Below are 57,451 nucleotides of genomic sequence, written 5' to 3' on the forward strand. Positions count from 1 at the left end.
ATCAGGGTTCACACATGAATCGACTTGCCCGAGTGCTCTGACAGTGGCTGACCGGATTCGATTAACATCGCCGCGTGGCTTATCCCTGTCCGTTTGCATGGCACGCTGTAGCGACGGTAACGGCAAGGTATCCTAAAGACCCGCGACTGACCTGAGCGAGCAGCTTTCTTCCCATAACGTTACTCTTAATCATTTTGTTCACTCTCCTTTGCCCCTGGACCGGCTGATAGGGTCCAGGAAGTTTTGCTGATTTATGTGAGTCTTAACGTTCTGTCGGCTTTGCCACCCTTTTTTGCAGCCTGTTACGGAACACCCGATGGCCCGGATTGTAATTCTCTGTAACCCAGCGCCGAAATTGCTGAAGCCGTTTCCTTGCCTGTGACGGGGATCTCGACGGATAATCCCCCTATAGTCAGTTGAACGGGCTTACCCTACCAGCAATAAAGGTTGAAAATGTCACTTCGCCAGTAAGGGAGAGGCTGACATGCAGGCTGGACGTGTTAGGGAATACCTTCGTTTTATCGCGGCGCTTAACGGTGTCTGATATCGATAAGCGACAGGTGCATTCTTTTTGCGTATTCGCAAAAGGGTACACAAACCCTGTAAATTAAAGCTGTTCAGAGTTTTCCATGACAAAGCAACATAAAGCAGACCCACGGGGCAAGTAACTAAAATGCCTGATTTTTCTGAAGCAATATTGCCCGGCGTTAAGGATAGTAAAGTGAAAACGTATGCCCTCCGATAATATCTACGCCGAAAAACGCCTGCCCAGCGCGTTTCGTCAGAGCTGGCATCATTTCTATGGCAACCCGATTTCGATGGTCGGCCTGTATGGCTTTGGCGCACTGCTGCTGCTCTGCCTGTTTGGCGGTTTCATGGCACCTTACGGTATTGACCAGCAGTTCCTGGGATATCAGCTGCTGCCACCGTCATGGTCGCGCTACGGCGATGTCTCATTTTTCCTCGGCACCGACGATCTGGGCCGGGATGTTCTGAGTCGCCTGCTGAGCGGTGCCGGTCCGACGGTGGGTTCCGCGATTCTGGTGACGCTGTTCGCTACGCTGGGCGCGCTGGTGCTGGGCGTGCTGGCGGGCATGACGCACGGCATTCGCTCGGCGGTGATGAACCACGTGCTGGATACCCTGCTCTCTCTTCCGTCGCTATTGCTGGCGATTATCGTGGTGGCGTTTCTTGGGCCGCGTCTTGAGCATGCGCTGCTGGCGGTCTGGCTGGCGCTGATGCCACGTCTGGTGCGCGAAATTTACAGTGCCGTGCATGATGAGCTGGAAAAAGAGTATGTGGTTGCCGCGCGCCTGGACGGTGCCAGAGGTCGTAATATCCTGCGCTACGCCATCCTGCCCAATATTCTGCCGCTGCTGATTACCGAAATTACCCGCGCGCTGTCGATGGCGATTCTGGATATTGCCGCACTCGGTTTTCTGGACCTGGGCGCGCAACTGCCTTCACCGGAATGGGGCGCGATGCTGGGCGATTCGCTGGAGCTGATCTACGTTGCGCCCTGGACCGTGATGCTGCCCGGGGTGGCGCTGATGGTCAGCGTACTCATTGTTAACCTGCTCGGTGACGGCATCCGTCGCGCCGTCGAAGCGGGAGTGGAATAAATGCCGTTACTTGATATCCGTAATCTGACCATTGAATTTATGACCGCTGACGGGCCGGTCAAAGCGGTCGATCGCGTCAATCTGACGCTGGGCGAAGGTGAAGTCCGGGGTCTGGTCGGTGAATCCGGCTCCGGTAAAAGTCTGGTCGCCAAGGCTATCTGCGGCGTGACCAACGATAACTGGCGTGTGACGGCCGATCGCATGGTGTTTGATGATGTGGACCTGCTGCGCCTCTCCCCGCGCGAGCGCCGTCGCATTATCGGGCATAACGTCTCGATGATTTTTCAGGAGCCGCAATCCTGTCTGGATCCCTCCGAGAGCATTGGCCGTCAGCTGATGCAGGTGATCCCGCGCTGGACGTATAAAGGCCCCTGGCTGAAACGCTTCTGGTTCTGGCGCAAAACCCGCGCTATCGAACTGCTGCATCGCGTCGGCATTAAAGATCATAAAGACATCATGCGCAGCTTCCCCTATGAGCTGACCGAAGGCGAATGCCAGAAAGTGATGATTGCCATTGCGCTGGCTAACCAGCCGCGTTTGCTGATTGCCGATGAACCCACCAATGCGATGGAACCGACAACGCAGGCGCAGATATTCCGCCTGCTGAGCCGCCTGAACCAGAATAACAACACCACTATTCTGCTGATCAGCCACGACCTGCGCACCATGAGCCAGTGGGCGGACCGTATTAACGTGATGTACTGCGGTCAGACGGTGGAAACCGCTCAGAGCGAAGATTTAATGAGCACGCCACATCATCCTTATACGCAGGCGCTGATTCGGGCGATGCCCGATTTTGGCCGCGCGCTGCCGCACAAAAGCCGTCTCAATACGCTGTCAGGGGCGATCCCATCACTGGAGAGCCTGCCGATAGGCTGCCGCCTGGGGCCACGCTGTCCTTACGCGCAGCGTAAATGTGTCGAAACGCCGCGCCTCACCGGCAGTAAAACACATCTCTTTGCCTGTCATTTCCCGCTGAATATGGAGGGCCAGTAATATGGAGACCCTGCTGGAAGTGCGCAACCTGAGTAAAACTTTTCGCTATCGCACCGGCCTGTTCCGCCGTCAGCACGTTGAGGCAGTAAAGTCAGTCAGCTTTACCCTGCGCGAAAAACAGACGCTGGCGATTATCGGTGAAAACGGTTCCGGCAAGTCCACGCTGGCGAAGATGCTCAGCGGCATGATCGCCCCCACCGAAGGTGAGATTCTGATTGACGACCACCCGCTGACCTTTGGCGATTACGGCTATCGCAGTCAGCGCATCCGCATGATTTTTCAGGATCCCTCAACCTCACTGAATCCGCGTCAGCGCATCAGTCAGATTCTGGAATTTCCGCTGCGACTTAATACCGAACTGGATGCAGAAGCGCGCGAGAAACGCATTATCGCCACCCTGCGTCAGGTGGGATTACTGCGCGATCACGCCGGATATTACCCACACATGCTGGCACCCGGTCAGAAACAGCGTCTGGGTCTGGCGCGCGCGTTGATCCTGCAACCCAAAGTGATTGTGGCCGATGAAGCGCTGGCCTCACTGGATATGACCATGCGCTCCCAGCTGGTAAATCTGATGCTGGAGCTGCAGGAGAAACATGGAATCGCCTACATTTATGTCACCCAGCATCTGGGCATGATGAAGCACATCAGCGATAAAGTGCTGGTGATGCATCAGGGCGAAGTGGTCGAGCGCGGCGGCACGGCTGACGTGCTCGCCTCCCCCCTGCACGATCTGACCCGGCGCCTGATCAGCAGCCATTTTGGCGAAGCACTCAGTGCAGAGGCCTGGCGGCGCGAGCGCTGATTTTTGCTGCATATCGCGGAAATGGCGGGCCGATTTACCTGATTTATGAGAGACGTGCTAGAATCCGCACGTCGATTAACGTCGGTCGCTTACTTTTTAACCATGCGGCCGCCAACTACAATGACCATAAGGATTACAGCTATGGGTTTTCTTTCCGGTAAGCGCATTCTGATTACTGGCGTTGCCAGTAAACTTTCCATCGCCTACGGTATTGCACAGGCGATGCACAAACAGGGCGCAGAACTGGCTTTCACCTACCAGAACGACAAGTTAAAAGGTCGTGTGGAAGAGTTTGCTAAAGATTTGGGTTCAGACATCGTGCTGCCATGTGACGTAGCCGAAGATGAGAGCATCAAATCTCTGTTCACTGAACTGGCAAAAACCTGGCCGAAATTTGACGGTTTCGTTCACTCTATCGGTTTCGCCCCTGGCGAGCAGCTGGTTGGCGACTACGTGAACGCCGTTACCCGCGAAGGCTTTAAAATCGCGCATGACATCAGTGCTTACAGCTTCGTCGCGATGGCCAAAGAGTGCCGCGAAATGCTGAATCCACACTCTGCGCTGCTGACCCTCTCTTACCTGGGTGCTGAGCGCGCGATCCCGAACTACAACGTAATGGGTCTGGCGAAAGCGTCGCTGGAAGCGAACGTGCGTTACATGGCGAACGCCATGGGCCCGGAAGGTGTGCGTGTTAACGCCGTTTCTGCCGGTCCAATCCGCACCCTGGCTGCATCAGGCATCAAAGATTTCCGTAAGATGCTGGCACATTGCGAAGCGGTTACCCCGATTCGCCGTACCGTAACCATTGAAGATGTCGGCAACTCAGCAGCATTCCTCTGCTCTGACCTGGCTGGCGGCATCACCGGTGAAGTGGTACACGTTGATGGCGGCTTCAGCATCGCCGCAATGAACGAACTGGAACTGAAATAAGTTCTGCAAGGGCGAGCCTGGCTCGCCCTTCTCTTTACGCCCATCCTGCCCTTCCCGCCTGATTTTGCTGCCGTTATACCGTAACGCTATTAATTATCACCGATCAATCTTTTGCCCCGGCCTGGCCATCAGCGACGATAAGCCTGCCCTTCGGTTTATGCATATTTTCAGATTCTGCCGCCTGCATACCGAACCCGAATTTGCAAAAGGATTGATCATGGAACAACGCCGCTATCCGGGCCATAACCACTGGTTTTACGAGAGCCAGACCAGTCCACGTACCACACAGGCCGCACCGCTGGTGCCAGAGGCTGCCCATATCGATGACCGTTTTTTGCTGGGATGCCACGCCAGCGACGCCGTAGTGCAGTCACTGCTGCGCACGCATCAGCCGGCTCTGCTGGCGGCGCGCGATCTGGCACAGCTGCTGTTCCCCGATCGCGTTGTCACCTCGCTGACGCACACCTTAACGCTTTACGACCGCCTCAGCACCGCACTGACCGTGGCGCAGGTCGCGGGTGTGCAGCGGTTGTGTAATCACTACTCTGCCCGCCTCAATCCGCTGCCTGGCCCTGACTCTTCACGCGAGAGTAATAATCGCCTGACCCAGATTACGCAGTATGCGCGCCAGCTGGCGATGCAGCCTGAGCTGATCGGTGCCAGCGCCATCACCGCCCTGGATGCGGTCGGCCTGACCGAACCCGATATTGTGACGCTGAATCAGCTGATTGGCTTTGTCAGTTATCAGGCGCGCGTCGTCGCCGGATTACAGGCGCTGCAGGCCCAGCCGGTACGCTGGCTGCCCGGTAGCACCGCACCACCTGATGCAGATTCCATTGGTTTTGACCAGCCAGCCCACTGGCAGCCGGTGCTGAAGCCGCTGGAGCTGCGGTATGCCAGTGCAGAGCAGCTCGCTGCCGTTACCCGTTGTCAGACGCTGCCCGGTATGCAGGACGCGGTATGGCTGCTGGCCCATGACCCATCGGCGTTGTATGGCTGGGCGCAACTGCGTCAGCATCTCTCACAGGAAAACACCCTGGCGGAAGCGACAGCCGCCCGTATTCTCGGCAGCCGCTGGGCGTTCCGGCTGCTGGCCGGGAATGAGGTTTTGATTGAGGGTGTCGATGACACGAATTTAAAAGGAGAAGAGCAACAGATCGTCGCGCTGTCGGCGCAGCTGACCCGTTCACCCGAGCGTTTCAGTGCGGCCCATCTGCAGCCGCTGATGGAGGCGGGCTGGGAACCTGAGGCGCTGTTCGCGCTGATTCAGAGCGTGGCGATAGGCAACTGGAACAGTCGCCTGTTTTACGCGCTGGGCGAGGCGCAGTAGCCTGAGCTAGACCGGCAACTGACCGCGCGCTTCGTCGAAAAAGTGCTGTGCCAGCGGAGTGGCACGGCCAGGTTCCGCTATCACCAGCGCCGCCTGGCGCGCCATCGGCGGCAGCGTAATGCCGCGCTGCTGTAACCCCTGAAGTGATGCGGGTAGCAGATGACCCACCGGCGAGACCAGCAACCCCAGACCGACCTGAGCACACTGCATCAGCTGCATGATAGAGGCGCTCTCCACGATAACCCGCGGCACCAGCGCCGCCTCGCGAAAGGCCATATCAAGATAGCGACGGAAATAGCGTGTTGGCTCTGCCAGGCAGAGCGGCTGTTGTGCCAGTTCGTCCAGCGTCAGCGGGGTTTCTCCCACCAGCGCCGGGAAGTGATCAGGATGGAATACGGCCTCAACGCCCTGATCGGCCAGCATCTCGGTCTGAAAATGAAGCTCCCGCAGCGTCGCCATCTCAAAAAAGCCAATGCCGACATCCACAGTGTGGCTGTTAAGCGCTTCCAGCAGCTGGTCAGCACTGAGTACCGCAATGCGGTAATCGAGCTGGGGATAACGCGCCTGCACGGCTTTCAGCAGCAGCGGCAGTGCCACGCTGCACTGCGGCACCACGCCAACCCGCAGTGTGCCGTTTACCCCATGTTTCAGTGATTCCACTTCCAGCTTCAGCCCCTGATAGACCGAAACAATTTCCCGCGCCCACGCCAGCACGCGATCGCCCTCTGGCGTAAATCCGGCAAAGTTATTGCTGCGGTTAATCAGCGGCAGGCCCAGCTCGCGCTCGAGATTTTTCAGGCGCATGGAGAGGGTTGGCTGTGTAACAAAACTGGCTTCCGCGGCCCGCCCGAAATGGCGTTCCCGCTCCAGGTTACACAGGTAAATAAGTTGTTTAATGTCGATGTTAATTATCCATCAGCAGATTTAAGACTGTTCGCGTGACTGTCTCAGTGGCAGTATCAATCAAAGTATAAGGCTCAATGTTACCCTGCGCGGGCTCTGATCTTTTAACCACACGGATCATCGGCGCAGTCGGGACAAATAAATCAGAGCTACGCGCGACGGTTATCTGAACCGCAGCGATAACCGCAAAATCACCGTTTCAAACCCTCTGGTTTACTGGCTTAGTTACCAGGGCATTCAGCGCCAGGCAGATTAAACCGAACCCTATGGGCAACAGGAAATCGTAGCCAAGCAGTCGGTAAAGCCCGATGCCGGCTACGCCGCCTGCAAGGAAAGACAGCAGGGTCAGACTGTGCAGCCGCAACCGCCCCAGCAAGCTTGGCGCATCTTTCGGTGAGGCTTTGCGCCGCAACACTTCAAACAGCATCGCCAGCTCAATCCCGATATCAGTCGCCGTGCCGGAGATATGGGTAGTGCGAACCCGGGCATTGGAGATCCGCGTGACGACCGCATTCTGCAGCCCCATTAAAAAGCTCAGGCTCATGATCAACACCACACCGGGCGACCTCGGCGGAAAGTGATTCTCAATCACGCCCAGCGTCATCAGTGCGATGCCCTCAATCAGAATAACGAAGGCATAGATAGTACGGATATCCCTGCGGTGCCCGGCATTAATTATCAGCGTTGAAAACATGGAGCCCGCAATAAACAGCAGCACGATCGACAAAAAAAACAGGCCAGGCCCCAGGTTCGCTTTTGCCAGATGATCGGACAGCAGCGAGACATTCCCGGTCATGTTAGCTGAAAAGAAACCGACAATCTCAAAGGCGGCGGTATTCAGCGCGCCTGCGGCAGCGGCCAGCGTGCAGGCCAGTCGGGTATCGGCGCTGTTGCTGCGGGCACTTTCTGTGCTGATTAGCATGACAACCCCGTGTTCAGTGGAAAGCCGTAATAATCCGCTCATTCTGCCGCCGTCACAAGGTGCTGAATCAAACACGCGATTCTCTGCCTTACGATACGCGTCACCGCATCATGCAGGATCCCGCGCGGCCTGGACGCCGCGCGGGAAACCAGTCAGCTGTTTGCCAGACGGAAAGTCGAGACCGACTGCGTCAGGTACTGCACCTGCTCTTCCAGTGAGGCCGACGCCGCCGCAGACTCCTGCACCAGCGCCGAGTTCTGCTGGGTCACGCTGTCCATCTCGGTAACCGCCTGCTCAATCTGACCGATACCGCGACTCTGTTCATCAGACGCGGTAGAGATATGCTCCATCAGCAGATTCACGCGGCTGACCGATGAGATAATGGCACTCATCGCCTCGCCGGTCCGGCTGACCTGATCGGAACCGGCGTGGATGATGGAGACCGATTCTGCAATCAGTCCTTCAATCTCTTTGGCTGCGGTGGCGCTGCGCTGGGCCAGGTTACGCACTTCTCCTGCGACGACCGCAAAACCACGTCCCTGCTCACCCGCACGGGCGGCTTCGACGGCTGCGTTCAGCGCCAGAATGTTAGTCTGGAAGGCGATGCTGTCGATAACGGTGGTAATTTCCTCAATCTTCTTCGAGCTGGCGTTGATCAGCGCCATCGATGTCACCACTTCCTGCGACACTTTTTCGCCGCTTTCCGCGTTTTTCACCGCTTCACTGGTCAGGCGGCAGGCTTCAAACACGTTTTCAGTGTTCTGTTTCACCGTTGCGCCCAGCTGCTCCATGCTGGCTGCGGTTTCCGTCAGCGCAGCGGCCTGCTGTTCAGTGCGCGAGGCGAGATCGATGTTGCCCGCCGCAATTTCCTGCGAGGCGGTAGAGACTGAGCGGGTTGAATCACGCACCTGAAGAATAATGGCGGTCAGCGCGCTGCGCATCTGCTCCAGCGAACCCATCAGCATCTGAATTTCACTGCGTGAACCCAGTTTCACCGGCACGGTGGCATCCAGCACGCCCGCCGCAATCAGCTTGCAGTGCTCCTGCGCTTCATTGATTGGCGAAAGGACATAGCGCTTCATGAAGATGTAAATGGCGATGATGATGCCGAAAAACAGCACGCCAAACAGACCCAGCAACGTAATACCAGAAGTGAAGTGACTCTGTGCGTCGCTGTTGAGCTTTTTGGCGTAGGTTTCGTGCTGGGCCAGAACACGGTCCAGAATAATTTCATACTGACGATCCAGACGAACCACGGTCGGGATCTGATTTTTAAAACGCACCTGATCGTGCGCCTCTGCTGCCTCAATCAGCGGCTGCAACCCCTGCTGACGATAGGCCTGATAAGCCTGGCTGTAGGCCTCTGCCTCCGCCTCTTCGCCCGGCAGACGCGGCGCATTCATATAGGCCTGGAAGGCGGCATCGGCTTTACCCGCCACCGTCCGCACGCTGTCCAGCGTGGCGGGATTGCTGGCATCACTGCCCTCAATCTCCTTCATGTACTCCATCAGGCGGACACGCAGCGTACGGCTGTGGTTGATCGGGTCAATGACCGAGAGCACCACGCGGATCTCTTTGTTGACCGCGTTCAGGGAGTGATTGCTCTGAATCAGCAGCCAGGTACTGATCGCCACGCTGGTAAGAAACAACGCCAGCAGGAAGGAAAAGATAATCAGGGAGGACTTTTTTAACGACATCGCGATGTTCCGAAACAGGGAGTATTAGTCGCTATATCGGCAGAAAGGTGCGCCCCATTAGGGCTGTACTTTTTTTAGTTACAATAAGCGGAACGGCAGTGTTCAGTATATGAGCAGGCAGAGGTGCTAACCGCCTGCGGGCGCCGGACGGTTAGCCAAGTAATCAAGTCTGAAGAGAACTGTCGTTACGCGACACCTAGCGCCATTTTCACTTCGTTAGCGATCTTCTCGACCTGCGGACCATAGATAACCTGTACATCGTACTCGCTGACGCGATTAACCCCGTTAGCACCGGTGCTCATCAGCGTCTGATCGACCACCTGATTCATCTCTTTGACCCGTACCCGCAAACGGGTAAAGCAGCAATCGACATCCTCGATATTGGCCTGCCCGCCCAGTCCGCTGATAATCACCTGCGTCCGCTCATCCGCCGTCACCTGCTGCGGTTTCTCCTCCTCTGACTCCCGGCCCGGCGTTTCGACATGCATCCGGGTAATCACCAGCCGGAAAGCATAGTAGTAGATCGGCGCATAGATGACGCCCAGCGCCAGCGTCCACCACCAGTGGGTTTTCGCGCCGCCCAGCATGCCGAACACCACCAGATCGATAACGCCGCCCTGCACGTTGCCGATCATCAGATGCAGCATCGACATCAGCATAAACGACAGGCCGGTCAGAAAAGCATGCAGCAGGTAGAGCACCGGCGAAACAAAGATAAAACAGAACTCCAGCGGCTCGGTAATCCCGGTGGTAAATGAGGTCAGCGCGCCCGCCATTACCAGCGCTTTGACCCGTTGCTTATGTTCGGGCCGCGCGGTGTGATAGATCGCCAGCGCCGCCGCGGGCAGACCAAACATCATCACCGGAATCTTGCCCTGTGCCAGAAACTGCGTGGCGGTGCGCAGCGTCTCATCGGGTATTGATCCCGGATGGGTCAGCGAGGCATTGAAAATGTTCAGCGCACCGACCACCGTCTGACCATCGACCACCGCCATGCCGCCAATTGGCGTGAAGCGCACGGTTTCGTTGAGGATATGATGCAGGCCGGTAGGGATCAGGATGCGTTCAAAGGCCCCCAGCAGAAACGCGCCATACTGGCCGCTTTTGCCAATCATCTGGCCAATCCAGGCGATACCCTGCCCGATGGTAGGCCAGACCAGCGCCAGCAACACCCCAATCAGCGGCAGACAGACCACGGTCACGATCGGCACAAAACGCCGTCCGCCAAAAAAACTGATCGCCACGGGCAGCTGCTGGGTATAGAAACGATTGTGCAGCGCCACCGTGATCAGACCGGCAATCACCCCGCCCAGCACGCACATGTTGTAGGTAAAGACACCCAGCATGTTGATGTACTCCGCCGAGGTCATCATGGCGGTGGTCTGATCCATCCCCGCCTGCTGCAGCGCGGCGGGTGTAGTAGTGGCTGCGGTGATCCCTTTCGCCGCCAGCGTGGCGCTGATACCCACGTTCATCACGATATAGCCAATCACCGCGGCAAAGGCTGCGGTAGGTTTTTCCGCTTTCGCCAGTCCGATGGCGCTCGCCACTGCAAAGAAGACCGGCAGGTTGGCAAACAGCGCCCCGGCGACCTTGCGGATAAATCCAATGATTAACTGCGGCACCTGCATCTGCGCAAAGGCCTCGCCGGTCACCGCCGGGTTCTGCATCGCCGCCGCCAGCCCGAGGAAAATACCCGCGGCAGCGATGACCGAGATTGGCATCATCAACGCTTTGCCAAACGCATGGATCTGGCTGGTCAGCTGTTTCATGGAGTCGCGCCCTCTCTGATAGTGAACAGCAAGTATTAGCCTGTTGTGGGGAGAACTCCCGTTATCAGCCGGTTAAACGCGGGTAAAATCTGACCACCATCACAATTCTGGCCGATGCACGATAAACGCCAGCTATCGCACCATTAAGTCAATCAATTAGACAAGGTATGAGGATATCTGCAGACTTTGTTTCACCATCAGGCTATAACCTGATAACAAACACCAAACAATAATTCCTACTATAAAAAGCCTGCACTCAATATGAAATTTAAACGCCAAATCAAACCCTACCGCGCGGCTGCGGGCGGCTGGGGTTCACTGGAAGCCACCACGCGTTTCGTTCTTGACAGCAAAGCGGCCCTGAAAAATATGCGCAATCTGATGCGCATGAACAAAGCACGCGGTTTTGACTGTCCGGGCTGCGCCTGGGGTGATGACAATAAAAGTACCTTCAGCTTCTGCGAAAACGGCGCCAAAGCGGTGACCTGGGAAGCGACACGCCGCATGGTCGACAGCGATTTTTTCGCTAAGCACAGTGTGACAACGCTTTATACCCAGAGTGACTACTTCCTGGAGTATCAGGGGCGTCTGACCCATCCACTACGCTACAACGCGGAAACCGACCACTACGAGCCGATCAGCTGGGATGATGCCTTTGCACTGATCGCGCAGCACATCAAGGCGATGGACCATCCGGACCAGATGGAGCTTTACACATCCGGTCGCGCCAGCAATGAAGCCTCCTGGCTTTATCAGCTGTTTGGCCGCCTGATGGGCACCAACAACTTCCCTGACTGCTCCAACATGTGCCACGAAGCCAGCGGCACCGGGCTGAAGCGCAGCATTGGCGTCGGCAAAGGCACTATTCGCCTGGATGATTTCGATCACGCTGATGCCATTTTTGTCTTCGGGCAGAACCCTGGCACCAACCATCCGCGTATGCTGCACAGCCTGCGTCACGCTGCCGATCACGGCGCGAAGATCGTCACCTTCAATACCCTGCGCGAGCGCGGTCTGGAACGTTTTGCCGATCCACAGAAACCGCTGGAAGTGGTGACGTCGAAAGCCGGCAACATCAGCTCCTCCTATTACCAGCCGAACCTGGGCGGTGATATGGCGGCGGTACGCGGCATGGTGAAATCCCTGCTGGAGACCCATCGTGCGCGTCTGGCCGCCGGTGAAAGTGGCCTGTTTGATCAGACCTTTATCAATGCCAAAACCAACGGCATTGAGGCCTATCTCGACGCGGTGGACAACACCAGCTGGATGCAGATTGTGGCGCAGTCTGGCCTGACACAGGCGCAGATCCGTGAAGCGGCTGCCATCTATCAGAGCGCTGATCGTGTGATCTGTACCTGGGCGATGGGCATTACCCAGCATAAGCACTCGGTCGACACGGTACGCGAAATCACCAACCTGCAGCTGCTGTTTGGCCAGCTGGGCAAAAAAGGCGCAGGCCTCTGCCCGGTTCGCGGTCACAGTAATGTGCAGGGCAACCGCACCATGGGTATCGATGAGAAACCGGCCAAAGCCTTCCTGGATGCGCTGGGTAATCATTTTGGTTTCGAGCCACCGCGTGCCCCAGGCCACAACACCGTTGAAGCGCTGAACGCGATGCTGCGTGATGAAGTCAAAGTGCTGATCGCGCTGGGTGGCAACCTGGCTGCGGCTGCGCCCGATTCACCGCGCACCGAAGAGGCGCTGTCACGCTGTGGTCTGACCGTGCATATCAGCACCAAACTGAACCGCAGCCATCTGGTGCCGGGTCACGAAGGGCTGATTCTGCCAACACTGGGTCGCACCGAGCGCGATACCCAGGCAACCGGCAATCAGTTCATTACCGTGGAAGACTCTTTCAGCATGGTCCACGCCTCTGAAGGTATCGGTATTCCGCTGGCGGAAACACAGCGTTCAGAAACTTCGATTGTTGCGGGTATCGCCCAGGCCGTGCTGGGTGATGAGAAAGTGAAATGGCGCGAGCTGGCGGGTGATTACAACCTGATCCGTGAGCACATTGCCGCGACGATTCCGGGCTTTGCCGACTTCAACGCCAAATGCGATATCCCGGGTGGTTTCTATCTGGGCAACGCAGCAGCAGAGTTGCGCTTTAATACGCCAAGCCAGAAAGCGGAGTTCAACGCGTCGGCGCTACCGTCCTCGCTGTTCCCGACGCTGGATCAGGACGTGCCATTTACGCTGCAGACGCTGCGTTCCCATGACCAGTACAACACCACTATTTACGGCCTTGATGACCGTTACCGTGGCGTGTTTGGTCAGCGTGAAGTGGTGTTCATTAACCCGGACGATATGGCAGACCTGGGCTTCACCGAAGGCCAGAATGTTGATATCGAAACGCTGTGGAATGATGGTATCACCCGTCGCGTCAGCGGCTTCAAACTGGTTCCCTACAATATTCCGCGCGGTAACCTGGCGGCCTATTATCCGGAAACCAACCCGCTGGTGCCGCTGAACAGCTTTGGCGATGACAGCGGTACACCGACCTCTAAATCGGTGCCGGTGAAGCTGGAACTCTCTGAGGCACTGGCCGATCAGCGCATCGCCTGATAGCGCCTTCGCCACACCCTGAAAAGCCGGTTCGTCCGGCTTTTTGCCTTGCCGCGCGGCGTCGATTCGCGTAAAACTGTCAGCCGCAATCAGCCAACGAAACGTAAAAATTATGTTCCAGGATAACCCGCTGCTCGCGCAGCTGAAAGAGAAGCTCCATTCGCAAACGCCTCGTGCTGAAGGCGTCGTTAAAGGCACCGAAAAAGGCTTCGGCTTTCTGGAAGTCGATGCGCAAAAAAGTTACTTCATTCCGCCACCGCAGATGAAGAAAGTCATGCATGGCGATCGTATCACCGCCGTGATCCACAGCGATAAAGATCGCGAAAGCGCTGAGCCGGAAACCCTGATTGAACCGTTCCTGAGCCGCTTTGTTGGCCGGGTGCAGAAAAAAGACGATCGCCTGTCGATTGTGCCGGATCATCCCCTGCTGAAAGATGCCATTCAGTGTCGCCCTGCGCGCGATGTCAGCCATGCATTTGAAAATGGTGACTGGGCCGTGGCGGAAATGCGTCGCCATCCCCTGAAGGGCGACCGCGGCTTTTATGCCGAACTTACCGATTTTATTGTCAAAGCTGATGACCATCTGGCGCCGTGGTGGGTGACGCTGTCGCGTCATAACCTTGAGCGTGAAGCGCCTGACGTCAGCTTTGGCGAGATGCTGGATGAAAATCTGACGCGTGAGGATCTGACCGCGCTGGATTTCGTCACCATTGACAGTGCCAGCACCCAGGATATGGATGATGCGCTCTATGTGGAAGCGCAGGATGATGGCACCCTGCGTCTGACTATCGCTATCGCCGATCCGACCGCCTACGTGCCGGAAGGCAGCCAGCTTGATAAGCTGGCGGCGCAGCGCGCGTTTACCAACTATCTGCCGGGCTTCAACATCCCGATGCTGCCGCGCGAACTCTCTGATGATGTCTGCTCGCTACGTCCGAATGTGCGCCGTCCGGCGCTGGCCTGCCGCGTCACGGTGGCCGCCGATGGCACCTTAAGTGATGACGTCGAGTTCTTTGCGGCCTGGATTGAGTCCAAAGCCAAGCTGGCCTACGACGACGTCTCAGACTGGCTGGAAAACAGCGGCAGCTGGCAGCCGGAGAGTGAGGCGATTGCGGAACAGATTCGTCTGCTGCACCGTCTATGCCTGGCGCGCAGCGAATGGCGTCAGACCCACGCGCTGGTGTTTAAAGATCGCCCGGACTACCGCTTCCTGCTGGGTGAAAAAGGCGAAGTGCTGGAGATCGTGGCTGAACCTCGCCGTATCGCTAACCGCATCGTTGAAGAGTCGATGATTCTGGCGAACGTCTGCGCGGCGAAAGTGCTGCGTGACCGTCTTGGCTTTGGTATCTATAACGTCCATGCCGGTTTCGATGCGACCAATGCTGAGCAGGCCGCCGCCGTGCTGGCCAATCACGGTATTACCGTGGATGCACAGGCGATCACCACGCTGGACGGTTTCCGCGTGCTGCGTCGTGAGCTTGATGCCCAGCCCACCCAGTTTCTCGACAGCCGCATCCGTCGTTTCCAGACCTTCGCGGAGATCAGCACCGAGCCAGGCCCGCACTTTGGCCTCGGTCTGGAGGCGTACGCCACCTGGACCTCACCGATTCGTAAGTTCGGCGACATGATCAACCATCGTCTGCTGAAAGCGATTATTCGCGGTGAGCAGATTGCCCGCCCGGATGATGCCGTAACGGTGACGATGAGTGAACGCCGTCGCCTGAACCGGATGGCGGAACGTGATGTCGGCGACTGGCTCTACGCCCGTTATCTGGCCCCGTTTGCGGGCACCGACCGTCGCTTCAGCGCTGAGATTATCGATGTGTCGCGCGGCGGTATGCGCGTTCGCCTGGTCGAGTTTGGCGCCGTCGCCTTTATCCCGGCACCCTTCATTCACGCCGTGCGTGATGAGCTGGTTCTCAGCCAGGAAAATGGCAGCGTGCAGATTAAAGGTGAAGTGGTTTACCGCGTAACTGACGTGATTGAGGTGACCATCGCCGAAGTCCGTATGGAAACCCGCAGCGTTGTGGCCCGTCCTGCCGTCTGAACACGGCGTGATTAAGCTTTAAATCTGGCGGGATAACTTCGGTTATCCCGCCTGTTACCGTCCCGTCCGCGTTACAAAAACGTTAAATTTGTACCCCGCTTCACACTTCTCCACTGATTAACTTTCACTTACATTCCATTACATTAAGTTTAACTCGTTGTTTTTGATCGCCTTCCCTCGGTCCCTACAAGGAGTTAGTCATGAAAAACGTCAAAACCAGTGTCATCTGGTTAGTGGTGGCGTTAATCGGCGCAGGCGCTTTCGCCATGCTGGCCCTCAGCCGCGGCGAACACGTCAACGCAGTCTGGCTGGTGATAGCCGCTGTCGCCTGTTACAGCATCGCGTATCGCTTCTACAGCCTGTTTATCGCCCGCAATATCTTCGAACTGGACGATCGCCGGATGACCCCCGCCGAGCGGCTAAGTGACGGACTCGATTATGTCCCGACCAATAAATGGGTGCTGTTTGGTCATCATTTCGCGGCTATTGCCGGTGCCGGTCCGCTGGTCGGCCCGATTCTGGCGGCGCAGATGGGCTTTCTGCCGGGCACCATCTGGATTCTGGTCGGCGTGATGCTGGCGGGCGCGGTACAGGATTTCCTGATCCTGTTTATCTCCACCCGCCGTGACGGTCGTTCGCTGGGCGAGATGGCGCGGCAGGAGCTGGGGGCGTTTGCCGGTGTGGTGACGATGCTCGGCGCGCTGGGCGTGATGATCATTATCCTGTCGGCGCTGGCGCTGGTTGTCGTGAAGGCGCTGGCGAACAGTCCGTGGGGCCTGTTTACCATTGCGGCCACTATTCCCATTGCGCTGTTTATGGGCGTTTACATGCGCTTTATCCGGCCCGGTAAAATCGCCGAAGTGTCACTGATTGGCTTTGTGCTGATGATGGCGGCGATTATTTATGGCGGTGACGTGGCACAGCATCCTTACTGGGGCCCCTTCTTTACCCTGAAAGGCACCTCGCTGACCTGGGTTCTGGTGATTTACGGCTTTATTGCTTCGGTACTACCGGTCTGGCTGCTGCTGGCACCGCGCGACTACCTTTCGACCTTTCTTAAAATCGGCGTGATTGTCGGGCTGGCGGTGGGCATCGTTTTTGCGATGCCTGAGATGAAAATGCCAGCGGTGACCAAATTTATCGACGGCACCGGCCCGGTCTTCTCCGGCGCGATGTTCCCGTTCCTGTTTATTACCATCGCCTGCGGCGCGATCTCCGGCTTCCATGCGCTGGTCTCCAGCGGCACCACGCCGAAGCTGGTGGAGCGGGAAAGTCATATCCGTTTTATTGGCTATGGTGCCATGCTGATGGAGTCGTTTGTGGCGATCATGGCGCTGATTTGTGCCTCGGTGCTGGATCCGGGCGTCTACTTTGCCATGAACTCACCCGCCGCGCTGATTGGCACCACCGTTGAAAGCGCGTCGCAGGTGATCAACGGCTGGGGTTTTGTCGTGACGCCCGAAATGCTGAGCGGTATTGCCCGTGACGTGGGTGAAGGCTCGATTCTCTCCCGCGCAGGCGGCGCGCCCACTTTCGCCGTCGGTATGGCCCACATCATTACCGAAATCTTTAACAGCCGCGCGATGATGGCGTTCTGGTATCACTTCGCCATTCTGTTCGAAGCACTATTCATCCTGACCGCCGTCGATGCGGGTACCCGCGCCTGCCGTTTTATGGTGCAGGATCTGGTGGGCACCGTGGTGCCTTCTCTGGCGAACAACCGCTCCTGGCTGGGTAACATGGCGGGCACCACCGTTGCAGTCGCGGGCTGGGGCTTCTTTGTCTATCAGGGCGTGGTCGATCCACTGGGCGGCATTAACACCCTGTGGCCACTGTTTGGTATCGGCAACCAGATGCTGGCGTCGATGGCGCTGATTCTTGGCACCGTCGTGCTGTTCAAAATGAAAAAGCAGCGCTATGCCTGGGTGACTATTCTGCCCACCGTCTGGCTGTTTATCACTTCGATGACCGCGGGATGGCAGAAAATTTTCCACGAAAAACCGTCCATTGGCTTCCTGGCCCAGGCGAATAAGTTCCGCAAAGGGCTGGATGAAGGCGTGATCATTGCGCCGGCAAAAAGCGTGGCGGATATGCAGACCATCGTGTTCAGCAATCAGATTAATGCGGCGCTATGCGCCTTCTTTATGCTGGTGGCGGTCACGATGCTGGTCGCCGCGTTCTTTGTGATTCGTCGTGCGCTGAACAGTGCAGTGCCAACCACCAGCGAGACGCCGGTGGCACTGCGCAACAAGGCGGTGCGTCATGTCTGATGCCATTCATCAGGGCCATCGTCCACAGGGTGAGTGGCAGATTATCCGCTGCCACCTGACGGCTTCGCCGATGCCGCAGGCACTCAGCTGGCGGGGATTCTGGCGCGGTCTGCAACAGTGCTTCCGCTTAATGGTCGGGGTCCAGGATTATCAAAAATATCTGCAGCATATGCGTCTGCATCATCCCGATCAGCCGCCGATGAATGAGCGCGATTTCCATCGTTACTGCCTGGACGCCCGCTTCCCCAGCCAGGCGGGTAAACTGGGCAAATGCCCCTGCTGACCGCACGCTACAGCCCCGCGCCGCCGGGGCTTTTTTGTGCCATTCTTATCTGGATGGAAAAATATATTTGGTTTGCATCTTGTGCTGGCGTCAGATGATGAATACTGTTGCTAAAATAATGAGATAACGCCTGCAGAGCACTTCCCGGAGGAAGTTTCCATGACCGATGAACACGGGCAAACGTTGTTGTACACTCTTTTTGGTACAACCAGCCCTCATTGGCGTCTGACCGCGGACAGCGATGCGTTGCATTTTGCCGAAGATGAGTCATCACAAACCAATATCGCCCTGCCGCTGACCCCCGGCCAGGCCGCAATGATCCGCGCGATGCCGGTCATCACCTCAAGCATCAATCTGACTATGACCCTTCAGGGCATTGATGTGCCGATGCATTTTGTCGGACGTAAAGTGAATCAGGCTTCATGGGCCGGCACCGCCTCCGCCTGGGGCGATACGTCTGCAGTTGCCCGCGATTTAACCCTGGGGCTATCGTTCGCTGAACAGGTGGTTTCTGAAGCTAATTCGGTGATTGTAATCCTCGATCAGCGCGGCAATATTCAGCGTTTTAACCGCCTGAGTGAAGAATATACCGGCCTGAATGAGCACGAGGTTATTGGCCGTAACGTCTTTCAGCTTTTTATGACCAAACAGGAAGCCTCACAGTCACGACGCAACATTGCGGGCTTCTTCCGTGACGGTAACTCTTATGAGGTTGAGCGCTGGGTTAAAACCAAAAAAGGTCAGCGACTGTTTCTGTTTCGTAATAAGTTTGTTCACAGCGGCAGTGGCAAAAATGAAATTTTCCTCATCTGTTCTGGCACAGACATCACCGAGGAGCGACGCGCCCAGGAACGCCTGCGGGTGCTGGCAAACACCGATACGGTGACCGGTTTGCCCAATCGCAACGCCATTCATCAACAGATTAGCCTGGCGCTGGAGCGATCCGAGGGGGATGAGACCGGCGTGGTTTATCTCGACCTCGATAATTTTAAAAAAGTGAACGACGCCTACGGTCATATGTTCGGCGATCAGTTGCTGCAGGCAGTTTCACTGGCCATCCTCAGCTGTCTGGGTAAAGACCAGACCCTGGGCCGTCTGGGTGGCGACGAGTTTGTGGTGCTGGCTGAGCACACCAGCCAGGCTGCACTGGAAGCGATGTCTTCCCGCATTCTTGAGCGGCTGCGTCAGCCTTTCCGTATCGGGCTAATCGAAGTTTACAGCGGCTGTTCAATTGGCATCGCTTTCGCGCCGCTGCATGGCGACGATCGCGAGAGCCTGATTCGCAACGCAGACACCGCGATGTATCACGCTAAAGAGAACGGGCGCGGCAAGTTCTGCGTGTTTGCGGCAGAGATGAACCAGCGGGTCTTTGAGTATCTGTGGCTGGATACTAACCTGCGCAAGGCGCTGGAACTGGATCATCTGCTGGTGCACTATCAGCCAAAAATCGACAGCGACGGCCAGGTCCGCAGCGCTGAAGCACTGGTGCGCTGGAACTCACCAGAGCGTGGTCTGGTCTCGCCCGCTGACTTTATTCCCTATGCTGAAGAGTCAGGGCTGATTGTGCCGCTGGGACGCTGGGTCATGCTCAACGTGCTGAAGCAGATTATCGCCTGGCGTGAGCAGGGCATTTTTCTGCGCGTCGCCGTCAACGTTTCGGCCCGTCAGCTGATTGATCAGAGCATCTACACTGACCTTAAACAGGCGCTGCACGAGGCTAATATTACCGACTGCCCCATCGATATTGAGCTGACCGAAAGCTGCCTGATTGAGAATGAAACTGAAGCGCTGAAGCTGATGAAGCAGTTTCAGGAACTGGGCGCACAGGTGCACCTGGATGACTTTGGCACCGGCTACTCCTCGCTTTCTCAACTGGCACGCGTGCCAATCAATGCCATCAAACTCGACCAGAGCTTTATCCGCGATATTAACAAGCAGCCGGTTTCACAATCGCTGGTGCGCGCTATCGTCGCCGTCGCCAAGGCGCTCGATTTGCAGGTCATTGCTGAGGGTATTGAGACCCCGGATGAAGAGAAGTTTGTCCTCAAAAGTGGTGTCGATGGGCGTCAGGGTTACTATTACGCAAAACCAATGCCCGCGGAACAATTTGGGCATTGGCTGGCTAAGCATCCTGCCCGCGTTTAACGCTGGTTAAGATTAACCCGCTTTACGCAGTGATGCGCTGTGGCGGTTTTGTAACTGTACCAGGCGTTCCATATAAGCAATATCTTTGGGTTCGATAGTGAAAGCATAATCAACCCAATCCTCAGTAATATCCATCAGCTCAGCGCGTGACAGTTGCAGCACGCGCTGACGCGCTTTCAGCATCGCCCGCACGCCATTGAGCTTAGGCCGTAACGTATCAATAAAGGTGCGTGTGGCGCGGTAGCTGTCGCCAGGCTGGAAGACTTTATCCACCAGTCCGCGCGTCTCATACCACTCCGCGCTATGGGACTCCCCTTCACAGATTAACTCCTCTGCCAGCTTCATGCCGGAACGACGCGCCACCAGCGAGTAGCCACCCATGCCAGGAAACAGGTTAAAGGCAATTTCCGGGAAGCCCATCCGCGCGTTGTTCTGCGCCAGAATGAAGTGATGCGCCAGCGCCGCTTCAAATCCACCGCCCAGCGCACTGCCTTCAATCATCGCCAGCGTCACCGCGCCGGTGTCGAAACCGCGTGCTGCTGAGTGTATGCAGTCCACACAGGCACGGGCATAGGCCCGCAGCGCCTCACGGCGGTTGTTGCGAATGCACTCGACGAAGAAGCGCAGATCGCCACCGGCGTTGAACATCTGCGGCACCAGTGAGCCGGTGACCCAGAAATCGATTGGCAGACCGGAGCGCTGAGCGGCATAGCTCAGGTTCATGATCTCCTCAATCAGTTCGTGGTTGAAGCTCGGACGGGGCTGAGCGCGCAGCATCATCCACATGGTACGACGCCCTTCTTCGTAATAGGCGACTAACTGCGTGGTGTTGCCGACTTCGGTAAATAATCTGCACGTTGCTTGGTTAATAACTGTCATTGTCTCATCCTCTGTTTATATTTTGATGCGTTAAATACGCCACATCAGCGTAATGCAGAGTGAGGCCAGACCAAATGAGAGATTGATTTACAACACAAAATCCAGAGTGATCCCCGACTGGCGCGTCGGGGATTGATTAGGCGGGTTACTTAATAGCGGCACGCTGCCCGACGGCAACATGAAGACGCTTAAGACGTTTTGAATAGATGGCGGTGATGATGGGCACCAGCACAGAGGTCACAATCACGGACGTGGCAACCAGCGCCGTGGCTGCCGGGGCAACCGGTTTAAACTGCGGCAGCATTTCGGCAATCAGCACCGGTGTGGCCACCGCCGCGCCTGCCGTACTGGATGCAGCCACGCCAGCCGTGCCATCTCCCCCGCCAATCAGCCGATCGGCCAGAATAAGCGGGATGCCGGTAATGATGATGACGGCTATACCCAGCATGATGCCCAGCAGACCGGTTTCCGCAATCACCCCAAGGTTAATGGTGTTACCCAGGGCAAAAGCGAAGAAGGGAATCAGCGTATGTACCGCTTTTCCGAAGAAGTCGCGCAACTCCTGATCAAGATTCCCTAATGCAAATCCGACCACAAACGGCAGGACTGCGCCGACAAACACGTGCGGCTCGAATGAGGCGATGCCGGCGGTGCCCAGAATCACCATGGTCATCAATGGCCCGGACTCCAGCGACATCAATACAAAGGCGCCCGCTTCCTCTTTCGAACCGTACTGTTGCATGATGGAGGCATAAAGACCGCCATTGGTCATATCCATCGCGGCGACCAGCGCCAGCGTCGATAAGCCGGCAAACATCCCCACTTCTACGCCATTTTCCGGCATCACTCGCGAGGCGATCGCCGCTACCACCCATGCCACGGCAATTTTGGTAAGCACCAGCGTGCCTGATTTACGCAGTACCGTTCCGGTGGCGCTGAGTTTTATCGACGCCCCCATACAAAAGAACCAGACGGCCAGGATGGGCACGGTGCCGGTCATCAGACCGTTGGTGAAAGAACCGAAATATTTCCCGGCCCCTGGTGAGAACGTATGGCAGAGTGCGCCGATAAACAGCGGTACGAGCATCATGCCGCCCGGAATTTTATCTATTGCCCGTTTGATGTGCATATGAATGTCACCTTTGCTATGCCAGAGGGTGGAGCTGGAAGTGCCCGAAGGCGATGCAGGCAAAGTAGTGACTTGAGGTGACCAAAACAGTGATCGATTCGATAAAATGAAACACTGTTTTATTTTTGTTGATAAGTTGTTTTGTTAACTATGATGCGGATCGCCATACCAGTCTCAAAAGAGCCCAAAAAAACGGGACGCTATTGCGTCCCGCCTGTTATTTCTGGCCATACCAGGCATTCTCGCCATGCTTTCGCAGATAGTGCAGGTCAAGCAGCGTCTGATTGATAGGCGGGAGGTTAGCGGTCAGCTGCTGGCTGAACAGCCCCATGTAGGCCACCTCTTCCAGCACGACGGCGCTGTGCACGGCGGCGTGGGCATCTTTCCCCCACGCAAAGGGGCCATGGGAATTGACCAGCACCGCCGGGATCGCCGAGGGTGACAATTCACGCTGCGCGAAGGTCTCGATGATCACCTGGCCGGTATTCCACTCATAGTCGTGCTGAATCTCTTCATTACGCATGGCGCGAGTACAGGGGATCTCGCCATAGAAATCATCAGCGTGGGTGGTTCCCCAGGCCGGAATGGGGCGTCCGGCCTGTGCCCAGATAGTGGCATGCCGCGAGTGAGTATGGACAATACCGCCTACCTCAGGCCAGGCAAGATAGAGCGCCCGGTGTGTCGCCGTGTCCGATGAGGGTCGTTTATCCCCTTCTGCCACCTCACCAGTCGCCAGATCGACCACCACCATGTCGTCGCGCTTCATCACGTCATAGCTTACGCCAGACGGTTTAATCACCAGCAAGCCCTGTTCGCGATTAACCGCACTGACATTGCCCCAGGTGAAGGTCACCAGGTTATATTTGGGTAAATCCAGATTCGCTTCCAGAACCTGTTGTTTAAGGTGTTCCAGCATGCCTTTTCTCCTGCTGACAATCGTCCCTGAATTTTGCGGAGTCAGACGCCAAAGGGTTATGGAGCAAATGGCTATAAACGCAGAAGGAATGGCTGTGAATCGAAAAATGTGTGGTGATTTAAGAATTTTCTATCTTCGGAATTTATCCAGAATGCTTAGAATCTTCTCAGGCAATGCGTGGACCTGTCGGGTCCGGCACTGCGCCTCACCCGCTACAAACGGTTTGTCCATGGTGATCACATTTCGATGCCGTCACGGATGCGGCAATGATGCGACACAAGCGGGCTGAGGAAATATCGGAGCTATACTAAGAGTGTTGCCTCTGTGAGCACATCAAAGGAGAAGTGTATGACAACAACAATGAAACGAATCACTGCCGTTGTACTGGCGACCACGTTAGCTGTTGCACTGAGCGGCTGTTCTAACTGGTCTAAACGTGACCGCAACACCGCGATTGGCGCGGGCGCGGGCGCAATTGGTGGTTCAGTATTGACCAATGGTAGCGCACTAGGCACAGTCGGCGGCGCCGCTGTCGGTGGCATTATCGGTCATCAGGTCCACTAAGGACCTTATTAAAAGAATAATCGGCTACGCTAAGCATCTGCATGACAATCGGGCTACTCTGGTAGCCCGATTTTTTATTCATCCACCCGCCAGTTTGACCTTCATCCCTTTGGCTTCCAGCAGCGTTTTCAGTAAATCGCGTTTATCGCCCTGAATCTCAATAACGCCCTCTTTTACCGAACCGCCACAGCCACACTTCTTTTTCAGTTCAGCTGCCAGCAGCGTCAGAGCCGCATCATCCAGGTCGATGCCGGTGATCAGGCAGACGCCTTTGCCCTTGCGTCCGCTGGTCTGACGCTGGATCCGCACAACACCATCCCCTTTTGGCCGTTCCGCTTTTGGCTCAGGCTGCGTGATGCGCCCGCTGTCGGTTGAGTAAACCAGTGGATTGTCATTCGCCATTATTGTGTCTCCAGATTGTCCAGGATCACCTGCAGGGCGGCGGCGGGATCGGCGGACTGCGTAATCGGACGCCCGATAACCATGTAGTCCACACCCGCCTGCTTCGCCTGCTGCGGTGTCATGATACGACGCTGATCGCCGGCATCGCTGCCTGCCGGACGAATCCCCGGCGTGACCAGCGCAAACTCCTGACCCAGCGCCTGTTTGAAGCGGACCGCTTCATGTGCAGAACAGACCACACCATCCAGTCCGCACGACTGGGTCAGCTTCGCCAGTCGTTCTGCCTGTTCGGCAGGGGAAAGCGTAATGCCCAGCTCTCTGAGATCGTCGGCATCCATGCTGGTCAGTACGGTCACCGCAATCAGCAGGGGTGCATCTTTACCAAAGGGAAGCAGCGCCTCACGCGCCGCATTCATCATCCGCGCCCCGCCGCTGGCATGCACATTGACCATCCAGACACCAAGATCCGCTGCGGCAGCCACGGCATGTGCGGTAGTGTTAGGAATATCATGGAATTTAAGATCGAGGAACAGCTCAAAGCCGCGCTGCTGCAGGGTGTTAACCAGCGCGGGACCAAACAGCGTAAACATCTCTTTGCCCACTTTCAGGCGGCAACTGCGGGGATCGATCTGGTCGACAAAACGCAACGCGCTGTCGAGGTCATGATAATCCAGCGCTACCAGAATCGGCGAAGCGGTCACGTTGTGGGGTGAAGGCATGGCATTTCCTCTGCAGTGAGCACCCGCAGGCGCGATTGACAAACGGCAAGCATTCTACCTGCGGTGTCTGACCATCACAATCGCCATTGCCCCTCTGCCTGGCAATAAATGCACCTCTGCTGAAGCCTGCTGATTATTGCCTATATGGTATGTTGTAACTATTATGGGGTGAAGTCAATTCAGTTATAACGGCCGCTTTACTGGCCGTCGAGACCACGGATGGGCTTCACTGAAGACCACGTCCGGCAGGATGGACAGTGCCAGTAAAGTGCATGTGCGGTAAAACCACACTTCTGGCAGCGATAGCGTGGCTTGGTGCGAATCTGTTCACCCACCATGTCGCGCAGCACCATCAGACTCTCTTTGGCCCGGCCATCTTCGGCTTCACGCAGATTTAAATCCATCAGGCGATGGAAGACTCGCATCGTCGGATGGCGCTCAAGCTGACGACTGATGTAATTTTGTGCCGCTTCAGCGCCCTGCTGCTGTTCAAGGATGTCTGAAAGATAAAGTTCCGCTGCCGCGCCGGTGTTCTGTTCCACACAGCGCTGCAGAAAGTCTGCCCAGGCATCAGGCTGATTGAGCCGCTGGAAACAGGTCTCCAGCATGCCCAATGTTTCACTCACCAGCTCTTTATCCTGATCCAGCACGCGCTGCAGATGACCCACCGCTCTGGCGTAGTCTTCTTTTTCCATCAGAATACGGCCCATCATAATGGAGATGCGTGCGCTGTTGCGGTCGGCCGCCTCCCCTTTCTTCAGCAGGCTCATCGCACGATCCAGATCGTCGCTGCTCATCGCCTGTAACGCCAGTTCACAGTAGAAGTGAGCAATTTCGCCTTTCTGCTTCTCTTTGCCGAGCTTAACCAGGCGTTCTGCGACCTCGATGGCCTGTTGCCAGTCACTGGTGGCCTGGTGAATCAGTAACAGCTGCTGTAGCGCGCCGATACGAAAATCCGTTTCATCGGTGAGCTGCTTAAACATATCTTCTGCGCGGTCATATAAGCCCGCCGCCATATAGTCGCGACCCAGCTGCTGAACGGCAAGCAGACGCTGCTCGTAGCTCAGGGAAGCACTTTCCATTAATGCCTGATGGATACGGATAGCGCGGTCGACTTCTCCGCGCGATCGGAACAGGTTACCCAGCGTCAGATGTGCCTCTACCGTGCCGCTGTCCTCTTTAAGCATGTCGAGGAACAGATCAACGGCTTTGTCCTGCTGATTTGAGAGCAGGAAATTGACGCCCGCCACATATTCACGTGACAGCCGGTTGGCTTCCTGTTGCTTATCCTGATGCGCGCTGCGGCGGCCCATATACCATCCATAGGCAGCCGCAACCGGCAGTAACAGAAACAGCAATTCATGCATTGAGGATTATTCCCGGCCAGCCGGAGAAGATGGCGTTGTCGCCAGGGCGGTGCTCTGCTCAATTTGCGTCTGCATACGCTTAATTTTCCGGTTGGCATTGGCCAGTGAAACACGGGTCCGCAACCAGAACAGCCCGCAGATGACCCAGCCAAGCACAAAACCTGCGCCAAACAGTGATGCCAGTAAGGTCGAGATGCTGAACTCACCCTGCGCCAGCAGATAGTTAAAAGTAATGACCTGATCGTTATGCGCGCCTAAGGTGACGGAAATGATAAAAATGACCAGTACCACTAAAAAAATCAGCAAATATTTCACAGTGCATCCTGTTGTGAGGTTATCGGGTAGAATTATGCCAAAAATCCAGCATAAATGCTGCTCCCAGCAGCATCGGGCGAGTCGCTTTTGCGCAGGCCCGACTAATAATATGGGGTCTTAAGGGTGAATTACAATCAGGGCTCCCGCTGTGCCACCTCTTTTTGCTCTTCCGGCGGCAGTGTCAGCGGGCCGCAGAAGCACTGTGCCAGCCAGGTCGCAACGGTGACCAGCAACCAGGAGATCACGGTTGCCATCGCCAGATCGCGTGGCCAGTGCATGCCCAGCAGCAGGCGGCTCGCCATCACGCCCGTCGCCCACAGGAAAATCACCACCACGGTTTTATAATGCCGACGCGGCCAGAGCAGTCCCAGTGCCAGCAGTGCCCAGCTGGCGGCGAACATGGTATGCCCCGACGGAAAAGCAAAGCCGGTTTCAAACGCCCAGTGTCGTTTCAGCCAGCCCGGAATCTGCGTCTCATCGGCAATCAATGACGTCACCATCTCACCACGCTGTTTACGCTTCAGCTCGTAGAACGTTTTCTCATCCAGCCCGTGATGCTGCTCCAGCCAGATCACATAGGGACGCGGCTCCTGAATCTGCTCTTTGATAAAGGATTTGGTGTATTGTCCCGCCAGAATAGTGGCGTTCATGATCAGCAGCAGCAGGATGGCGGGCTTCAGGCGAAAGCGCAGGCACCAGAGCATCCAGGCGCTCAGCAGCACGCTGGTGACTATACCCCACGGATTGGTGACGGTTTCCGTCATCCAGAAGAGACTCTTCAGCAGCGCATTACTTTCACCTGGCTGCCAGCGCCAGCCGGTAAGCCAGACGGCAACCGGCATAATGAGCAACAGCAGCATTCCGAAGGTGGTACGACGCGAAATCTTAAACATCCTCTTCCCTTATCCTGGTGTCAAATGTCAACATTTGAATAACTTTAGCTTAAAAAAGAATAACATAACCGTTGCCGATTGGATAATCGTGCTTTATCACTGCAATTGGTCTCAGAGATTACCAGCCCGCTTCCGGGTTGTGGCACAATATTGCACGTTTGTCAGGCCACACTGGCCTGTGCGCTATCATGATGATAGTGCATCCTCTGAAGGTTCTGGAGAGTCACATGCAGCTTAAACGGGTGGCAGAAGCCAAACTGCCCACGCCATGGGGAGATTTCCTGATGGTTGGTTTTGAAGAATTGGCAACCGGACATGACCATGTTGCACTGGTCTTTGGCGATATTAATGATAACGAGCCGGTACTGGCGCGCGTTCACTCCGAATGCCTGACCGGCGATGCACTCTTCAGCCTGCGTTGCGACTGTGGTTTTCAGCTGGAAGCCGCGCTCAATGCCATCGCAGAAGAAGGTCGCGGCGTGCTGCTCTATCACCGTCAGGAAGGCCGTAACATTGGTCTGCTGAATAAGATCCGCGCCTATGCGTTGCAGGATAAAGGTTATGACACCGTAGAAGCGAATCATCAGCTTGGCTTTGCCGCCGATGAGCGCGACTTCACCCTGTGCGCAGATATGTTCAAACTGCTGGGCGTGAATGAAGTGCGTCTGCTGACCAACAATCCGCGCAAAGTGGAGATCCTCAGCGAAGCCGGGATCAACATTGTTGAACGTGTGCCGCTGGTCGTGGGACGTAATCCGAAGAATGCGCACTATCTGGATACGAAAGCGGAAAAGATGGGGCATCTGCTGCCGAAGTCATAAATGAAAAAGCCGGGTTTTCCCCGGCTTTTTTGTCAGTCCAGCATGTTGCGGATAACGTAGTGCAGGATGCCGTCGTTGCGGTAATAGGTCAGCTCATTACCGGTATCGATGCGACAACGGGTGTCCAGCTCTTCCTTACTGCCGTCAGCACGGGTCAACGTGACTTTCACGCTGCAGCCTGGCGTCAGTGCCTGAAGATCTTCCACGTCAATGCGCTCTTCACCGGTCAGCCCCAGAGTTTTGCGGGTCACGCCCTGCGGGAACTCCAGAGGCAGAATGCCCATCCCAATCAGGTTAGAGCGGTGAATACGCTCAAACGATTCGGCAATGACGACCCTTACCCCCTGCAGACGAGGCCCTTTAGCAGCCCAGTCCCGGCTTGAGCCCGAGCCGTACTCCTTACCTGCAATGACCGCCAGCGGCACGCCTTCCGCCTGATATTTCATCGCCGCATCGTAGATGGCCAGCTGTTCGCCACTCGGATAGTGTCGGGTATAGCCGCCCTCCACGCCTGGCACCATCTCATTGCGGATACGAATATTGGCGAACGTGCCGCGCATCATCACTTCATGATTACCGCGACGCGACCCATAAGAGTTAAAGTCGTTGCGCTCAACGCCGTGTGACAGCAGATAGCGTCCGGCGGGACTTTCCGCTTTAATGCTGCCCGCTGGCGAGATATGGTCCGTGGTGACAGAATCGCCCAGTAATGCGAGCACCCGCGCACCGCGAATATCCTGCACCGGCTTAGGTTCTTTCTCCATATCATCAAAGAACGGCGACAGGCGGATGTAGGTCGAACCTTCATCCCAGTCGTACGTTGCCGCTTCACTGACCCTGATCGCCTGCCACTCTGGCGTGCCATCGAAGACTTCGGCGTACTCTTTGTGGAACATATCACTGGTGACCTGCTGCACGGCTGTGGCTATCTCTTCCGGCGACGGCCAGATATCTTTCAGATAGACCGGCTGGCCCTGCCTGTCGTGGCCCAGCGGCTCCGTCTGCAGGTTGATCTTCATGTTACCCGCCAGCGCGTAAGCCACCACCAGCGGCGGCGAAGCCAGCCAGTTGGTTTTAATCAGCGGATGAATACGACCTTCAAAGTTGCGGTTGCCGGATAAAACGGCACCGACCGTGAGATCGCCCGCTTTGATCGCAGACTCAATCTCATCTTTCAGCGGACCGGAGTTACCGATACAGGTGGTGCAACCATAGCCGACCAGATTAAAGCCCAGCTCGTCGAGATACGAGGTCAGCTGCGCGACGGCCAGATAATCGGAAACCACTTTGGAACCGGGTGCCAGCGAGGCTTTGACCCACGGCTGACGTTTCAGACCACGCTCTACCGCTTTCTTCGCCAGTAAACCGGCTGCCATCAGCACGCTTGGGTTAGAGGTGTTGGTACAGGAGGTAATCGCACTAATCACCACCGCGCCATCGGTCAGTGTGTGAGTCAGGCCGGTGTCGGTATCGGTATACTCAACATTTTTATGAGGTTTTTGCGCCTGATTCACTTCCAGCTCGTTGCTGGCATCAAACGCGGCGGGCACATCGCCCAGCGACACCCTGTCCTGCGGACGTTTTGGTCCGGCCAGGCTCGACTCCACCTCATTCATATCCAGTGCCAGGGTGCTGGTGAAACGCGGCTCATCGCCGGGATTGCGCCACAGACCCTGCGCTTTAGCATAGGCTTCAACTAAGGCGACCTGATCGGCATCACGTCCTGTCAGCGTCATGTAGCTCAGCGTGACGTCGTCGACCGGGAAGAATCCGCAGGTGGCGCCATACTCCGGTGCCATGTTAGCGATGGTCGCACGGTCGGCCAGCGGCAGGTCGGCCAGGCCGTCACCGTAAAACTCAACGAATTTGCCGACGACGCCATGCTTACGCAGCATCTGAGTGACGGTCAGAACGAGGTCGGTTGCGGTAATGCCTGCGCGCAGTTTGCCGGTAAGTTTAAAACCAACCACATCCGGGATCAGCATGGAGACAGGCTGACCCAGCATGGCTGCTTCAGCTTCGATGCCCCCTACTCCCCATCCCAGCACGCCGAGCGCGTTGATCATGGTGGTGTGTGAATCGGTACCGACCAGCGTGTCGGGCCAGGCATACTCTTCGCCATTGAGGGTTTCATGCCAGATCGCCTTGCCAAGATATTCCAGGTTGACCTGATGGCAGATGCCGGTTCCCGGCGGTACGACGCGGAATTTATCAAACGCTTTCTGACCCCAGCGAAGGAAAACGTAGCGCTCATGGTTACGCTCCATCTCCAGCCGGACGTTCTCTTCAAAAGCGTCATCATCACCAAAATGGTCCACGGTGACCGAATGGTCGATAACCAGATCGACAGGCGACAGCGGATTCACTTTGGCGACATCGCCGCCCAGACGATTCACCGCTTCGCGCATGGCCGCCAGGTCGACCACGGCCGGCACGCCGGTGAAGTCCTGCATTAATACGCGGGCTGGCCGGTAGGCGATTTCACGGTCGGCGTGAGCATCTTTCTGCCAGTCAACCAGCGCCTGGATATCCTCTGTGGTGACAGAGTCGCCATCCTGCCAGCGCAGTAAGTTTTCCAGCAGAACTTTAAGAGATTTGGGCAGGCTATCGATGTTGCCGAGATGTTGAGCCGCACGGGGAAGACTGAAGATGTGATATTTGTTGGTGTCGACCTGCAGTATTTCCTGACTCAGCTCGCGTAGGGTAGACGACATAGCTCCTCCTTTTTCGTTCATGGTCTTAAACCTTAGTGAGACAAAGGTTTATGTTAAAGATAGACCACAAATTCGTTAACGTTTTGATTACAACACAAATTGCTACAATCGCCGAAAACGAAAATGCCCCGTGAAAACACGAGGCATCAGAAAGAGGTGATTTAATTCAAATTATAGCGTTATCCACACCGCCGCAGACCAGAACGCAAAGGAGAAAGCATACGCGCTAAGCCAGGACATTTTAATAATATTCATTTGGTTCACTCCTTCGCCGGAATCGGGCGTAAAAGTTTTTGCGGTCGCCTGTCAATCGGCGACACCCTTTGATCTTACAGGATGTGGAAAGGGGCATTTAAAAGCCCACCGGAAACTCCGGTTATAAAAGAGCAGTGACGAATAGATGGTCTTACAACGTTATTTGTTTTTAGGTTCCAGAAACGACTCAATAAACAGTCGCTGGTTATCACTCAAATCCCATGACTCGGGGATAGACACTTTTTCGTCCTTTGCAAGGGCTTCTTTTCCTTTGCAGGATACTGGCTTGTGCTGACCCGTGGTCAAAGAACGTTTATGACTGAGTGTATGTGCCCACATGGCTTTAGCCCCAGATACGCCAAATCATTAACGCTACAACCACCCAGAACAGCGCAGAGGCAGCGAATACGGTTAACCAGGCATTGCGACGGGTGTTGCCAGTACGCTCAACCTTGGTGCTTTTTGCCGGGAAACCCGGTTGTACAGTCAGTCGTGTATTCATAGTTTTTGATAATCACTCTCAACAAAATGATTGATAACATCGATTAAGATTTAGGAGGAATCCTAAACGCGTTAAGGCCAAAAATCCAGTTATTTTTATTGAGTAAAACGATTAACGGTATTAATCAATAGGCTTCTGTAACGTAAGAAATCATTAACTCCTGAACGAATATTTAATTAAAAAGTCAGCTAATAAATTTGAGTTAATTTAAAAACAGATCCATTTAAAACTAAAGACCCATCTAAAGAACCTTATGTTTACTGGCTTCACACATCAGCTCTTAACTGGAGTATGGGAATAATCCTGGCGAGTCGCAAAGTGACATAGTTAAAAGTGTGTTGTATTTCGCATTTAAGAAAGCCCAACCGGAAAACATGTGATCAATGTTTCATTTACAAAAAAATCATAAAAACTTTTGATTCTCATTTGGCGCTAAAGCCTGGCAACAAAAAAGGCTGCACCAGGCAGCCTTATGTTGTCGTGGAGAGTATCAACGCTATTTAAATGGCAGCTTAATGTCCTTAAACATCGCCTCAATGTCTTCGTTTGAGCGCAGCGCCACGGCGGTATCCACCACGTCGCGAGTCAGGTGTGGCGCAAAACGCTGGATAAAATCATACATATAGCTGCGCAGGAAGGTGCTGCGGCGGAAGCCAATCTTGGTGGTACTGTTGGTAAAGATATCGGCGGCTTCAATACGAATCAGGTCAGGATCGGCCACCGGGTCAACCGCCATACTGGCAATAACCCCCACGCCCAGACCTAAACGGACATAGGTTTTGATGACGTCGGCATCAGTCGCGGTGAAGACGATGCGGGGTGTTAATCCTGCCCGATTAAAGGCCGTGTCGAGTTCTGAGCGCCCGGTAAAGCCAAAGGTGTAGGTCACCAGCGGATATTCAGCCAGTTCTTCGATGCTCACCTGCCCTTTTCCGGCCAGCGGATGATCCGCCGTGACGACAATCGCGCGGTTCCAGTGGTAGCACGGCAGCATGATGAGATCGTCATAGAGATGCAGCGCTTCAGTGGCTATGGCAAAGTCCGCATTGCCCTTGGAAACCGCTTCGGCGATCTGGGTTGGTGAACCCTGATGCATATGCAAAGAGACGCGCGGATAGCGCTCGATAAATCCTTTGATCACGCCTGGCAACGCGTAACGTGCCTGGGTATGTGTGGTGGCGACATAAAGCGAGCCTTTATCCGGCCAGGTGTGCTCGCCGGCGACAGATTTGATCGCATCCACTTTGGAGAGAACTTCACGCGCTATACGAATGATCTCTTCGCCTGCAGGCGTCACCTGGGTGAGATGTTTACCGCTGCGGGCAAAAATTTGCACGCCCAGCTCATCTTCCAGCATACGCACCTGTTTGCTGATGCCGGGTTGAGAGGTGTAGAGACCTTCCGCTGTCGAAGAGACATTGAGATTATGGTTCACCACTTCGACGATATAGCGCAACTGCTGTAATTTCATATCTATTCCATCCCGGTAAGTTACAGAGTCGCATCCCCGCTTGACGTATAGTCGCAAGGGTCAAGAAATGCTATGCATCAGGAAAGGTCGGAAATGCTATAACAACTATATCAGTTTAAGTGACAGAGTAGAACGGATTGATATAAGGCTCAGAAAAAGGCCAGCGAGCGCTGGCCTGAATGTGGTCCGTTGTCAGTGTCAGTGGATAAATCGGATAAGCAGAGTAAGAAAAAGGCCAGCAAATGCTGGCCTGAGACTTACTTTTTCGCTTCCTGCCACTTGCCATCTATATAGAAGGCGGACCAGCCGGTTGCCTTACCCTCTTTTTCAGAGGAGACATACTGCTGTTTGGTTTTGCGGCTGAAGCGCACCAGCGTTTTATTGCCTTCCGGATCGGCTGCTGGCGCGTCGGCCAGATACTTCAGCTTCTCAGGCAGGCGATCTTTGAAGCGCTGAAGCTCCTCCACCAGCGGCGCACGCGTTTCGCGTGATTTCGGGAAGGTGTTGGCCGCGAGGAAAACGCCCGCTGCGCCGTCACGCAACACGAAGTAAGCATCGGACTTTTCACACGCCAGCTCTGGCAGCGGAACCGGATCTTCTTTCGGCGGTGCAACTTCACCACTGCGCAGAATCTTGCGGGTGTTTTTGCACTCTTCGTTGGTACACGCCATGTACTTACCAAAGCGTCCCATCTTCAGGTGCATCTCCGAACCACACTTCTCGCACTCAACCACCGGGCCGTCATAGCCTTTGATACGGAACTCGCCCTTCTCGATTTCGTAACCGTCACACTCCGGGTTATTACCACAGACGTGCAGTTTACGTTCGTTGTCGATCAGGTAGCTGTCCATCGCGGTGCCACACTTCTGGCAGCGACGACGGGCACGCAGGGCGTTGGTTTCAGCATCATCGCCTTCCAGAATATTGAGGACTTCATTTTCCGGAATCAGGTTGATGGTCTGTTTGCAGCGCTCTTTAGGCGGCAGCGCATAGCCGGAACAGCCCAGGAAAACGCCGGTACTGGCGGTACGGATTCCCATCTGACGGCTACAGGTCGGACACTCAATCGAGGTCAGCACCATCTGGTTCGGCTGCATGCCTCCCTCTTCAGGATCTTTCTCAGCCAGCTCAAGCTGCTGAGTAAAGTCGGCGAAGAAGTGATCGAGAACCGCTTTCCATTGCGCCTCGTTATTCGCCACCTGATCGAGATTGCTCTCCATGCGGGCGGTGAAATCGTAGTTCATCAGTTCGCGGAAGTTCTCTTCCAGACGATCGGTGACGATTTCACCCATTTTTTCCGCATAGAAGCGGCGGTTTTCTACCCGCACGTAGCCGCGATCCTGAATGGTCGAGGTAATGGCTGCGTACGTGGATGGACGACCAATGCCGCGCTTCTCAAGTTCACGCACCAGTGACGCTTCGCTGAAGCGCGCCGGTGGCTTGGTAAAGTGCTGGCCCGGAAGAAGCTGTTGCAGATCCAGAACATCACCCACGCTGACGGCAGGCAATGTACGGTCTTCATCATTCTTACGCAGCGCTGGCATGACTTTGGTCCAGCCATCAAAACGCAGAATACGGCCTTTTGCTTTGAGTTTAAATTCACCCGCCGCCGCTGTAATGGTGCTGGAATCATATTTTGCTGGTGTCATCTGACAGGCAACAAACTGACGCCAGATCAGCTGATAGAGTTTCTGCGCATCCGCTTCCATATCCTTCAGCTTTTCCGCCACCACTTCCACGTCGGAAGGACGAATCGCTTCGTGCGCTTCCTGGGAATTCTCTTTACTGGCGTAAGTAATGGCGGTTTCAGGGAGATACTTTTTACCGAAATTGCTTTCGATATAGCCACGCGCCATGGCGACCGCATCCTGACTCAGGTTGGTCGAGTCGGTACGCATATAGGTGATGTGACCGGCTTCGTACAGGCGCTGAGCCATCATCATCGTTTTCTTCACGCCAAAGCCCAGACGGGTGCTGGCAGCCTGCTGCAGTGTCGAGGTGATATAAGGCGCGCCCGGCTTGCTGCTGGTCGGCTTATCTTCACGGTCGACGATCTCATAGCGCGCTTTTTCCAGCAGCGCCACCGCGGCATAAGTCTCGTCGCGATTGACCGGACGGAAGGCTTTATCACCTTTGTGCGTCACGTCCATCGACAGCTCATCGCCTTTTGGCGTGGTCAGTGCGGCATTAACTTCCCAGTACTCTTCGGGAACAAAGGCTTTGATCTCACGTTCACGTTCCACCACCAGGCGAACCGCAACAGATTGCACACGTCCGGCCGAGAGGCCACGGGCGATTTTTTTCCACAGCAGTGGCGAGACCATATAGCCCACCACGCGGTCCATGAAACGACGCGCCTGCTGAGCATTTACCCGGTCAATATTCAGTTCGCCCGGCTTTTCAAACGCCTGACGAATCGCATTCTTGGTGATTTCGTTAAAGACCACGCGGCTGAAGCGCGAGTCATCACCACCGATCACTTCCCGCAGGTGCCAGGCAATGGCTTCCCCTTCGCGGTCAAGGTCGGTTGCGAGATAGATGTGGTCAGCATTGGCGGCTAACGCCTTCAGTTCAGCAACGACTTTCTCTTTGCCGGGCAGAATCTGATAATCCGCTTCCCAGCCGTGATAAGGGTCTACACCCATGCGGCTGACGAGTGCGGCTTTCTCATCTTTTTTAACTTTTTTGACTTTCTTGTCAGTTGAAGCGTCTTTGACTTTCTTATCTGTCGAAGCGTCAGCACTCTTCTTCGCGGTTGAACCACTGGTCGGCAGATCCCGGATATGACCCACGCTGGATTTAACCACGTAGTCACTACCCAGGTATTTATTGATTGTTTTAGCCTTTGCCGGGGACTCAACAATAACGAGTGCTTTACCCATATTTACCTTTACCTAATGAAAACATCCTGCTTAACGGGAGAGGATTGGATGCCCAAAAACCCAGTGGGTTCAATATTGCTGCGCCTGTTTAACATTTCAAGGCGGAGGGGTCAATCTCAGATCAGATGATGCGGCCTGCTGCAACTGCATGATAAAGCGTGCTTTTTCCATCTGAACTCTTCGCACATCCCGGTGCAAAATCCCTGAAATCGGAATCGCCCACACTCTACCTGATAAAATCTGTTACGCAACTTAATTAGCACTCAGCCCGAACTTACGCCAGGTTTTCATCGTTCAGACCGATTTGTCACAGCATGTGACAGGCCAGTAATATAGAAAGGATTTGGATGCTGTCAAAAAGGAGCGAATAAATGCAGAGATCAACTCAGGCTATTTCCCGCCAGGCGTTGCTGGAAAAGGCCAATGCGCTAATTAAAGAACATGATGATTATTTAGCGGGCATGCAGGCGGATGAGGTAAGTCAGCAGGCGGATGTGCTGGTCTTTCGCGGGCCGTTCTTTCTTGATGCGGATGGACTGCCGACCGCGAAAACCACGGCGGTGTTTAACGTCTTCAAATACCTTGCTGTGGAGCTGTCGCCGCGCTATCACCTGGAATAAAAACCCGGCACAGGCCGGGTTTCGCATCAGAGCAGTGGCTTTTCGCCGCGCTGCCAGAGTTTCAGCAGCAACCGCTCAGCCACCGAGCCGGCGCTCTGGGTAAAACGGTCCATCATTTTACGACGGCGGGCGTAATGCACACCGAGCACGCTGAATTGATCCATCTGACGGATAATCAGGTCATCGCTGGTGCCGATTTCGTCAATCAGGCCGAGATCCAGCGCCTGACGACCATACCAGTGTTCACCAGTTGCCACCCGGTCGATATCGAGTGTCGGGCGCATCTGGTGAACAAACTGCTTGAACAGCAGGTGCGTTTCGTCGAGATCTTCCTGGAATTTTTCACGTCCCTCTTCGGTATTCTCACCAAACAGCGTCAGCGTGCGCTTGTACTGTCCGGCAGTATGCAGCTCAACATCAATATCGTTACGCTTCAGCAGGCGGTTGAAGTTAGGGATTTGCGCAACCACGCCGATGGAACCAATGATCGAGAACGGTGCCGCCACAATGCGATCGGCCACGCAGGCCATCATGTAGCCCCCGCTGGCTGCCACTTTATCTACAGCCGCCGTGATGCGCAGATCCGCATCACGCAGACGCTGAAGCTGCGACGCTGCCAGCCCATAGCCATGCACCACGCCGCCAGGGCTTTCAAGCCGCAGTAGCACTTCATCGCCAGGCTGCTTCACCGCCAGCACAGCTGAAATCTCTTCACGTAGTGAGCTCACCTCACCGGCATCCATGCTGCCTTTAAAATCGAGTACGTAAAGCGTGGGCTTAACGCTCTTTGTCTGTCCCTGCTTTGCCGCCTGTTTTTCCGCTTTGGCTTTCAGCTTTTCACTTTTTTTATGATTTTTCAGCCAGACTTTCTGCGCCTGCGGCTTCATTTTTGCCAGCTGCAAATCCTCTTTCATCTGCTGATAATCATCACCCAGATGGGTCAGACGAAGCTGACCACTTTGTGCCCGTTTGCGTAACGCGGCATTCATGATAATCATGACAATCGCAGCGACGGCAACCACCAGCGTCACCGCTTTTGCTAAAAACAGTCCATACGTTGAAATAAAATCCATCAGGTCGCCTTAGTCACAAAGAATAAAAAAACAATTCGCCAGTTTAGCCGTTTTACCCTGCTCCGTCGCCTGAAATGCCAGCAGCCGGCACAGAATGGGTGGTCTGGCGATTGCGCCCATTCGTAAATTCAGGCATAAAGCGGAATCATGCTGTTTTCGCTGGAGGACCCCGCTGTGCATTATCAACCGAAAAGCGACCTGCTCAATCACCGCATCATCCTGGTCACTGGCGCTTCTGATGGCATTGGCCGGGAAGCGGCGCTGACGTATGCCCGTTATGGCGCTGAAGTGATCCTGATGGGCCGTAACCCTGAGAAGCTTCAGCAGGTCAAAGAGGCAATCGATCAACTTAATAAATGTGCTGCTCATACCGTCGTGTTTGATCTGGCTGAAGCAACACCGGAACGTTGTCATCAGGTAGCAGAACAGCTGTCACAGCAGTTTCCGCGTCTTGATGGCGTGCTGCACAATGCCGGTATCCTCGGTGAAATCGTGCCGCTGGCGGAACTCGACCCTCAGATCTGGCAGCAGGTCATGAACATCAACCTGGACGCTACCTTCTTCCTGACCCAGGCGCTGTTGCCGCTGCTGTTAAAGTCAGATGCCGGTTCACTGGTGTTTACCACCTCCAGCGTTGGCCGAACCGGTCGCGCAGGCTGGGGGGCTTATGCCGTCTCTAAATTTGCCACCGAAGGGATGATGCAGGTGCTGGCGGATGAGTATAAAACGCAGGCATTGCGGGTGAACTGCATTAATCCGGGCGGAACGCGAACCAAAATGCGCGCCAGCGCCTTCCCGCAGGAAGATGCTAACAAGCTGAAAACGCCTGCCGATCTGATGCCGCTCTACCTATATCTGATGGGTGATGATAGCCGGCGCAAAACCGGTATCAGCTTTGATGCGCAGCCGGGCAGAAAACCCGGAGCCGCAGAGTAATGGCTGACGATCGTCATCAACAGCGTCAGCAGCGGCTAAAGGAGCAGGTCGATGCGCGGATTGCGGCAGCCACCGAGGTGCGTGGCATCCTGATGGTGTTCACCGGCAATGGCAAAGGCAAAACGACGGCGGCTTTTGGCACCGCCCTGCGCGCTGCCGGACATGGCAAGCGTGCGGCGGCGATTCAGTTTATTAAAGGTGACTGGCCGAATGGTGAGCGTAACCTGCTGGAACAGCATGGTGTAGAGTTTCAGGTGATGGCAACCGGTTTCACCTGGGACACCCAGAACCGCGAAACGGATACCGCCGCCTGTCTGACCGTGTGGCAGCATGCAAAACGGATGCTGGCCGATACGCAGCTTGATTTGGTGGTACTCGACGAAATCACCTATATGGTCAGCATGGATTATCTGCCGCTGGACGATTTGATTACCGCCTTGCAACAGCGTCCGGCGCATCAGAGCGTAATCATTACCGGACGTGGCTGTCATCGCAGCCTGACTGAAATGGCGGATACGGTGACAGAAATGCGGCCGGTGAAGCACGCCTTTGATGCCGGTATCCAGGCTCAGCAGGGCATTGACTGGTAACAGAAAAAGAAAACGCAGCCCTGGGGCTGCGTTTTTAGCGATCGGGCAACACGATTAACCGGAGTTACGTTTGCTGCCCGGATTGCGGCGTGGCGCACGTGGCGTGCTGCTCACTTTACTGTGGCGTTTCACCGCACGACGAATCTGGTTCGCCTTGGTACGACGACGATCTTTTTCGACCACCAGCTTGGTGACCGTTTCATCATCCAGCTCCACCAGGTTACGCAGATAGTTCACCGCAGGCAGATCCAGTTCGGTCCAGCCACCGCGTGGCAGGCCTTTTGGTAACGTGATATCGCCGTAGCGGACACGCATCAGACGACTGACCTGCACCCCGACCGCTTCCCACAAACGACGCACTTCACGGTTACGTCCTTCGGTCAGGGTGACGTTGTACCACTGGTTGATGCCTTCTCCACCGCCAAACTTCAGGGTTTTAAACGCAGCCGGACCATCTTCCAGCTGAACGCCCTTGCTCAGCTGACGAATTTTATCATCGTCGACCTGACCAAACACGCGCACCGCATATTCACGTTCCACTTCACGGCTCGGATGCATCAGGCGGTTCGCCAGTTCACCGTCGGTGGTGAAAAGCATCAGACCACAGGTGTTCACATCCAGACGGCCAACGGCAATCCAGCGTGAGCCACGCAGACGCGGCAGACGGTCAAACACCGTCGGGCGGCCTTCAGGATCGCTGCGGGTACAGAGTTCGCCTTCCGGTTTGTAGTAAGCCAGCACGCGGCAGACTTCGGTTGCTGATTCAGCAATCGAAACCAGATGGCCATCAATACGGATTTTCAGGGATTTGCTGCTTTCGACGCGGTCGCCTAAAGTGGCGATCTTGCCGTCAACGCTGACACGGCCGGCCGCAATCATTGATTCGATTTCACGACGCGAGCCATGACCGGCACGCGCTAAGACTTTCTGTAACTTTTCGCTCATTGAGCTTCCTCTTTGTCGCCTTCCCAGGCGTCATGATTGGGTGATAATCCTTTCTAAATCAACAGGTTAACTTAGCAAGTTTGCCCCATTATACAGGCATTTAATGCTGAAGTAACGCCCTTTATAGATAGTGTCATAGTAAATAAAGAAAGGTTAACCTCTGATAGTTTGAGATCTGATAATCCCTGATGCTGATTTAATAAAACCCGGCATATGATAAGAGAATATGTTTAATAAAACGCCTAGATCGAAAACTTTATAGCTGATGACAATTAAATTTTCTAACCACTCATTTTTCATCAAAGCGATATTCGGAGAGTAAAATCTTAATGCTATCTTACACTTCCATCCTTCTTACCGTACTTTAGATCATCTAAAAAAAATATTAAAGTCAGCATGAAATGCTGGTTAGTTGAATTTAATCATGATGTACCCACTCTAAAAACAGAAAAGTCAGATTATTTCTAATAGAGATTCGTTTATAACCTTATTTTTCATAACATTTGATTGTCATTAGCTTTAATAAATTGTACGACACTATTAAGCTGATACACTTTATCCCGGCAGCATAATAAAAAAGCAAAATACGCGGCAAAGCGTTCTTGCGACATTTGAGTCTTGCTTAATTCATTCTTTAATAAAAATAGTGTTTTTACATTAATCCAATAAACCGGCGCATCCGGAGTTGTTGCGTTAATACGGTTCAGTGATGAACCCTGCTTGCATGTCAAAAATCTTCACCAGGGATTTCCCGACATGCCTGAATAAAGAAAAACATCATGAGAAACCTGTTTCTGTGCCCGGTGCTTGCTGCACTGGTGCTGAGCGGGTGTTCCGTGGGCCACACCGAGTACAGTCGTACGGCGATGCAGCACGTTGATATGAGCGTGACAGGCATTCCGACGATCCTCGGTCTGGGTACACTGGGCACCAGCATTCCTCTGACACCTGAATATAGCCTCACGGCTGCGCACGTGGCTAAAACTGCCGTGCAGCGTGTGAAGTCTTATCACCCTTATTGCGACCTTGCGATTATTTATCACAAGAATGATGCCAGCACGCTGACTAAGTTCCGCAGCAGCGACATCGGCGATCCGGTTAAAATGTATGGTTACAGCTTTATTTCCGCGATGCCGGTTGAGTCGTCCGGGGTTAATTTAGCCCGCACGGCTATTCGGAATAAATGGAATAAAAGTCCCTGCTTAGCGATGGCCTCGAATGCGGGGGTCGTTCAGGGAATGTCTGGCGGTGGCGTTTATAATCGGGATGATACGCTGGGCGGCGTTATTGTTGGCTATTCTGACTCGATTAAGAATGGGCGTAATAACAAAGTGATCCTCAAAGATGTATCACTTTATATTCCTTACGGTCAGTTTAAGAACTGGTTAGAGTCGAATCTGGCTCAGACACCGTCGCGCGGTGTCTGAAGCCCGACGTAATTACAGGAACGGGCGGGTATCGCCCACGCCTTCACGCACGATTTCTGGCGAATCGGTGGTCAGATCGACCACCGTGGTCGGCTGCTGACCCAGCGTACCGCCGTCAATGATCAGATCGACCAGCTTACCAATGCTGTGCTGGATCTCTTCCGGGTCTGACTCGGTAAAATCGTTGCCCGGCAGAATCAATGAGGTCGACATCATCGGCTGATTCAGCGCTTCCAGCAGCGCCAGCGCCACCGGATTGGAGGGCACGCGCAGACCAATGGTCTTACGCTTTTCATTCATCAGGCGACGCGGCACTTCTTTGGTCGCCTTGAGAATAAAGGTGTAGTTGCCTGGCGTGTTGTTTTTCAGCAGCCGAAAAGCCGAGTTGCCTACCTGCGAATAAACCGACAGCTCCGAAAGATCCCGGCACATCAAGGTGAAGTTGTGGTGCCCGTCGAGCTGACGGATACGGCAGATACGCTCCATTGCGCCCTTCTCCTCCAGCCGACAGCCCAGCGCATAGCCGGAGTCGGTAGGATAGACAATGACGCTGCCTTTGTTCAGGTAGTCGACCGCCTGGTTAATCAGCCGTGGCTGAGGATTGTCCGGATGGATGTGAAACAATTGACTCATAGAAACCTCGTGTCACCTTTCCGTGATTGTCAGGCCGGGCGCGAGATCCGGGAAGCGTTCCCAGACCGGCTCAACCGCTGCAGGCAGCCAGAGTTTACGGCCCAGCTCAATCCACGGGCAGGGTTGATGAAAATCAGAACCTTGTGATGCGGCCAGTTCATTATCTCTGGCGTATTGTGCCAGTGTTGTACGCTCATTGGGTGGCTGCTGGCACTGCGCGACTTCCATCGCATCGCCGCCCGCCTCGCGGAAATGGGCGACCAGCCGTTTAAGCCACTTCGCCGATAAGCCGTATCGGCCAGGATGCGCCAGCACAGCACACCCACCAGAATGATGAATCGCATCAATAGCTTGTTTAATTGTACACCATTGTGGCGGCACGTAGCCGGTTTTGCCACGCGCCAGATAATTTTTGAATACCTGTACCATATTGTCCGCTTTGCCCTGTTCAATCAGGAAGCGGGCAAAGTGACCACGGGTAATGATGCCGCCATCAGCCAGACGCATCGCACCCGCCAGCGCATCCGGGATACGTGCCCTGGCGAGTCGCTCACCAATCTCTTCCGCCCGCGTCCGGCGGCAGTCATGTTGTCCGGCCAGAAACGTCATCATCGCCGGATGATGAATATCAATGTTCAGGCCGACGATGTGAATCTCATGGTTCTCCCACAGCGTAGAGATCTCTGCCCCGGCCAGCACTTTTATCGGTAAATCGTGGTCCCGTGCCGTCTGCTGCGCTTCCTCTACCCCTGCAACGCTGTCGTGATCGGTGATCGCCAGTACGCCAACGCGCATCTCAACGGCTCGCTGCACCAGGTCTGCTGGCGTCAGTAAGCCATCGGAGGCGCGCGTGTGGCTGTGTAAATCATAAACCGGAAAACGGGCGATATCGCTCAAGAGAACTCCTGCTAAAACTAAACCGGCCAGCATGATAACGATTTTCACGGTCAGTGAAAAAGTGTATTGACATTTACGTCATGAACCCGTTAACTAGTACACAAGTTCACACGTAACGGGTATTCAATCATGGCTGTTGTAATCACGCATTTAAACGGTTGGCGCGATGTTCCCGAAAACGGGCGACAGGATCGTGCACACTTTGCGTAACCGCTGTGCTAATACCTGAGCCCGCCACCGAGCGGGCTTTTTTTTGAGCGAAATTCAGAGAAATCATCATGCCAAATGCGAAACCTACAGTGAAGTTGATTACCGGCACCGCGCCTTACCGCGAAGATCCGGCCGCAGTGTTTCACCAGCTGTGCGGCGCACGTCCGGCAACCCTGCTGCTTGAATCTGCGGATATCGACAGCAAGCGTAATTTAAAAAGTCTGCTGATTGTCGACAGCGCGCTGCGTATCAGCGCCATGGGTAATACGGTGACCGTTCAGGCGCTGTCAGAAAATGGCCGTGCCGTGCTGCCGCTGCTGGATGAGGCTCTGCCCGCTTCCGTCAGCAATCAGGTCCGTCCCGATGGCCGAGGGCTGACTTTTCCACAGAGCTCCGATCCGCATCAGGACGAAGATTCCCGTCTCAAAGCACTCTCGGTGTTTGATGCACTGCGACTGATTCCCCAGCTGGTTAACGCCCCTGCCGACGAGCGCGAAGCCGTGCTGCTGGGTGGTCTGTTTGCCTATGACCTGGTGGCTGGTTTTGAAACCCTGCCGGAACTGGATAATCAGCAGCGCTGCCCTGACTACTGTTTTTACCTGGCAGAGACATTACTGGTGATCGATCACCAGACCCGCAGCGCGCGTCTGCAGGCCAGCCTGTTCTGCCCGTCCACCAGCGAGTTCCAGCGTCTGCAACGCCGTATCGAGCAGCTGCATGGCCAGATGCTGCAGCCAGCACCTGCGCTGCCGGTACAAAAGGTCGAACAGATGACGCTGACTACCAGCCAGAGCGATGAAGAGTATTGTGAAGTCGTTCGCACCATGCAGCAGGCGATTCGCATCGGTGAAATTTTCCAGGTCGTGCCATCACGCCGCTTCTCGCTGCCGTGCCCGTCACCGCTGGCTGCCTATGACACGCTAAAAAACAGCAATCCCAGCCCGTATATGTTCTTTATGCAGGATCAGGATTTCTCCCTGTTTGGCGCGTCACCAGAGAGCTCACTGAAGTATGACGCCATCTCGCGTCAGATTGAGATCTACCCGATTGCCGGTACCCGCCCGCGCGGCCGCCATGCTGATGGCTCGCTGGACCGTGACCTCGACAGCCGCATTGAACTGGAGATGCGCACCGACCATAAAGAGCTGGCTGAACATCTGATGCTGGTCGATCTGGCGCGTAACGATCTGGCGCGCATCTGCTTGCCCGGCAGCCGTTACGTGGCTGACCTGACCAAAGTTGATCGCTACTCGTTCGTGATGCATCTGGTTTCCCGCGTCGTCGGCACGCTGCGCGCCGACCTCGACGTGCTGCACGCCTATCGTGCCTGTATGAACATGGGCACGCTGAGCGGTGCGCCAAAAGTTCGCGCTATGCAGCTGATTGCCGGTGCTGAACGCACCCGTCGCGGCAGCTATGGTGGCGCGGTGGGCTACTTCACCGCTCAGGGCGATCTCGACACCTGCATCGTTATTCGTTCGGCCTATGTCGAAGATGGCGTCGCTACCGTTCAGGCGGGCGCTGGTGTGGTGCTGGATTCTAATCCGCAGGCTGAAGCTGATGAAAGCCGCAATAAGGCCCGCGCCGTTCTGCGCGCTATCGCGACTGCCCATCACTGCAAGGAGATCTTCTGATGGCCGATATTCTGCTGCTCGATAACATCGACTCTTTTACCTACAACCTGGTTGATCAGCTGCGGACCTTTGGTCACAACGTAGTGATCTACCGCAACAACCTGCCCGCTGAACTGTTAATTGCTCAGCTGGAGCGGATGGAAGATCCGGTGCTGATGCTGTCACCCGGCCCCGGCGCGCCAAAAGATGCCGGGTGTATGCCGGAGCTGCTGCGGGTGCTGCGCGGACGCCTGCCGATCATCGGCATCTGTCTGGGACATCAGGCGATTGTGGAAGCCTATGGCGGCCATGTAGGCCAGGCGGGCGAAATCCTGCACGGCAAAGCCTCGTCTATCGTTCATGACGACGAGGCGATGTTTGCCGGCCTGAGCAATCCGCTGCCGGTGGCGCGCTATCACTCGCTGGTAGGCAGCAACACGCCGGATGAGCTGACGGTTAATGCCAGCTTTAACGGGATGGTGATGGCGGTTCGTCATGAAACCGATCGCGTCTGCGGGTTTCAGTTCCATCCTGAATCGATTTTGACTTCTCAGGGCGCGCGCCTGCTTGAGCAGACGCTGGCCTGGGCGCTGGCGAAGTAACAGGGAGAATAACGATGCAACAGACACTGGAAAAACTTTACCAGGCGCAGACGCTGAATCAGGCTGAGAGTCATCAGCTGTTCAGCGCCATTATTACCGGACAGCTGGAACCCACGCAGCTCGCCGCTGCACTGGTCGCCATGAAAGTACGTGGTGAAACGCCGGAAGAGATCGCCGGAGCCGCCACCGCGCTGCTGGAAGATGCGAAACCCTTTCCCCGCCCGGATTACGCTTTCGCGGACATCGTCGGCACCGGCGGCGATGGCAGTAACAGCATTAATATCTCGACGGCCAGCGCCTTTGTTGCCGCCACATGCGGTCTGAAAGTGGCGAAGCACGGCAACCGCAGCGTCTCCAGCAAATCGGGCTCGTCTGACCTGCTGGCCGCCTTTGGTATCAACCTCGATATGCCCGCTGATCGGGCGCGTCAGGCGCTGGACGACCTTAACGTCTGCTTCCTGTTTGCGCCGCAGTATCACACCGGCTTTCGCCACGCGATGCCAGTGCGCCAGCAACTGAAGACCCGCACGCTGTTCAACGTGTTAGGCCCATTAATCAATCCGGCGCGCCCGCCACTGGCGGTGATTGGCGTCTACAGCCCGGAACTGGTGCTGCCGATTGCGCAGACCCTGAAAGTGCTGGGTTATCAGCGTGCGGCGGTCGTTCACGGTGGCGGTATGGATGAAGTCGCACTGCACGATGTGACCCATGTTGCTGAGCTGCGTGAAGGTGAAATCACCCGCTATCAGCTCTCGCCAGAGGACTTTGGTTTTGGCTTCCATCCCAAAGAGGCGCTGGCAGGCGGCACGCCGGAAGAAAATCGTGACATTCTGACGGCTTTACTCCAGGGTAATGGCCAGCAGGCCCATGAGGAAGCGGTCGCCGTTAACGTGGCGATGCTGCTTAAAGTATTCGGTCAGGAAGATCTGCGTGAAAACGCACAGCAGGCGCTTAACGCCATCCGCAGCGGGCAGGCTTATGAACGCGTCGTCGCACTGGCAGCAAGAGGATAATCATGAAAGGCACCGTGTTAGAAAAAATTGTTCAGGACAAAGCGATTTGGGTTGAAGCCCGTCAGCAGCAGCAGCCTCTCTCCACCTTTCAGAACAGCATTGAACCTGCCAGCCGTCATTTCTACGACGCGCTGCAGGGTGCAAGAACCGCGTTTATCCTGGAGTGTAAAAAGGCATCCCCCTCAAAAGGCGTGATTCGCGAGGATTTCGATCCGGCCGCCATTGCCGGGGTCTACCGCCACTATGCTTCTGCGGTGTCCGTGCTGACCGATGAGAAATATTTTCAGGGCGACTTCGCCTTTCTGCCGATTGTCAGCGCCGCCATTACCCAGCCAGTGCTGTGTAAAGATTTTATTATCGATCCCTATCAGATCTATCTGGCCCGTTACTTCCAGGCGGATGCCATTCTGCTGATGCTGTCGGTGCTGGATGATGAGCAGTATCGTCAGCTGGCCGCCGTGGCGCATAGCCTGAAGATGGGCATTCTGACCGAAGTGAGTAACGAAGAGGAACTGGAGCGGGCTATCGCGCTACAGGCAAAAGTCGTGGGGATTAACAACCGTGACCTGCGCGATCTCTCTATCGATCTCAACCGCACCCGTCAGCTGGCGCCGCGCCTGTCACACGGCGTCACCGTGATCAGCGAATCGGGCATAAACAGCTACGCTGATATTCGTGAGCTGAGCCACTTTGCCAACGGCTTCCTGATTGGCTCTGCCCTGATGGAAGAAGCTGACCTGACCGGTGCGGTGCGTCGGGTTACGCTGGGTAGCAATAAAGTGTGCGGTCTGACGCGTGCCGAAGACGCCCTTGCCGCCTATGAAGCCGGTGCAATCTTTGGTGGTCTGATCTTCGCGGAAGGATCACCACGTCAGATTGACACCGTTACCGCGCAGAACGTGATCGCCGCTGCGCCGCTGCGCTACGTCGGCGTGTTCCGCAATAACTCTGTCAGTGACGTTGTCACGCAGGCTACCGCACTTTCACTGTCTGCAGTGCAGCTGCATGGTAATGAAACACCAGAATTTGTGGCCGAACTGCGCGAGGCTCTGCCAGCAGAGATTCAAATCTGGAAGGCGCTGCGCATTGAAGGTGCCCTGCCGGCACGCGACTGGCCGCACGTCGACCGTTATGTGTTTGATAATGGCGATGGCGGAACCGGACAGCGCTTCGACTGGTCGCTGTTACAGGGGCAGACGCTCGACAATGTGCTGCTGGCCGGTGGCCTGAGTGCGGATAACTGTGTTGAAGCCGCGCAGCTGGGCTGTGCCGGACTGGACTTCAACTCGGGCGTGGAAAGCGCGCCTGGCATCAAAGATGCGCGTAAAATTGCCGCGGTGTTTCAGACACTGCGTGCCTACTGATTTGCCTGGCCTGCTCTACGGCGGGCCCGAGAAAGGAAGATAAAAAATGACGTTACTGAATCCCTACTTTGGCGAATTTGGCGGAATGTATGTTCCGCAGATCCTGATGCCAGCCCTGCGCCAGCTGGAACAGGCGTTTGTCGACGCCCAGAAAGATCCCGAGTTTCAGGCCGAATTTACCGACCTGCTGAAGAACTACGCGGGCCGTCCTACTGCCCTGACGCTGTGTAAAAATCTGACGAAAGGCACCAAAACCCGCCTCTATCTCAAGCGTGAAGATCTGCTGCACGGTGGCGCGCATAAAACCAACCAGGTGCTGGGTCAGGCGCTGTTAGCCAAACGCATGGGCAAAAACGAAATCATTGCCGAGACCGGTGCCGGTCAGCATGGCGTCGCTTCCGCGCTGGCCTGTGCGCTGCTGGGCATGAAATGCCGCATCTATATGGGCGCGAAAGATGTCGAGCGTCAGTCCCCTAACGTGTTCCGTATGCGTCTGATGGGCGCAGAAGTGATTCCGGTTCACAGCGGCTCCGCCACGCTGAAAGATGCCTGTAACGAAGCGCTGCGTGACTGGTCAGGCAGCTATGAGACCTCACACTACATGCTCGGCACTGCGGCGGGTCCGCATCCCTTCCCGACGATCGTGCGTGAGTTCCAGCGCATGATTGGTGAAGAGACCAAAAAGCAGATTCTGGAAAGAGAAGGCCGCCTGCCCGATGCGATCCTCGCCTGCGTAGGCGGCGGTTCAAATGCCATCGGGATGTTTGCCGACTTTATCGATGAAACCAGCGTGAAGCTGATCGGCGTTGAGCCTGCGGGTCACGGCATTGAAACCGGCGAGCATGGCGCACCGCTTAAACATGGTCGCGTCGGCATCTACTTCGGTATGAAATCGCCGATGATGCAGACCCATGATGGCCAGATTGAGGAGTCTTATTCCATCTCTGCCGGCCTCGACTTCCCATCGGTCGGTCCGCAGCATGCGCATCTGAACAGCATTGGTCGCGCGGAGTATGTCTCCATTACCGATAATGAAGCGATGGACGCCTTTAAACAGCTGTGTCGCGCAGAAGGGATTATTCCGGCGCTTGAGTCCTCGCACGCGCTGGCGCACGCCCTGAAGATGATTCACGCTGAACCAGAAAAAGAGCAGTTGATTGTGGTCAACCTCTCTGGCCGCGGCGACAAAGATATTTTCACCGTTCATGACATTCTGACAGCGCAGGGAGAAATCTGATGGAACGTTACAATCAACTGTTTACGCGGCTGTCAGCGAATAACGAAGGCGCTTTCGTTCCTTTCGTTACGCTGGGCGATCCCTCTCCGGAGCTTTCACTGCGCGTGATTGACGCGCTGGTGGAAGGTGGCGCAGATGCACTGGAGCTGGGTATTCCCTTCTCCGATCCGCTGGCAGATGGCCCGACCATTCAGAACGCGACGCTGCGCGCCTTTGCGGCGGGCACCAACACCAGCCAGTGTTTTGAAATGCTGGCGACTATCCGCCGTAAATACCCGGATCTGCCGATTGGCTTGCTAATGTACGCTAACCTGGTCTTCACCAACGGCGTGGATGAGTTCTATGCCCGTTGTGCTGAAGCCGGTGTGGATTCAGTGCTGGTGGCGGATGTGCCGGTTGAAGAGTCTGCGCCCTTCCGTCAGGCAGCGCTGCGTCATGGTGTCGCACCCATCTTTATCTGTCCGCCTAACGCCAGCGATGAGCTGCTGCGTGAGATCGCGTCGCACGGACGGGGTTACACCTATCTGCTGTCACGCGCGGGTGTGACCGGTGCTGAAAACCGCGCCAGCCTGCCGCTGAAGCATCTGATCGACAAGCTGCGTGAATACCACGCCGCGCCACCGCTGCAGGGCTTTGGTATTTCAGAACCGGAACAGGTGAAGGAGGCGATCGCTGCCGGTGCAGCGGGCGCTATCTCCGGCTCTGCGATTGTCAGAATCATTGAAAAACACCATGCAGAGCCTGAAGTGATGCTGAGTGAACTGAAGAATTTTGTCAGCCGCCTCAAGGCCGCCAGCCGTTAATCCTGCCATCATGCCTTATCGCGCGATAAGGCATGATTTGTTTCCTTTTTTTTCATTCCGCTATTTGCCCTTTTTGCAAAATCTGCACCACAATGACAATGCGCCGTTACGGTAACGTCGCATCCATTTTGTGACAGGGAGAGAAAGCAATGAAATTCGTTAAACTGCTGACAGGTGCTGTACTGGCGGGCGTGGTTGCGCTGACACTGAGCGCCTGTGCGCCAACCGCAACCAAAGAGGGAACCGGTGGCTATATTGATGACACCGTGGTGACCACTAAAGTCAAAGGTGAACTGCTGAAAGATGACTCGCTGAAATCGACTGAAATCAACGTAGAAACCTTTAAAGGTAAAGTTCAGCTGAGCGGTTTTGTTTCATCACCACAGATGGCGAATCGTGCCGTTCAGGTTACGCGCAGCGTGCCGGGCGTGAAATCAGTCGTCAACAATATGCAGATCAAATAACGTCTTAACAGACAAAAAAAGGCCGCTCATTCAGCGGCCTTTTTCTCATCAGAACCGGTATCCCGCCCCGAAGAAGAAGACCCATGGGTCGATGCGCATATTGATGTTCTGCTGCTCGCCAGCGGCTTTGAACTTCACTTCCGTATCAATATCCATGTACCACACCGACGCATTCAGCATCCAGTCGCGGTTAATCTGGTAATCCAGACCGACCTGGCCCGCCACACCCCAGGAATCCTTGACGCTGAGATCGGTCAGGCCAGCATCGCGACCGGTCTGGTTAAAGTCGGCATCATAAAAGGTGGTGTAGTTGATCCCCACGCCAACGTAAGGGCGCGCTTTGCTTTTACTGTCGAAGAAGTAGTACTGCGCCATCAGCGTCGGCGGTAACTGGCGTACGGTAGCCAGCGTACCGGTCGGGCCAAGACCCACTTTGTGACGGAAAGGCGTGGCGGCCAGTAACTCGACACCGATATTGTCCGTTGCCATGTACGTGAAGGTCAGCCCCAGCTGCGTGTCGTTAGTGGCGCTGAACTCACCCATACCTAACACGTTATCGGAACCCTCGGTGGGCCGGACGGTGGCGCTGCCGGCACGCATAAAGAAGTCACCTGCTTCGTGGGCCATCGCCAGTTGAGGCAGGGCCAGGGCCAGCAGCATCGCGCATTTTGCCAGTTTCATTATCACTCCTTTGCTTAATGTTAATGTCGCGAACGGAATCGCTTTTTTTGCTGGCAATTATTTAACGTGATTTACAGAAAATTGCACTCAGTAGCCCTGAGATAAATTACTTAAAAAACAATGAATTGATTTAGATCAATTTCGGCGCTTTCAGCAGCACGCAAATACCGCTTGCTGAATAATTTCGCCAGCTCTATGTTGCTTATCTTCATTGTTGATTTTGGTTCGATGCCCTCGGAGGGGCGGGTGATCAAATGAGTGAGCTCTCTAACCCTTGTGTCAGCTGTGGCGCCTGCTGCGCCCATTTCCGCGTCTCATTTTACTGGGCTGAAGCCGACGATGCGGGCGGTCTGGTGCCCACAGAATTAACAGAGCCGTTAAGCCTGTTAATGCGCAACATGCGTGGTACGAACGATCGTGCGCCTCGCTGCGTCGCCCTGCAGGGTGACATTGGCGGCTGCGTTTCCTGCGGCATTTATGAACATCGCCCGACGCCCTGTCGGGAGTTCTCAATGTCGGGTGAGGAAGGTATCCATAACGAAGCCTGCGATCGCGCCCGCGCGCGTTATGGCCTTCCTCCCCTTTTTGCGCCCTCTTTACCTCATATTACAGAAAGTTATGCCCTGCCGGGTGCACCGGAGCTGCCAGAACATGTACAATCGCCGGGTTAATTAACCCGGTTCCTCCAAGGAGTGTACATGTCTATCACGGCAAGCTCGTTATACCGTGACACAGGAAATTTCGCGCGTCATCAACTGGCTACGGTGCTGTTGATGTCGCTGCTGGCCGCGTTTGTCACCGTCATGCTGGTGCATGTGCTGACACCTGGTGCCGATCAGATGGCCATCCTGCAGCAGGGCGATGACAGCGCCAGTTCGTTGTTTGAGATAGTGCAGAATATGTCACCGGAACAGCAACAGGTGCTGCTGCGCGCCTCGGCGGCCAGCACCTTTGCCGCGCTGATGGGGAATACGCTGCTGCTTGGCGGTATGCTCTATCTGATTCCGATGGTCTCTTCCGGCCAGCGCGTCAGTGCGTTGCGGGCCATTGGCGCGTCAGCACCGCTGCTGCCAAAGCTGCTGCTGCTCACCTTCCTGATGACGCTGGTCGCGCAGCTGGGCTTTATGGTGCTGGTGGTGCCAGGCATTCTGCTGACGATCCTGCTGTCGCTGGCGCCAGTGATGGTGGCCAGTGAGAAGATGGGTGTCTTTGCCGCCATGCGCGCCAGCATGCGGATGGCGTGGAAGAATGTCAGGCTGATCGCCCCGGCAATTCTGCTCTGGCTGCTGGCTAAAGTCATTGTGATGCTCTTCTTCTCATCGCTGACGGTATTACCCCTCAATGTCTCGTCGGTGATTTTTACCGCGGCAGGCAATGTGGTTTCAGCCATGTTGATTATCTATCTCTATCGGCTCTATATGCTGTTACGTTGATTGACGGTGTACCTTCGGGCACATTCGCAGGCAACTCTGAATGGAAAAACTATGAAGCAGCTACTCGACTTTCTTCCCCTGGTGGTCTTTTTCATCTTCTACAAGCTGTATGACATTTTTGTCGCCTCGGGCGCTCTGATTGTGGCCACTGGCCTGGCCCTGGTCGTCAGCTGGGTGCTCTATCGCAAGCTGGAAAAGATGACGATTTTCACCTTTGTGCTGGTGGCCGTCTTTGGCACCCTGACGCTGGTGTTCCACAACGATGAGTTCATTAAGTGGAAAGTCACCGTGATCTACACCCTGTTTGCCGCCGCCCTGCTTTACAGCCAGTGGTTTATGCAACAGACGCTAATTCAGCGCATGCTGGGTAAAGAGCTGCAGTTGCCTGATGCGGTCTGGCGTCGGCTGAACGTCGCCTGGGCGCTGTTCTTTCTGATCTGCGGCCTGGTGAACATCTATGTCGCCTTTTGGTTATCTCAGGCGTTTTGGGTTAACTTTAAAGTGTTCGGTCTCTCCGGTCTGACCTTACTGTTTACCCTGCTCAGCGGGCTTTATATCTGGCGTCAGATGCCGCAGCAGGAACAAAAATAATCATCTGCCCGGTACGCCGGGCATTTTTTTAGCATTCATCTGCATAAGAAGTGGAAGCAATGAGCGAAAAACATAAATTGCCGCAAGGCGAAATGGTGCTGCGTACGCTCGCCATGCCGGCAGATACCAACGCCAATGGCGATATTTTTGGCGGCTGGCTGATGTCACAGATGGATATGGGCGGCGCTATCCTGGCGAAAGAGATCGCTGAAGGGCGCGTTGTTACCGTGCGCGTCGACGGCATGTCATTTATGAAGCCTGTCGCGGTGGGTGACGTGGTGAGCTGTCATGCAAGCTGTCTCCGGACCGGCAACAGTTCGATGACGATTAATGTGGAAGTGTGGATTAAAAAAGTGTCGTCTGAGCCCATCGGACAGACCTACTGTGCCACAGAGGCGGTCTTTATTTATGTGGCGGTCGACAATGAGGGCAATTCACGTCCTCTGCCAGCCGGTCGTGCCAATCGGCAGCCTGCCGGATAAGTAACGGGTCAGGCGGCTTCTGCCTGACCCGACGCCTTATTCAATGCTGGCACCACCATTAATTTTAAACACAATATTCATGGTAAGACCCTGTCCTGGCTGTCCGCTCTGATAGCGCCATTTTTTCATCGCCTGCTTAACATCCCGCTCAAACATATTGCGCGGTTCAGCAGAGAGAATCTGGATGTTATCCACCCGTCCGTCGCTGTCCACATCAAACTTCACCCTGACACGCCCTTCTACCCGCAATGCAAAAGCACGTTGAGGATAACCAGGCTTACTCACGCTCAGTGCCTTAGGGCCGTTTGATGCCGACGCGGTGGGAGCCGGCGTCGCTTTTGGTGCCGTCGCCGGTTTGCTTTGCGTCGCCGGTGCTTCCTGCTTAAACGGATCGGCCTGAGGCTTACTCTCCTGACGCGGCTTCACCTCGCGTTTTGGCTGCTCCCGTTTGTGCGCCGGCTTTGGTTTAGGCTTAGGCTTCGGCTCAGGTTTCGGAATAGGTACCGGCTCCGCTTTTGGCGGTTCCGGCACGGGCTGCGGTTCCGGCTCTGGTTCCGGCTGCGGTTCAGGTTGTGGCGCAGGTGGCTCTGCGATAGCCGGTGCAGGCTCGGGCTGAACTTCGGGCGCGACCATGGTAACGCTGATGGGCTGGGATGCTTTGGGTACCTCAATCACCTGCTGGAATGAAGCATAAAGAATTCCGGCAATCACGACGCCATGCAGCGCAACAGACAACAACATAGAGGCAGGGGTGCGTTTAGGTAATGGCATAGTCAGCGTGGTCATAACAGTCGCAGTGATTGAATAGAACAGCGATTTTAAATGCAAATAGCAATCAGTTTCAATAACTCCCGCCATCCGGCCTGAAGAAAAGCGCTTTTTAGCCCTTTATGCTGAGCCATTAACCGCCCACAGGTTTCGTTTGCACTCTAATCGTCAATCCCTTAACGTGTTGCAAAATTCTGATAACCAGGAGTTCCTTAGTGCTTTACGTCATTTATGCAGAAGATACTGCAGAGTCACTGGAAAAACGTAACGCCGTGCGCCCTGCCCACCTGGCGCGACTCAAACTGCTGCAGGAAGAGGGACGCCTGATCATCGCAGGCCCGATGCCTGCTGTGGATAGCAACGATCCTGGCGTGGCGGGCTTCACCGGCTCAACCGTTATTGCTGAGTTCCCGTCCTTAGAAGCCGCGCAGTCCTGGGCCCAGGATGATCCTTACTTTGCAGCGGGCGTCTACAAACAGGTCTCGGTTAAACCGTTTAAACGCGTCTTCTGATAACGTATCTGCAGTCAGAATGGCTTCTGTGCCTGGCACAGAAGCCATTTTTGTTTTGAATATTCAGAGAGGAAAGATGCAGATAATCATTCTGGGGCTACTGGCAATTATCGCTTTACTGATTGGCGGTGCGCTATACCTCTGGCGAACAAAGGGCTGGCGCAATAAAAAGCAGTGGATTGTGATGCTGATCGTGCTGGCGGCAGCATTGCAGTTAGTGAATGTCACGCTGATGATGACGTCACAACGTCTTTCAGGTTAATTATTCATACAGCTTATTGCCAGAGCAACGTAAATTCCCTCTGCGAAACAGGCCTTTCGCACTGCATTACGCCTCTGCCCATACGGCTGAACACGACGACCGCTGTATAAACATTAAGCGCTTATTCATGGCTAAGCGGGCCTGCCTGTTCAGCTAACCCGCTTTAAATTCCCTTCACTCACTGGCATAGTTGCGTTGAATTAACCCCTGTCCAGAATCAGACCGATCAGCGAGTGATAGTGCTGCTCTTCTTCCGGGCTGGTGACATGCTGCAAACGGCTGATGAGTTTTGAGCAAATCGCTTTACGATTCAGGCTACGGCCAGAGGCGATAATTTCCGTCACCACAGAACCCAGAATGGCCTGCTGGGAAGGCTGCGCAGCACTGTGTAAATAGGCAGAGATATCAGATACTGAAGCGGGAATACGAACGTTAGTCTGCATGGTTGACCCTCATAGGATTCATTAAAAGTTACTAACCGATGCGGTAAAGTTATACAACAACGCCTAACTTGTACAGGTATTTAACGAAAAATATCGCCCTGCCTTGCAGCTTAATAATAAAACACTTATATAACAATGAATTAATAAAATGTAAAGTTGTACAGGTTTAACGTCAGCGGCTGTACACCCCATAAATTACACCCTGATATGGCCTGTTTTGCATTAAATATGATCTCTGTGTCATTTTTTTAGCAGTCGGGAGGAATTATCTGGCAGAGCTGTCTACATTTAGCTTTTGTGAGTTAAACCTCTGAATGGAAGCACAGCGGAATCGCGGGCAAATTATGAATAAAACGTATCCCGGCCAGGCACTTACTCTGCTCGACCCACTGTTATCACGAATTGTGGCGATTGTTGATCCGAAAATCGAAGTCATGAGTGGTTACCCTGCAAACTGCTCTGCGTGGCTGACCATCTATTACCAGCGTAAATCGGGAAAATGGTCTTACGAATGGTACGATCGGACGGGATATCGCAGGCCGATGGCGCTGGGCAGCACGATGGAGTGCCTGATGCGCGAAGTCACCGACCGGGGTGCGTCGCGTCAGGAGCATTCAATGGCGCGACGCATCATGGCAGAATCGGGATTTTTTGAAGCCTGAACAGGGCTGCTCCCGACATAACCTAGACTAACTGTGTAATAAACAGGATCGAGCGTCGTTGCTGCTGGGCCAGCTGATGGCGAATGCAATGGATACGCTTGTAACGCCGCGACTGTCCTTCCAGCCAGCGGGAGCGGCGGCGATGCACCTGACGTAACATTCTCCAGCGCGCCACTTCATTTCTGCTTCTTTTCATCACTTCCTCTCTGACTTCATACGTGCAAGACCTGTGCGAGGGCATTATAGAGATCTCCGCCGTAATGCCAAATCAGATCTCTCATCGAGACTGTCCGGGATAAAGGGTTTCGCTAGCGGTGATCTGCACGTAAACTTGCCAGACGAAAGCGCGAACGGGATGTCCACTTTATGACCACTTTTTATACCCTGATCAGCTGGTTGCTGGTATTTGGTTACTGGCTGCTGATCGCCGGGGTTACGCTGCGCGTGTTAATGAAGCGCCGGGCCGTAACCTCGGCGATGGCATGGCTGCTGGTAATCTATATTCTGCCGCTGGTGGGTATTATCGCTTATCTCTCGTTTGGCGAACTGCATCTGGGCAAACGTCGCGCGGAGCGCGCCCGCACCATGTGGCCGTCGACCGCCCGCTGGCTCAACGACCTGAAACAGTGCCGTGAAATTTTTGCCAGCGAGCACAGCGACGTGGCCCGTTCACTGTTTGAGCTTTGCTACCACCGTCAGGGCATTGCCGGGGTCAAGGGCAACCAGCTCCAGCTGCTCACCAGCGCGGACGACGTCATGCAGGCGCTGATTCGTGATATCCAGCTGGCCCGTCATAACATTGAGATGGTGTTTTACATCTGGCATCCCGGCGGACTGGCGGATGAGGTTGCAGAATCGCTGATGGCCGCATCACGCCGTGGCGTTCATTGCCGACTGCTGCTCGACTCCGCAGGCAGCGTCAACTTTTTCCGCAGCCCATGGGTCGGCATGATGCGCAACGCCGGTATCGACGTCGTGGAAGCCTTGCAGGTCAGCCTGCTGCGCGTGTTCCTGCGTCGAATGGATTTGCGTCAGCATCGCAAAATCGTTCTTATTGATAATTACATCGCCTAT

At 55.1% G+C, this 57,451-nt stretch carries 53 protein-coding genes, 1 pseudogene and 1 other annotated feature (1 of these 55 only partly in view); of the genes and pseudogenes, 30 read left to right on the top strand and 24 right to left on the bottom strand.

Going from position 1 to position 57,451, the window contains the following annotated elements:
- The first annotated feature begins 731 nt into the window (after positions 1–731).
- The 5 genes from sapC (at position 732) to BY447_RS01765 (ending at position 5,683) form a co-directional block, all read left to right on the top strand.
- Positions 732–1,622, top strand: coding sequence for a putrescine export ABC transporter permease SapC (gene sapC, locus BY447_RS01745; RefSeq protein ID WP_013357991.1), 891 nt, complete (start codon positions 732–734; stop codon positions 1,620–1,622).
- Positions 1,623–2,618 (top strand): putrescine export ABC transporter ATP-binding protein SapD, encoded by a 996-nt coding sequence (gene sapD / locus BY447_RS01750; RefSeq protein ID WP_013357992.1) that lies wholly within the window; start codon positions 1,623–1,625, stop codon positions 2,616–2,618. It begins immediately after the preceding gene.
- Position 2,619: 1 nt separating this feature from the next.
- The gene (sapF, locus tag BY447_RS01755) at positions 2,620–3,423 is read left to right on the top strand and encodes a putrescine export ABC transporter ATP-binding protein SapF (RefSeq protein ID WP_013357993.1); all 804 of its coding nucleotides are present in this window, start codon (positions 2,620–2,622) and stop codon (positions 3,421–3,423) included.
- Between the two features lie 141 nt (positions 3,424–3,564).
- Positions 3,565–4,353 (top strand): enoyl-ACP reductase FabI, encoded by a 789-nt coding sequence (fabI, locus tag BY447_RS01760; protein WP_010244547.1) that lies wholly within the window; start codon positions 3,565–3,567, stop codon positions 4,351–4,353.
- 217 nt (positions 4,354–4,570) lie between these two features.
- Positions 4,571–5,683, top strand: a complete 1,113-nt coding sequence (locus BY447_RS01765; RefSeq protein WP_110330349.1) for a CMD domain-containing protein — start codon at positions 4,571–4,573, stop codon at positions 5,681–5,683.
- Between the two features lie 6 nt (positions 5,684–5,689).
- Here the strand turns inward: BY447_RS01765 and BY447_RS01770 are convergent, their stop codons facing one another.
- The 4 genes from BY447_RS01770 to BY447_RS01785 all read right to left on the bottom strand — a co-directional run bounded on the left by BY447_RS01770 (position 5,690) and on the right by BY447_RS01785 (position 10,977).
- Positions 5,690–6,586, bottom strand: a complete 897-nt coding sequence (locus tag BY447_RS01770; RefSeq protein WP_041456880.1) for a LysR family transcriptional regulator — start codon at positions 6,584–6,586, stop codon at positions 5,690–5,692.
- A 199-nt stretch (positions 6,587–6,785) separates the two neighbouring features.
- Positions 6,786–7,508 carry a YoaK family protein gene (locus BY447_RS01775; RefSeq protein WP_110330350.1) on the bottom strand — a complete coding sequence of 241 codons (723 nt, stop codon included), beginning with the start codon at positions 7,506–7,508 and terminating at the stop codon, positions 6,786–6,788.
- Between the two features lie 152 nt (positions 7,509–7,660).
- On the bottom strand, positions 7,661–9,205 hold the full coding sequence (locus BY447_RS01780) for a methyl-accepting chemotaxis protein (protein ID WP_110330351.1): 1,545 nt from the start codon (positions 9,203–9,205) through the stop codon (positions 7,661–7,663).
- 185 nt (positions 9,206–9,390) lie between these two features.
- Positions 9,391–10,977: a PTS transporter subunit EIIC gene (locus BY447_RS01785; protein ID WP_110330352.1), complete on the bottom strand. Its 1,587-nt coding sequence runs from the start codon at positions 10,975–10,977 to the stop codon at positions 9,391–9,393.
- Between the two features lie 261 nt (positions 10,978–11,238).
- Here BY447_RS01785 and BY447_RS01790 point away from each other — a divergent pair, with 261 nt between their 5' ends.
- The 5 genes from BY447_RS01790 to pdeR all read left to right on the top strand — a co-directional run bounded on the left by BY447_RS01790 (position 11,239) and on the right by pdeR (position 20,287).
- Positions 11,239–13,542 (top strand): FdhF/YdeP family oxidoreductase, encoded by a 2,304-nt coding sequence (locus BY447_RS01790; protein WP_110330353.1) that lies wholly within the window; start codon positions 11,239–11,241, stop codon positions 13,540–13,542.
- A gap of 112 nt (positions 13,543–13,654) precedes the next feature.
- Positions 13,655–15,589, top strand: a complete 1,935-nt coding sequence (locus BY447_RS01795) for an exoribonuclease II (RefSeq protein ID WP_110330354.1) — start codon at positions 13,655–13,657, stop codon at positions 15,587–15,589.
- Positions 15,590–15,789: 200 nt separating this feature from the next.
- Positions 15,790–17,859, top strand: a complete 2,070-nt coding sequence (locus tag BY447_RS01800) for a carbon starvation CstA family protein (protein ID WP_013358001.1) — start codon at positions 15,790–15,792, stop codon at positions 17,857–17,859.
- Positions 17,852–18,142, top strand: a complete 291-nt coding sequence (locus BY447_RS01805) for a YbdD/YjiX family protein (protein WP_013358002.1) — start codon at positions 17,852–17,854, stop codon at positions 18,140–18,142. The genes BY447_RS01800 and BY447_RS01805 overlap by 8 nt, the downstream gene beginning before the upstream one ends.
- Positions 18,143–18,301: 159 nt before the next feature.
- Positions 18,302–20,287, top strand: a complete 1,986-nt coding sequence (gene pdeR, locus BY447_RS01810; protein WP_013358003.1) for a cyclic di-GMP phosphodiesterase — start codon at positions 18,302–18,304, stop codon at positions 20,285–20,287.
- Positions 20,288–20,299: 12 nt separating this feature from the next.
- Here pdeR and BY447_RS01815 read toward each other — a convergent pair whose 3' ends face one another.
- The 3 genes from BY447_RS01815 to araD all read right to left on the bottom strand — a co-directional run bounded on the left by BY447_RS01815 (position 20,300) and on the right by araD (position 23,211).
- The gene (locus tag BY447_RS01815; protein ID WP_003853843.1) at positions 20,300–21,166 is read right to left on the bottom strand and encodes a crotonase/enoyl-CoA hydratase family protein; all 867 of its coding nucleotides are present in this window, start codon (positions 21,164–21,166) and stop codon (positions 20,300–20,302) included.
- A 145-nt stretch (positions 21,167–21,311) separates the two neighbouring features.
- Entirely contained in the window at positions 21,312–22,295 is a 984-nt protein-coding gene (gene kdgT, locus BY447_RS01820) for a 2-keto-3-deoxygluconate transporter (RefSeq protein WP_110330355.1), read from the bottom strand.
- A gap of 217 nt (positions 22,296–22,512) precedes the next feature.
- Positions 22,513–23,211 (bottom strand): L-ribulose-5-phosphate 4-epimerase, encoded by a 699-nt coding sequence (gene araD, locus BY447_RS01825; protein ID WP_110330356.1) that lies wholly within the window; start codon positions 23,209–23,211, stop codon positions 22,513–22,515.
- A gap of 348 nt (positions 23,212–23,559) precedes the next feature.
- Here araD and osmB point away from each other — a divergent pair, with 348 nt between their 5' ends.
- The gene (osmB, locus tag BY447_RS01830; protein WP_003853848.1) at positions 23,560–23,775 is read left to right on the top strand and encodes an osmotically-inducible lipoprotein OsmB; all 216 of its coding nucleotides are present in this window, start codon (positions 23,560–23,562) and stop codon (positions 23,773–23,775) included.
- 78 nt (positions 23,776–23,853) lie between these two features.
- Here the strand turns inward: osmB and yciH are convergent, their stop codons facing one another.
- The 5 genes from yciH to pgpB form a co-directional block, all read right to left on the bottom strand.
- Complete coding sequence (yciH, locus tag BY447_RS01835; RefSeq protein WP_013358006.1) at positions 23,854–24,177, bottom strand: stress response translation initiation inhibitor YciH; 324 nt, start codon at positions 24,175–24,177, stop codon at positions 23,854–23,856.
- Positions 24,177–24,896, bottom strand: coding sequence for an orotidine-5'-phosphate decarboxylase (gene pyrF / locus BY447_RS01840; RefSeq protein ID WP_110330357.1), 720 nt, complete (start codon positions 24,894–24,896; stop codon positions 24,177–24,179). Before pyrF ends, yciH begins: the two co-directional genes overlap by 1 nt.
- Before the next feature lie 197 nt (positions 24,897–25,093).
- A complete protein-coding gene (gene lapB / locus BY447_RS01845) occupies positions 25,094–26,263 on the bottom strand; it encodes a lipopolysaccharide assembly protein LapB (protein WP_013358008.1) in 1,170 nt (389 codons plus the stop codon).
- 6 nt (positions 26,264–26,269) lie between these two features.
- On the bottom strand, positions 26,270–26,578 hold the full coding sequence (locus tag BY447_RS01850) for a LapA family protein (protein ID WP_013358009.1): 309 nt from the start codon (positions 26,576–26,578) through the stop codon (positions 26,270–26,272).
- Positions 26,579–26,712: 134 nt separating this feature from the next.
- Positions 26,713–27,471 carry a phosphatidylglycerophosphatase B gene (gene pgpB / locus BY447_RS01855; RefSeq protein WP_110330358.1) on the bottom strand — a complete coding sequence of 253 codons (759 nt, stop codon included), beginning with the start codon at positions 27,469–27,471 and terminating at the stop codon, positions 26,713–26,715.
- Positions 27,472–27,698: 227 nt separating this feature from the next.
- On the opposite strand from pgpB, the gene ribA reads away from it, so the two are divergent.
- Positions 27,699–28,292, top strand: a complete 594-nt coding sequence (gene ribA, locus BY447_RS01860) for a GTP cyclohydrolase II (protein WP_033783243.1) — start codon at positions 27,699–27,701, stop codon at positions 28,290–28,292.
- 32 nt (positions 28,293–28,324) lie between these two features.
- Here the strand turns inward: ribA and acnA are convergent, their stop codons facing one another.
- The 4 genes from acnA to topA all read right to left on the bottom strand — a co-directional run bounded on the left by acnA (position 28,325) and on the right by topA (position 36,116).
- Complete coding sequence (acnA, locus tag BY447_RS01865; RefSeq protein ID WP_110330359.1) at positions 28,325–31,006, bottom strand: aconitate hydratase AcnA; 2,682 nt, start codon at positions 31,004–31,006, stop codon at positions 28,325–28,327.
- A 598-nt stretch (positions 31,007–31,604) separates the two neighbouring features.
- Entirely contained in the window at positions 31,605–31,763 is a 159-nt protein-coding gene (locus BY447_RS01875; RefSeq protein WP_003853864.1) for a YmiA family putative membrane protein, read from the bottom strand.
- A 496-nt stretch (positions 31,764–32,259) separates the two neighbouring features.
- Entirely contained in the window at positions 32,260–33,234 is a 975-nt protein-coding gene (gene cysB / locus BY447_RS01880; protein ID WP_013358012.1) for an HTH-type transcriptional regulator CysB, read from the bottom strand.
- Positions 33,235–33,491: 257 nt separating this feature from the next.
- Entirely contained in the window at positions 33,492–36,116 is a 2,625-nt protein-coding gene (gene topA / locus BY447_RS01885) for a type I DNA topoisomerase (RefSeq protein ID WP_013358013.1), read from the bottom strand.
- A gap of 371 nt (positions 36,117–36,487) precedes the next feature.
- Between topA and BY447_RS01890 the strand changes: the two genes are divergently transcribed.
- The gene (locus tag BY447_RS01890; RefSeq protein WP_013358014.1) at positions 36,488–36,736 is read left to right on the top strand and encodes a YciN family protein; all 249 of its coding nucleotides are present in this window, start codon (positions 36,488–36,490) and stop codon (positions 36,734–36,736) included.
- 26 nt (positions 36,737–36,762) lie between these two features.
- Here the strand turns inward: BY447_RS01890 and sohB are convergent, their stop codons facing one another.
- Positions 36,763–37,809, bottom strand: a complete 1,047-nt coding sequence (gene sohB, locus BY447_RS01895; protein WP_013358015.1) for a protease SohB — start codon at positions 37,807–37,809, stop codon at positions 36,763–36,765.
- Positions 37,810–37,983: 174 nt separating this feature from the next.
- Here sohB and BY447_RS01900 point away from each other — a divergent pair, with 174 nt between their 5' ends.
- Both BY447_RS01900 and cobO read left to right on the top strand, forming a co-directional pair.
- On the top strand, positions 37,984–38,745 hold the full coding sequence (locus BY447_RS01900; RefSeq protein WP_033784591.1) for a YciK family oxidoreductase: 762 nt from the start codon (positions 37,984–37,986) through the stop codon (positions 38,743–38,745).
- Complete coding sequence (gene cobO, locus BY447_RS01905) at positions 38,745–39,335, top strand: cob(I)yrinic acid a,c-diamide adenosyltransferase (RefSeq protein ID WP_033783248.1); 591 nt, start codon at positions 38,745–38,747, stop codon at positions 39,333–39,335. Before BY447_RS01900 ends, cobO begins: the two co-directional genes overlap by 1 nt.
- Positions 39,336–39,389: 54 nt before the next feature.
- On the opposite strand, the gene rluB is transcribed toward cobO, so the two are convergent.
- A complete protein-coding gene (gene rluB, locus BY447_RS01910; protein WP_013358018.1) occupies positions 39,390–40,280 on the bottom strand; it encodes a 23S rRNA pseudouridine(2605) synthase RluB in 891 nt (296 codons plus the stop codon).
- A gap of 779 nt (positions 40,281–41,059) precedes the next feature.
- On the opposite strand from rluB, the gene BY447_RS01915 reads away from it, so the two are divergent.
- Entirely contained in the window at positions 41,060–41,707 is a 648-nt protein-coding gene (locus BY447_RS01915; RefSeq protein WP_033783249.1) for a hypothetical protein, read from the top strand.
- Between the two features lie 12 nt (positions 41,708–41,719).
- On the opposite strand, the gene BY447_RS01920 is transcribed toward BY447_RS01915, so the two are convergent.
- A complete protein-coding gene (locus BY447_RS01920) occupies positions 41,720–42,340 on the bottom strand; it encodes an L-threonylcarbamoyladenylate synthase (RefSeq protein WP_013358020.1) in 621 nt (206 codons plus the stop codon).
- Positions 42,341–42,352: 12 nt separating this feature from the next.
- Complete coding sequence (gene rnm, locus BY447_RS01925; RefSeq protein ID WP_041456883.1) at positions 42,353–43,237, bottom strand: RNase RNM; 885 nt, start codon at positions 43,235–43,237, stop codon at positions 42,353–42,355.
- A 153-nt stretch (positions 43,238–43,390) separates the two neighbouring features.
- Positions 43,391–43,492: a sequence feature (Trp leader region), on the top strand.
- Positions 43,493–43,515: 23 nt separating this feature from the next.
- On the opposite strand from rnm, the gene BY447_RS01930 reads away from it, so the two are divergent.
- From BY447_RS01930 to BY447_RS01960, 6 genes and pseudogenes are all read left to right on the top strand, one after another.
- Complete coding sequence (locus tag BY447_RS01930) at positions 43,516–45,081, top strand: anthranilate synthase component 1 (RefSeq protein ID WP_110330360.1); 1,566 nt, start codon at positions 43,516–43,518, stop codon at positions 45,079–45,081.
- Positions 45,081–46,675, top strand: a pseudogene (gene trpD / locus BY447_RS23460) (bifunctional anthranilate synthase glutamate amidotransferase component TrpG/anthranilate phosphoribosyltransferase TrpD). The gene BY447_RS01930 and the pseudogene trpD overlap by 1 nt, the downstream one beginning before the upstream one ends.
- Positions 46,676–46,677: 2 nt before the next feature.
- Positions 46,678–48,039: a bifunctional indole-3-glycerol-phosphate synthase TrpC/phosphoribosylanthranilate isomerase TrpF gene (gene trpCF, locus BY447_RS01945; RefSeq protein ID WP_110330361.1), complete on the top strand. Its 1,362-nt coding sequence runs from the start codon at positions 46,678–46,680 to the stop codon at positions 48,037–48,039.
- A 46-nt stretch (positions 48,040–48,085) separates the two neighbouring features.
- Positions 48,086–49,276, top strand: coding sequence for a tryptophan synthase subunit beta (trpB, locus tag BY447_RS01950; protein WP_013358026.1), 1,191 nt, complete (start codon positions 48,086–48,088; stop codon positions 49,274–49,276).
- The gene (trpA, locus tag BY447_RS01955) at positions 49,276–50,079 is read left to right on the top strand and encodes a tryptophan synthase subunit alpha (RefSeq protein ID WP_033783257.1); all 804 of its coding nucleotides are present in this window, start codon (positions 49,276–49,278) and stop codon (positions 50,077–50,079) included. Before trpB ends, trpA begins: the two co-directional genes overlap by 1 nt.
- A 149-nt stretch (positions 50,080–50,228) precedes the next feature.
- On the top strand, positions 50,229–50,543 hold the full coding sequence (locus BY447_RS01960; RefSeq protein WP_009089937.1) for a BON domain-containing protein: 315 nt from the start codon (positions 50,229–50,231) through the stop codon (positions 50,541–50,543).
- Positions 50,544–50,591: 48 nt separating this feature from the next.
- Here BY447_RS01960 and ompW read toward each other — a convergent pair whose 3' ends face one another.
- Complete coding sequence (ompW, locus tag BY447_RS01965) at positions 50,592–51,224, bottom strand: outer membrane protein OmpW (RefSeq protein ID WP_033732824.1); 633 nt, start codon at positions 51,222–51,224, stop codon at positions 50,592–50,594.
- A 254-nt stretch (positions 51,225–51,478) separates the two neighbouring features.
- Here ompW and BY447_RS01970 point away from each other — a divergent pair, with 254 nt between their 5' ends.
- From BY447_RS01970 to yciA, 4 genes are read left to right on the top strand one after another with little or no spacing between them, the layout of a single operon-like run.
- Positions 51,479–51,895, top strand: coding sequence for a YkgJ family cysteine cluster protein (locus BY447_RS01970; protein WP_110330362.1), 417 nt, complete (start codon positions 51,479–51,481; stop codon positions 51,893–51,895).
- 27 nt (positions 51,896–51,922) lie between these two features.
- On the top strand, positions 51,923–52,657 hold the full coding sequence (locus BY447_RS01975; protein WP_013358030.1) for a YciC family protein: 735 nt from the start codon (positions 51,923–51,925) through the stop codon (positions 52,655–52,657).
- 51 nt (positions 52,658–52,708) lie between these two features.
- The gene (locus BY447_RS01980) at positions 52,709–53,248 is read left to right on the top strand and encodes a septation protein A (RefSeq protein WP_013358031.1); all 540 of its coding nucleotides are present in this window, start codon (positions 52,709–52,711) and stop codon (positions 53,246–53,248) included.
- 59 nt (positions 53,249–53,307) lie between these two features.
- On the top strand, positions 53,308–53,730 hold the full coding sequence (gene yciA / locus BY447_RS01985; RefSeq protein WP_110330363.1) for an acyl-CoA thioester hydrolase YciA: 423 nt from the start codon (positions 53,308–53,310) through the stop codon (positions 53,728–53,730).
- A gap of 36 nt (positions 53,731–53,766) precedes the next feature.
- Here yciA and tonB read toward each other — a convergent pair whose 3' ends face one another.
- Entirely contained in the window at positions 53,767–54,516 is a 750-nt protein-coding gene (gene tonB, locus BY447_RS01990; protein WP_110331898.1) for a TonB system transport protein TonB, read from the bottom strand.
- 197 nt (positions 54,517–54,713) lie between these two features.
- Between tonB and BY447_RS01995 the strand changes: the two genes are divergently transcribed.
- On the top strand, positions 54,714–55,010 hold the full coding sequence (locus BY447_RS01995; protein ID WP_003853909.1) for a YciI family protein: 297 nt from the start codon (positions 54,714–54,716) through the stop codon (positions 55,008–55,010).
- A gap of 76 nt (positions 55,011–55,086) precedes the next feature.
- The gene (locus tag BY447_RS02000; protein ID WP_033783260.1) at positions 55,087–55,272 is read left to right on the top strand and encodes a hypothetical protein; all 186 of its coding nucleotides are present in this window, start codon (positions 55,087–55,089) and stop codon (positions 55,270–55,272) included.
- A 200-nt stretch (positions 55,273–55,472) separates the two neighbouring features.
- On the opposite strand, the gene ycgZ is transcribed toward BY447_RS02000, so the two are convergent.
- A complete protein-coding gene (gene ycgZ, locus BY447_RS02005; RefSeq protein ID WP_110330364.1) occupies positions 55,473–55,715 on the bottom strand; it encodes a regulatory protein YcgZ in 243 nt (80 codons plus the stop codon).
- A 344-nt stretch (positions 55,716–56,059) separates the two neighbouring features.
- On the opposite strand from ycgZ, the gene BY447_RS02010 reads away from it, so the two are divergent.
- Entirely contained in the window at positions 56,060–56,377 is a 318-nt protein-coding gene (locus BY447_RS02010; protein ID WP_110330365.1) for a hypothetical protein, read from the top strand.
- A 22-nt stretch (positions 56,378–56,399) separates the two neighbouring features.
- On the opposite strand, the gene BY447_RS23150 is transcribed toward BY447_RS02010, so the two are convergent.
- The gene (locus BY447_RS23150; protein ID WP_095707117.1) at positions 56,400–56,573 is read right to left on the bottom strand and encodes a YciY family protein; all 174 of its coding nucleotides are present in this window, start codon (positions 56,571–56,573) and stop codon (positions 56,400–56,402) included.
- A gap of 170 nt (positions 56,574–56,743) precedes the next feature.
- Between BY447_RS23150 and cls the strand changes: the two genes are divergently transcribed.
- Positions 56,744–57,451: the beginning of a cardiolipin synthase gene (gene cls, locus BY447_RS02015; RefSeq protein WP_110330366.1), read on the top strand. The gene runs 753 nt beyond the window's last position; the window shows 708 of its 1,461 coding nt (coding positions 1–708); the start codon lies at positions 56,744–56,746; its stop codon lies off the right edge, out of view.

It is taken from the genome of Pantoea sp. JKS000250 (assembly GCF_003201065.1).
In the GTDB taxonomy this organism is placed as follows: Bacteria; Pseudomonadota; Gammaproteobacteria; order Enterobacterales; family Enterobacteriaceae; genus Pantoea; species Pantoea vagans.

Bases quoted from the DNA above. Each gene is read 5' to 3' on its own strand.
- BY447_RS01790 (WP_110330353.1), top strand. From the start codon at position 11,239: ATGAAATTTAAACGCCAAATCAAACCCTACCGCGCGGCTGCGGGCGGC.
- BY447_RS01960 (WP_009089937.1), top strand. From the start codon at position 50,229: ATGAAATTCGTTAAACTGCTGACAGGTGCTGTACTGGCGGGCGTGGTT.
- BY447_RS01930 (WP_110330360.1), top strand. From the start codon at position 43,516: ATGCCAAATGCGAAACCTACAGTGAAGTTGATTACCGGCACCGCGCCT.
- BY447_RS01970 (WP_110330362.1), top strand. From the start codon at position 51,479: ATGAGTGAGCTCTCTAACCCTTGTGTCAGCTGTGGCGCCTGCTGCGCC.
- araD (WP_110330356.1), bottom strand. From the start codon at position 23,211: ATGCTGGAACACCTTAAACAACAGGTTCTGGAAGCGAATCTGGATTTA.
- trpA (WP_033783257.1), top strand. From the start codon at position 49,276: ATGGAACGTTACAATCAACTGTTTACGCGGCTGTCAGCGAATAACGAA.
- acnA (WP_110330359.1), bottom strand. From the start codon at position 31,006: ATGTCGTCTACCCTACGCGAGCTGAGTCAGGAAATACTGCAGGTCGAC.
- sapC (WP_013357991.1), top strand. From the start codon at position 732: ATGCCCTCCGATAATATCTACGCCGAAAAACGCCTGCCCAGCGCGTTT.
- BY447_RS01800 (WP_013358001.1), top strand. From the start codon at position 15,790: ATGAAAAACGTCAAAACCAGTGTCATCTGGTTAGTGGTGGCGTTAATC.
- sapF (WP_013357993.1), top strand. From the start codon at position 2,620: ATGGAGACCCTGCTGGAAGTGCGCAACCTGAGTAAAACTTTTCGCTAT.
- ribA (WP_033783243.1), top strand. From the start codon at position 27,699: ATGCAGCTTAAACGGGTGGCAGAAGCCAAACTGCCCACGCCATGGGGA.
- BY447_RS01915 (WP_033783249.1), top strand. From the start codon at position 41,060: ATGAGAAACCTGTTTCTGTGCCCGGTGCTTGCTGCACTGGTGCTGAGC.
- BY447_RS01805 (WP_013358002.1), top strand. From the start codon at position 17,852: ATGTCTGATGCCATTCATCAGGGCCATCGTCCACAGGGTGAGTGGCAG.
- BY447_RS01815 (WP_003853843.1), bottom strand. From the start codon at position 21,166: ATGACAGTTATTAACCAAGCAACGTGCAGATTATTTACCGAAGTCGGC.
- BY447_RS01765 (WP_110330349.1), top strand. From the start codon at position 4,571: ATGGAACAACGCCGCTATCCGGGCCATAACCACTGGTTTTACGAGAGC.
- BY447_RS01980 (WP_013358031.1), top strand. From the start codon at position 52,709: ATGAAGCAGCTACTCGACTTTCTTCCCCTGGTGGTCTTTTTCATCTTC.
- BY447_RS02010 (WP_110330365.1), top strand. From the start codon at position 56,060: ATGAATAAAACGTATCCCGGCCAGGCACTTACTCTGCTCGACCCACTG.
- ompW (WP_033732824.1), bottom strand. From the start codon at position 51,224: ATGAAACTGGCAAAATGCGCGATGCTGCTGGCCCTGGCCCTGCCTCAA.
- kdgT (WP_110330355.1), bottom strand. From the start codon at position 22,295: ATGCACATCAAACGGGCAATAGATAAAATTCCGGGCGGCATGATGCTC.
- BY447_RS02000 (WP_033783260.1), top strand. From the start codon at position 55,087: ATGCAGATAATCATTCTGGGGCTACTGGCAATTATCGCTTTACTGATT.
- pgpB (WP_110330358.1), bottom strand. From the start codon at position 27,471: ATGTTTAAGATTTCGCGTCGTACCACCTTCGGAATGCTGCTGTTGCTC.
- sapD (WP_013357992.1), top strand. From the start codon at position 1,623: ATGCCGTTACTTGATATCCGTAATCTGACCATTGAATTTATGACCGCT.
- pyrF (WP_110330357.1), bottom strand. From the start codon at position 24,896: ATGCCTTCACCCCACAACGTGACCGCTTCGCCGATTCTGGTAGCGCTG.
- trpB (WP_013358026.1), top strand. From the start codon at position 48,086: ATGACGTTACTGAATCCCTACTTTGGCGAATTTGGCGGAATGTATGTT.
- BY447_RS01775 (WP_110330350.1), bottom strand. From the start codon at position 7,508: ATGCTAATCAGCACAGAAAGTGCCCGCAGCAACAGCGCCGATACCCGA.
- BY447_RS01780 (WP_110330351.1), bottom strand. From the start codon at position 9,205: ATGTCGTTAAAAAAGTCCTCCCTGATTATCTTTTCCTTCCTGCTGGCG.
- BY447_RS23150 (WP_095707117.1), bottom strand. From the start codon at position 56,573: ATGAAAAGAAGCAGAAATGAAGTGGCGCGCTGGAGAATGTTACGTCAG.
- BY447_RS01785 (WP_110330352.1), bottom strand. From the start codon at position 10,977: ATGAAACAGCTGACCAGCCAGATCCATGCGTTTGGCAAAGCGTTGATG.
- fabI (WP_010244547.1), top strand. From the start codon at position 3,565: ATGGGTTTTCTTTCCGGTAAGCGCATTCTGATTACTGGCGTTGCCAGT.
- ycgZ (WP_110330364.1), bottom strand. From the start codon at position 55,715: ATGCAGACTAACGTTCGTATTCCCGCTTCAGTATCTGATATCTCTGCC.
- cobO (WP_033783248.1), top strand. From the start codon at position 38,745: ATGGCTGACGATCGTCATCAACAGCGTCAGCAGCGGCTAAAGGAGCAG.
- topA (WP_013358013.1), bottom strand. From the start codon at position 36,116: ATGGGTAAAGCACTCGTTATTGTTGAGTCCCCGGCAAAGGCTAAAACA.
- pdeR (WP_013358003.1), top strand. From the start codon at position 18,302: ATGACCGATGAACACGGGCAAACGTTGTTGTACACTCTTTTTGGTACA.
- BY447_RS01795 (WP_110330354.1), top strand. From the start codon at position 13,655: ATGTTCCAGGATAACCCGCTGCTCGCGCAGCTGAAAGAGAAGCTCCAT.
- rluB (WP_013358018.1), bottom strand. From the start codon at position 40,280: ATGAGCGAAAAGTTACAGAAAGTCTTAGCGCGTGCCGGTCATGGCTCG.
- BY447_RS01875 (WP_003853864.1), bottom strand. From the start codon at position 31,763: ATGAATACACGACTGACTGTACAACCGGGTTTCCCGGCAAAAAGCACC.
- BY447_RS01890 (WP_013358014.1), top strand. From the start codon at position 36,488: ATGCAGAGATCAACTCAGGCTATTTCCCGCCAGGCGTTGCTGGAAAAG.
- yciH (WP_013358006.1), bottom strand. From the start codon at position 24,177: ATGGCGAATGACAATCCACTGGTTTACTCAACCGACAGCGGGCGCATC.
- osmB (WP_003853848.1), top strand. From the start codon at position 23,560: ATGACAACAACAATGAAACGAATCACTGCCGTTGTACTGGCGACCACG.
- tonB (WP_110331898.1), bottom strand. From the start codon at position 54,516: ATGACCACGCTGACTATGCCATTACCTAAACGCACCCCTGCCTCTATG.
- BY447_RS01920 (WP_013358020.1), bottom strand. From the start codon at position 42,340: ATGAGTCAATTGTTTCACATCCATCCGGACAATCCTCAGCCACGGCTG.
- lapB (WP_013358008.1), bottom strand. From the start codon at position 26,263: ATGCATGAATTGCTGTTTCTGTTACTGCCGGTTGCGGCTGCCTATGGA.
- BY447_RS01975 (WP_013358030.1), top strand. From the start codon at position 51,923: ATGTCTATCACGGCAAGCTCGTTATACCGTGACACAGGAAATTTCGCG.
- yciA (WP_110330363.1), top strand. From the start codon at position 53,308: ATGAGCGAAAAACATAAATTGCCGCAAGGCGAAATGGTGCTGCGTACG.
- trpCF (WP_110330361.1), top strand. From the start codon at position 46,678: ATGAAAGGCACCGTGTTAGAAAAAATTGTTCAGGACAAAGCGATTTGG.
- cysB (WP_013358012.1), bottom strand. From the start codon at position 33,234: ATGAAATTACAGCAGTTGCGCTATATCGTCGAAGTGGTGAACCATAAT.
- sohB (WP_013358015.1), bottom strand. From the start codon at position 37,809: ATGGATTTTATTTCAACGTATGGACTGTTTTTAGCAAAAGCGGTGACG.